Source organism: Paraburkholderia sp. SIMBA_027 (genome assembly GCF_046535315.1).
GTDB lineage: Bacteria > Pseudomonadota > Gammaproteobacteria > Burkholderiales > Burkholderiaceae > Paraburkholderia > Paraburkholderia tropica.
Genome location: NZ_JAWRWY010000002.1, coordinates 340,083 through 397,048, shown reverse-complemented (window position 1 = coordinate 397,048; position 56,966 = coordinate 340,083). Strand labels below are relative to the sequence as shown.

Genomic DNA, 56,966 nt, shown 5'->3' with positions numbered 1-56,966 from the left:
CGGCTTCGTGCAGGGCGAACTCGATATCGAGTTCATTGGCGACGGGGTCGAAACGGCGCGGCGTGTAATCGCGCGCGGCGGGACGCTCGACGCCTTCGGGAAACACGATGCCGTCCGGGCCGAGGCTCGGCAGGACCGGCTGGCTCGCGCCCTCGGGCGGGAAGAACACCTTCACGTGATCGTCGAACGACGCCGACACGAAGTCGCTGAGATCGCCCGTGAGCGTGACGCGCACGAGCGCGGACGACAGCGCCTCGACGCGCACGACGCGCAGCAGGCGGAACTTGAGCGGATGTCGCACGCGGACGACGTCGAGCTTGCTTTGATTCTGCATCTTTGACTCCGATAGGGGGGGCGGTCGATCGACGAGGGATGAAGGGCACTGCGCCGGTGATCAGGCGCCGCTGTTCTCTCCACCGCCGTTGCTGCCGCCTTCGATTTCCTGGGTGGCGCGCGCGAGGATGGCCGCGATGCGGCGCTGCTCGTCGGGCGCGACGTCCGTGCGGCGCAGCAACGCGCGCTTGAGCGCGCGGCGCGCGTCGATCAGCTCGCGCACCCAGCCGGTGCCGTCCGACGGGTCTTCGCCCGCGAGCGCGCGGCGCATGACTTCCATCTTGCGGCCGAAGTGCGTGAGCTTGGCGAGGATCAGGTCGGCGCGTTCGCGATTGGCGTCCAGATACTGACGACCTTCGTCGGACAGCTCGTAACGCTTGCGATTGCCTTCGAGCGTCACGCTGACGTAGCCGAGTTCTTCCAGATACGTGAGCGCCGGATAGACCATGCCGGGGCTCGGGCTGTAGAAGCCGTTCGAGCGCGCGTCGAGCGCCTTGATCAGCTCGTAGCCGTGGCTCGGGCGTTCGGCGAGCAGCACGAGCAGCATCAGTTGCAGGTCTTCCGAGCTGAACTTGCGGCCGCGGCCGAAACCGTCGCCGTCGCCGAAGTTGCCGAAACCGCCGCCGCGGCCAAAACCTTCGCTGAAATCGCCGGGGCCTTCGCCGCCGCGATGGCGGCCCATGGCGTGGCGCAGCGCGTGCAGAGGGTGGCGCATCGCGAAGCGGGCGGTGTGCATGTCGCCGCGGCCGAAGCCGAAAGCGAGGGCGCGCTCGCTGCGTTGTTCGTGGCGTTCGCTACGTTCATGACGTTCGGCAGGGCCGAAACCGTCCTGGCGGCGGTCGGCGAAATCGCGCTCCGGCTGGCCGTGACGGCCTCGACGGCCGTGGTGTCCGTGATGACCGGACAGGTGATGGTGGTGGCGCATAGGGCCTCCTTAACATTTGAGTGTCTTAAAACATGTCTTAAGATATATATCGTAAGAGCGTTTGTCAAAGAGAATTTTGGGGGCGCGATCGCAGCCATCGAGCACGAAGTCGCGTTCCGACCACCGATAACGCCGCTGCATCGCGCAAGGCCGGCAAGCGCGCCGTGCCGGGAAATCGGCCTGCTTGGTGCGCATCCGCACTTAACGCCTTACAGTTTGCGATCACGATCTCCCGACTGGTCAGCAGGGGAAGTCGATGACTGCAACGAACGAGTGGGCGGCCTCCGAAGGATTTGCAGCAGTGAGTCCCGCGAGTGCGCAAGCGCTGGCCAGATCGATGGACGACTATGGGGTCGGCGTCCTTCACGAGATTGTCCCGGCGGCGATCCTCGCGAAACTGCGAAGTTTCATCGAGCAGCAGATCGAGCAACACGGCGGGCAGTACTTCAGCTTCGAAGGCAAATCATGGATCACCGGCACCTGCCTGCAGCCCTTATTCGAGGATGCGGGTCTGCAGAGTCTGCTGCGATCCCTCTATGAAAGGAAGATGCGCGCATCGCCGCCGAGCAGGCGGATCTTCCCGGTTCTGCGTGTGCTGACCGGTACGCACGGATTGCGGCATGCGCTCAATTTTCACTACGACTCGTATGTCGTGACGGTGCTGATCCCCATTCTGATTCCCCATGCGCCGGGTGAGCCGCCGGGGCATCTGGTGATGTTTCCGAATTTGCGCAATGCGAGGCGTTTTGCGGTGGTGAATATTCTCGAAAAGCTTCTGGTCGAGAAACTGCTGAAACGGTTATGGCGCAATGAGGGCGTGCAGCAACGCATGTCGGCAAAACTGATACCGCTGACGCCGGGGAATCTCTACTTCTTCTGGGGCATGCGCTCTCTGCACGCGAATCAGGCGTGTTTGCCGACGAGCGTGCGAAGCACGGTGTTGCTGCATTTCGGCGATCCTCATGAGGACAGCGTGTTTAAAGGTCTTTCCCAGCACATGCACGCAAGGCGGTTGCGACGCATGGCGAGAGATTGAATAGCGGAGCAAGTGCGGGCTTACGCGGGTTATTCAAATTATTAGGGCGCTCTTTCGTGGTTCGCTGCATGCAGCAATGCCGCGGGTTTTCCGCTATTCAGTAAAAAGAAATAGATACTTTGAATAGCTGAAATTAACGGCGAGCCCTCGCCACAACGCGGCGCGTAGCGGCCTCGCTCATCTGGCGCCTCCATCAAGCAACCTTCTCCCAGCAGATCGACGCGATCGGCAGGCACGCGCATGCGTGCCGCTTCGAATCATCGCGCCGGATTGTTCAGAATCGCCTCAAGGTAATGTGTATGTAATGATCTAAAAATACAAAAAATATCGATGATGTATTCGTAGTGTTTCGGCGTGATCGCGATGGAGTGCCTAGGTGAATATTGATTTCTTCTTGACGATCTTTTTTAGCATTTGTATAAATCAACACAAATAAAGCAAAACATCGCTTTTTTCCTCGTGGGCCGCTATGACACGACGCTTCGTGTCTGGCATGCGGGTCTGCGATCTTCGCCAACGGATTTCGACCGGATTGAAGGTGTATCCGGCAGGCCTGCTGTTCCGGTCGGATCCGCGATTGGATCCGGTTCTCCACTCATCTATCACGTATCGATTAGTAACCCTTATGAAAAAAACACCACGCCTGCTGCTGGCCAGCCTCATCTTCGGGCTGATCGGCGTCGGCACGGCTCACGCGCAAAGCAGCGTCACGATGTACGGCATTCTCGACGCGGGGCTCAGCTATCTGAAGACCAGCGACGGCAATCGCTATACCTTGCAGAACGGCACGATCTACGGCAATCGCTGGGGCTTGAGAGGCAGCGAGGATCTCGGCGGCGGCCTTCGGGCGATCTTCCAGGTCGAGTCCGGTTTCCAGATCGGCACCGGCAAGTCGTCGCAAGGTAGCCGGCTGTTCGGGCGTCAATCGTTCGTCGGGCTGTCCAGCTCGCGTTGGGGCACGGTCGATGCCGGCCGCATGTATGAGCCGATCGTCGATCTCGTCCATCCGCTGACGGCGGACGGCTCATACGGTAGCGTTGTGTTCGCGACGCCGGGCGACGTCGACAACAACGACTTCAGCTCGCGCGTATCGAACGCGATCAAGTACGTTTCGCCAATCATCAACGGCCTGAAATTCGAGGCGCTGGTCGCGCCGGGCGGCGTCGCGGGATCGCTGGGGCAGGGTTATACGTGGTCGACGGCGGCGGTCTACAGCACCGGTCCGTTCAAGATCGCGGCCGGTTATCACGACTCCGTCAACGCGAATTCGACCAATGGCGGGCTGCGTACCGGCTGGACCAGCAGTACCGACGACGGCCAGTTCGAAGGCGGATCGATCAACTCCGCCTACGAAACCGCACACGTGCTGGGCATCGGCCAGGCCGCGGTGCAATACGATAGCGGCCCGTGGCAGATCGGCGTGGGCTACAGCAACGCCCGCTATACCGCCGACGGCGAATCGACGTTCGCGAACACGGAAACGTACAACACGGGTCGCGCGTACGCCTTCTACCGGATCACGCCTTCGGCCACTGTCGGCATGGGCTATATCTACACGTCGGCGAAGGGCGATGCATCGGCGCATTACAACGACGTGAGCGCGGGCGCGTTCTATTCCGTGTCGAAGCTGACCGAGTTGTACGCAGTCGCCACCTTCCAGCGCGCGAGCGGCGTGCAGCGCACCGCGGACGGCGGCCTGCAGGCGGCGCGTGCGGACATCTCGTCGTACGGGATCGACGGCACGGGTACGCAGACGATTGTGGTCGTCGGCATGTACCATTCGTTCTGATCCATCGCGCCTCGCGCCAACGGACGCCCGGCCGTGTCTTGGCCGGGGGTTCCGTGTTCAACGCATCACGGCGATACCGGACAGCTCACCGGCTTGCCCTTGCCGTGCTCGCCCTGAAGCGCGCGAACGCCACCGGCGATGGCCTGCGAGAGCGCATCGACGGCGCGGCGATGACCGGCCACCAGCGCCTGATAGCCGTCGCCGACCGGTTCATTGAGCACGCTGCGGCAGGTCATGACGGTCTGCGAGTCGAGCGAGCGCACGCTCCAGACCGCGTCGATCAGCGCGTGCGAAGCGGGCCACGATTCGAAGCGCTGCACGTTCACGCTGACGCGATAGACCGGCACGCCTGCGGGATGCGGCGAGCCGTACACGTCGATCGTATTCAACTGCTGCGTGAGATCGCCCGACAGCGCGCGGCGAATCTCGTCGCCGGGCATCGACGCCCAGCGTTCCTGTTCGAGCACGCGCACCTGGTTCGCGTCGGTCTGCACGACGAACTGCGCCTTCGCGACTTGCGGCGGCACGTCGACGGGCGCGAGTTCGATCAACGACGCCGGATTGCCGTCCTTCGAAGCGGCAGCGGGCCGAGTGCGCGCCGCGTCGTCGCTCGGGCTCAGCGTATAAAAGTGGCTGACGGGCGAGGCGCAGCCCGCGAGCGCCGCCGCGAGCGCAAGTGCCGGGACGGTGGCCCGAAGCGACAGAAACCGGAACGTCATGGTTTGTCTCCTGATTTGCCGCGCAGCAGCGACTCCGGATGGCGCTCAAGGTAATCCGAGAGCGAGTTCAGCGATTGCAGCGTGCGCGTCAGTTCCTGCAGCGCCTGGTGCACGTCCGACTGCAGTGGCGAATCCTGCTGCAGCGTGGACTGAGCGGCGCTGAAGGTTTTCTGTGCTTCGGCGAGTGTGCCCTGCATCTGGGGCAGCAGCTCGTTGTTAACCTGACCGAACATCTGATTCGCGCTTTTGAGCGACTCATTGAGGTTGTTCCCGATCTTGTCGAACGGAATCTGATTGAGTTTCTTCGTGATATCGGCGACCTGCTGCTGGAGTTCGTCGAGCGAATTCGGCACGGTCGGCAATTGCATCGGATCGTGGTCGAGATCGGCCTTCGCGGGCGCCGCCTTCGGGAACATGTCGAGCGCGACGTAGAGCTGCCCCGTCAGCAGATTGCCGTTGCGCAACTGTCCGCGCAGGCCGTGTTGCACGAGGCGCTCGATCAGCGCGTGGCTCTGCGGCGAATCCGGTGGCGGCGTCGGACTGCCGCGCGAGCGGCGCACAAGGCGCAGCGGATAAAGATTCATCGTCACGGGCATCGTGAAATTGCCGCTCTTCGCGTCATAGTCGATGCCGATATCGGTCACCTGGCCGAGCACGATGCCGCGGAAATCCACGGGCGCGCCGACCGACAGCCCGCGCAACGACTGGTTGAAGTTCATCACCACGCGAACGGGTTTGCCGTCGGGTTCGTGCATCGCTTCGCTTTCGTCGGACGCGAGCGTGAAGCCCGCGTTCGCCGGCGCCTGAGCGCCGGCCGCTTCGCCCGGCGGCGTTTCGAACGCGAGGCCGCCCGCCATGACGGTGGCCAGCGACTGCGTGTTGACCTTGAAGCCGCTCGAATCGAGCTGCACGTTCACACCGCTCGCATGCCACCAGCGCGTATTGACGCCCACGTACTGATCGTAGGGCGCGCGCACGAACACCTGCACGGTCACGCCCGAGCCGTCCTTGTCGAGCGAATAGTTGGTGACCTGACCGACCTGCATGCGGCGATAGAAGATCGGCGTGCCGATATCGAGCGAGCCGAGATCCTTGCTGTGCAGCGCGTATTGATGACCCTTCTCGTCGATGGTGACGGCAGGCGGCGTTTCGAGGCCCGTGAAGTCGTGCGCGGTTTCCGCCGAGCGGCCCGCGTCGGCGCCGATGTAGGCACCGGAGAGCAGCGTGCCGAGACCCGACACGCCGCCCGCGCCCACACGCGGACGCACCACCCAGAAGCGGCTGTCCTTCGTCGCGAAGCTGCCGGCGTCCTTCGTCAGCTCGACCGTCGCGAGCACGTGCGAGAGGTTCGGCGAGAGCTTGACCGCGCGCACCGAGCCGATATCGACATTCTTGTACTTGACCTTGGTCTTGCCGGGTTCGAGCCCTTCGGCGCTCAGAAAGCTGATCGTGATGGTGGGGCCGCGCATGGCGACCGATTTCGCCACGAGGCCGATGCCGATCAACGCGGCAACGAGCGGCACGATCCAGATGAGCGACGGCAGCCAGCGTCGCGGCTCGACGATATCCGGGTCGTTTGCATCGGGCGGCGCAGCGTCGCCGGAAGGTGGCCGGATGCCTTTCGGACTAGTCATTCGAGTGTTCCTTTGTGTGTTGCAGGCGTTCCTGCGTGGCGCCGGGAACCGGATCCCAGATGAGCCGCGGATCGAACTGCATCGACGCGAGCATCGTCAGGATCACGACGGAACCGAAGGCGATCGCGCCGGGTCCGGCAGTGACGACGCCGAACGAGCCAAAGCGCACCAGCGAAACGGTGAGCGCGATGACGAAGATGTCGAGCATCGACCAGCGGCCGATGAATTCAACGATGCGATAAAGCGTGGTGCGTTCCGCCGAGCGCCAGGTGGAACGGCGCTGCGAGGTCAGCGCGAGCAGCCCGAGCGCCGAGAGCTTGAGCAGCGGCACCATGATGCTGGCGATGAAAACAATGGCGGCAATCAGCCATTCGCCGGTCAGCCAGAAGTGAACGATGCCGCTCAGGATGGTGTCGCCGCGATCGTGTGCGAGCGTCGCCGTGTTCATGATGGGCAGCACGTTCGCCGGGATATAGAGGATCGCCGCGGCGGACAGCAGCGCCCACGTGCGGCGCAGCGCATCGGGCCGGCGGGTGTGCAGCGGCGTATCGCAGCGCGTGCAGCGCCGGTCGTGCGCGTGCGGCTGCCGCGCTTCCAGTTGTCCGCAGACGTGGCAGCAATCGAGGCCCGCTTCGCGCGCGGTCGTAGGGCTGGGCGTTTCGCGTCCTTCGCCATGATGAGGGTGCTGATGTTGCGGTGACGGCGAACGATCCGTTCCGCGAGCGCGCAACCTATCGACGACATCCCAGAGCCCGCGCGGATCGAACGCCGCGATGACGGCCAGCATGAGCGTCAGCGCGGCGAATGCGAACAGGGCCGTTTCCGGAATCACGCGCGCGATGCTCACCAGTTTGACGATCGCAACGAGTATCCCGACCATGAAGACTTCGAGCATGCCCCAGGGTCGCACGAAGCGAAGCGCCTTCATCATCAGGTTGAAGCCTGGCGCGACGATGCCCCGGCGCAGCGGCAGCAGCACGTAGAGCAGCGCGACCATCTCGATCAGCGGGAACAGGAAGGTCGCGCAGAACACCATCGACGCAACGGACTGCATGCCCTCGCGCCACAGCACCACGAGCGCGCCGAGCAGGCTCGACTGCGAGGTGATGCCGTTGGCGTCGAGTTGGATGATGGGAAACGACTGCGCGATGAGGAAGGTGACGAGCGCCGCGACCGTGATCGCGCCGATGCGGTCGAGTTGCGCCGCGTTTTCGCGGTAGAGCGCGGTGCTGCAACGCGAGCAGCGCGCGGACTGGCGACGCTGCAGGCGCGGCTTGCGGTAAAGCGCATCACAGTGGCGACACGCGACGAGTGTGGGGTAGGGCATCCGGGACTATGTGGGGCAAAAGCTTGTATAACGATCCGCCTGGATTCTCCGCGTCTTCGGCTGGCGACGCGCGAGACCGTGCAAGCGATCGCCTCCACGGTCTCGGGCCGACGCCCGGCGATTGGCGATCAGGTCTGCGGCGGCTGCCAGCCCAGGCCTAGACTCTTTTGCAGCGAGACGTAATCCTTGAGCAACTCGGCCTGGCCCGCGACCACGTCCTGCTGCGCTGAAAATTCAGCACGTTGCGTATCCAGCAGATCGACGAGGCTGACCGTGCCTGCGCGATAGCGCTGACGCGTCAGGTCCGCCGAACGCAGCGCCGACTTCTGCACTTTCTCCAGCGTCGCCAGATGTTCTCGCTGATAGCCGAAACGCGAGAGGCCGTCGTTGGCGTCCTTGAGCGCGCCGAGCACGGTCTTTTCGTAGTTCGCGATAGCTTCGTCACGCGAGGCTTCCGCGCCGTGCACCGCGCCGAGCGTGCGGCCGAAATCGAACAGGTTCCACGAGAGATAGGGCGCACCGAGCCACGTGGCGTTGGACTTGCGGAACAGATGGCCGGGGTCGGCGGCCGAATAGCTCAGATCGCCGTACAGCGTGACCTTCGGGAAGAAGTCGGCGATATGTTCGCCAATCTGCGCGTTGCTCGACGCGAGGCGGCGCTCGGCGGCGCGAATATCCGGGCGTTGCGCGAGCATCTTCGCCGGATCGCCCACGGGCACCGTGGCCGGCAGCGCGGGCAACGCACGCGGCTGCGCCAGTTCGGCGTCGAGCGCGCCCGGCGCCTTGCCGGTGAGCACCGCGAGTTGATCGAGCGAGATTTCCACTTGCGCCGCGAGCGGCGTGAGCGTCGAGCGGGTGTTTTCGACCTGGGTCGTCAGGCGCTCGACATCGACGTCGGCGGCCGTGCCGCCCGCGCGCCGCTGCTCGGTGAGCGTGAGACTCTGCTGCTGAAGCTCGGCGGTGCGTTGCGCGATGAGCAGGCGCTGCTGCTGATCGCGCAGATCGATATAGGCCTGCGCGACTTCGGCGGCCATCGAGACCTGTGCATCGGCGAGGTCGGCGTTGACGGCCTGGGACTGCGCATCCGCGGCTTCGATTGCACGGCGCGTGCCGCCGAACAGATCGATTTCCCACGAGGCGTCGAAGCCGGCGGTGTAGAGCGAGAGCGGGCCGCGTCCCGACGAACCCGCGCTGGAGTCCGCCGACGACAGCGCGCTCAGATCGGGCTCGCGCATGCGGACCGCGGCGGCGTCGGCGCTGAGCTTGGGCATTTCGGCCGCGCGCTGCTGCTGCAATTGCGCGCGCGATTCGCGCAGCCGCGCCTGCGCCGCGCGCAGGTCGGGGTTATGCGCGAAGGCGGCGGCGATCAGCGTATTCAGTTGCGGGTCGTTCAGCGCCAGCCACCACTGGTTGGGAGCGGGCGCGGTCGCGACGATGCCCTTCGCGGGCGTGCGCACGAAGCTGTCCGCGCTGGCCGCCTCGGGCGCCACGGCGGGCGCGCCGTGGTAGTCCGGACCCACCGTGCAGGCGGCCAGCAGGCTGGCGGCACAGGCCACGGCGAGTGCGCCCGCACGAGGGCGGAGGGTAAAGGTTGTCATCATGTTCGATTCTTTAGCTTCAATGACCGGCGGAAGGAGCGGCGCCAGGGCGCGGATTCTTGAGCAGCGCGGCAAGCGGAATGCACGCGAGCAAGGCAATACCGAGCACCCAGAACGTCTCCGAATAGGTGATGACGGTCGACTGCGTCTGGATCTGGGCGGCCAGTTGCCCCAGCGCCTGCATCTTTGCGTAGGCCATGTCGCCGGTCTGCGCGAAGAAACTCGCCGCGCTCGCGGCGATATGCGCCTGTCCGTTGACCGAATTGTTCGTGACGGCCTCGCGAAGCACGGCCGTATGGAAGGTTTCGCGCCGGTCGATCAGCGTGCCGATAATCGCGAGGCCCACCGAGCCGCCGAGATTGCGCGCCATGTTGTAGATGCCCGCCGCGTCGCCCGATTCTTCTCGCGTGACCGTGGCCATCGCCGCCTGATTGAGCGGCATCATCGAGAGGATCTGGCCGACGCCGCGCAGCAGCTGCGACCACGTGAAATCGTGCCCGACGCTCTGCGCCGTGAGCGTGGTGTCGAGCATGCAACTCCACGCGAACAGCAGCAGGCCCGTGATCACCAGCATGCGGATATCCACCTTGCCCAGCAGACGCGGCAGGAACGGCATCGTCAACATGGCCGGGATGCCGGAGAGCAGCATCACCATGCCCGACTGCTCGGCGTTATAACCGGCGACCTGGCTCAGAAACTGCGGCAGCAGATACGAAATGCCGTACAGCCCCGCGCCGACCATGAAGACGATCACGTTGACGCTGGCGAAGCGCAGGTTGCGCATCAGCGAAAGACGCAAAATGGGCTTTTTGGCGACGAACTGGGAAACGGCGATCAGCAGCATCCCGAACAGCGAAACGAAGGTGAGCGTCACGATCATCTGCGATTCGAACCAGCGTTCGCGTTGTCCCTCTTCGAGCACCACGGTCAGCGAACTGAGGCCGATAGCGAGCCCCATGATGCCGATCCAGTCGGCCTTCAAAAAGGCTTCCCAATGCGGACGATCGGGACCGAGCCCGTAAAGCAGCAGCGTGATCAGCGCGAGACACACGGGCAGGTTGACGAAGAAACACCAGCTCCAGCTGATGTTTTCCGCGAGCCAGCCGCCGACCACCGGACCCAGCAACGGCCCGAGCAGCGCGGTCAGCCCGAATATCGTCATGCCGATCGGCAACTGCGACGGGGGCAGGCGGGTGCGAATGATGGTCTGCGCGGTCGGGATCATCGCGCCGCCCGTGAAACCCTGGCCGATACGTCCGGCGATCATGATGGCGAGCGAGCCCGACCAGCCGCACATCATCGAAAAGCCGATGAACAGTGTGGCGTTGACGAGCAGGAAATTGCGCAGGCCGAACACGCGCGTGAGCCACGCCGCGAGCGGAATCATGACGATTTCCGACATCAGATAGCCCGTGGAAATCCACGTGCCCTCGGTGCCGGTCGCGCCGATTTCGCCCTGAATCTGCGGCAGCGCCGAGTTCGTGATCGAAATGTCGAGCGTGGCGATGAGCGCGCCGAGCGCGCCCGCCGCGACGGCGATCCAGTCCGACGTGCTTGCGCGCTCGCCGTGAGCATGCGGGGCGTGCCCCGTCATGCCGGCCGGACTGGTGGAGCTGGCGTTACTCACGATGGTTCTCGGCGTCGATGCGTCGATCGTCGTCGCGCGAGCTTCGCGTATCGACCTCGGCGGTCACCGACATGCCGGGCAGCAGCACCTTGCGCGTTTGCGGACCGGTTTCGAGGCGGATGCGCACCGGCACGCGCTGCACGATCTTCGTGAAGTTGCCGGTTGCGTTCTCCGCCGGCAGCAGCGCGAATTGCGCGCCGGTGCCCGGCGAGAAGCTGTCGACGACGCCGTGAAGCTTGTGTCCGGAAAGCGCGTCGACGGAAATTTCCACCGGCTGACCGATGCGCATGCGCCCGATCTGCGTTTCCTTGAAGTTGGCGGTCAGATAGGTGTCCTGAACCGGGACGATCGAGAGCATGCGCGTGCCGGGCTGCACGTACTGTCCCACGCGCACCGTGCGGTCGCCGACGCGGCCCGAAATGGAACTCGTGACGACCGTATGGTTGAGGTCAAGCTGCGATTGCGCCGCGCTCGCCTTGGCCGCTTCGAGTTGCGCGCGGGCCTGGCCGAGCTGGGCCGTCAGCGCGCCCACCTGCGAGCGCGCCGATTCGACGGCCGCGTGATCGGCGGCCAGCGTGGCCTGCGCCTGATCGCGCGAGCTCTTGAGTTCCGAAAGCTTCTCGGCCGTTTCCGCACCCGACGCCGCGAGCGGCGTGTAGCGCGCCACTTCGTCCTGCGCATGGCGCAGGCTCACGCGCGCCACGTCTTCCTCAGCCGCGGCCTGCGCGATCTTCGCGCGCTGCTGCGTGAGCTGCGCTTCGGCCTGCTGGATATCGGCATTGCGCGCATCGACCGTGGCGCTGGCCTGGTCGAGTGCAGCCTGATACTGGCGCGTGTCAAGGCGCACGAGCGGGTCGCCGGCCTTGACGGCCTGATTGTCCGCCACGAAAACGTCGGTGATATAGCCGCTCACCTTGGGCGCAATGGTCACGCTATCGGCCTGGAGATAGGCATCGTCGGTGCTTTCGATAAAGCGCCCGACGAGCCACCAGTGGCCCGCCCAGCCCGCTGCGGCGGCGAGCGCCAGCAGTGCGCCGCCGATCACCATGCCGCGCCGGGAACCGCGTGCGGGCGCGTTGGGAGTGGTTTCCTGATCAGCGCGTCCAGGCGCTCCAGCAGTCGTCGACATGGTTAACAAACCTTAACTTATTCCAGATGGACGAATTATTCCACTCGGAAGATATCTGTCAAGTGTTATATTTTGGAAGTTTTCATTGACGTTTCTTTTTGTATGAACGAACCACGACGACCCCGTCACCCCGGCGAGGGCGGCTACGCACGCGGCGAAGAGACTCGCCGAAAGCTGATCGACGCAGCCATTTCCCTGTTCGGGCAGCATGGTTTCGCGGGCGCGTCGACGCGTGATATCGCGGCGCGCGCGGGCGTCAATGCGCCGGCGTTGCAGTACTACTTCGAAAACAAGGAAGGCGTGTACCGGGCGTGCGCGGAGGCGATCGTCGACGACGCGCTTCAGGTGCTCGAACCGGCGCTTTTACGCGCTCAAGCGACCTTGAAGGACGAGAACGCCTCGCAGGAGGCGCTGATCGAAGCGTTCGTCGCACTGCAATGCACGATCGCCGATCTGATGTTCAAGAAGGGGCGCGAGACCGATCGCCGGCTCTTTTTTGCCCGCGAGCAGGGCGGCGGCGAGCCGGAAATCGGCACGCAGGTGCTGCGTGAACGCTTGCGTGCGCCGATGAACAAGGTCAACGCGGCACTCGTGGCGCGCATCACGGGACGTGCGGAAAACGACCCGCTGACCATCGTGCGAATGATCAGCATGTGGGGGCAATATTTCGCGTTTCACGTCGCGCGCGAGTCGACGCTTTCGATGCTCGGCTGGGGCGATATCGACGGGGAAAACGCGGAGTTCGTGAAGACCGTCGTCAGCGCGCAAACACGGCTGTTGCTGAATTCGTGGCGCAACGAGGCATGAAGTTTCGACGTGGCCGCCTGCGGCTTCATCATCATCATTTTTCTTCGTGCCGCCGCGCGAATGTTGATGCGCCTGCCGCGGACGGCAGGCCAGAGTGCGGCGCGAGCGCGGTTTAATCGTCCGTCACGTCCTTGAGCAGCACGCGTCCTTCGAGCATCGGCTTGGCCAGCGTGACGGCGTAGCCGCTGCGAATCTGCTGGATCACGGGGCGTTTCAGATTGTCCTGATGCGTCGACTCGCTGGTCCAGCGTTCGAGTTGAACCATTTCGTTCTTGTCGTCGGCGTTCTGATACACCTCGAACGAAACGTTGCCGGGCGCGGCGCGAAACGTCGGCGAAACGGCCGCGACATCTGCGTGGAATTGCGCCGATTCAGCGGGTTTCACCGAAAGAAACACCAGCACGTTGCTGGTCTGATTGCCTTGCGCAATCTGCTTCGGCTGAATGCCGGCGTCCGGCGTGGCCGGAATAATGCGCATGTGCGCAATGCCGCCATCCAGATCGGCCTTCGCGGCCTGGTGCATTTCAAGCAGCGCCGGCTGCTTCATATGCGCCTCGTAGGCCGCCTGATCTTTCCATTGTTCGAGCACGTACAGCGTAGTCGGCGAAGTCGTCGACTGAAACACGGTGAACGACAGATTGCCCGCTTCCTCGCGCGCATTGGCGGCGTTGTGGCGCAGCGCTCGCAGGAAAGGCTGCAATTGCGCCGCTTTAACATGCAAGGTCGAAAGATTCGAATAGGGCAGCGCGTTCGACGAAGCGTCTGGCGCGGCAGCGAAGGCCGAGGCGGCGATCAGCGCGGAACTTGCGAGCACAACGAGTTTGCCGGTGCGATTGCGGAGTGTGGCGAAGCAGGAATGGCGCATGAGTAAAGGCAACTCGCTCAAAAGGGAAGGTGGCCGATGGTGCCAGATCCCGCGCAATCAAACATGAAGAATCCTTTAGGTCACGGCGATTGCGGCGATTACGGCGATCACGGCGCGCCTGAAGGCGCCTGCGCTGTTCGGCCAACACGCTGAGCGATGCGGGAGTCGTGGGGGCGCCCAACGTTCGGGCGTCCCCACGGCGTCTTACACGAAGACCTCCGGATACACGAATCGCGCGACATCGACGCGTTCCTTGATGAGCCCGAGCCCATGGAACGTATCGACGATATCCTGCTGTTCCTTGACGATGTCGGGCGTCACGGCAACGGTCGTGTAGTGACGGCGTTCGGTCGATAGCAGCAACACGCCTGGCGGCACGCCCAGTTGCGGCGCGAGCAGGCTCGCCGTTTCCTGCGGATGGCTTTGCGTCCAGGTGTTCGCGTTGCGCAGTTCGCGAAAGAGCACGCGAATCACGTCCGGATTGGCCTTCACGAATTCCGGGCGCGCGAGATGGAAGGTCCGGTTATTCGAGAGGCCGGTGCCGTCGCGCAGCACGCGCGGCGACGTGGCGAGTTGCTGGCTGGCGAGGAACGGGTCCCAGAGCCCCGCGGCATCGACATTGCCGGACAGATAGGTGGCGCTCACATCCGCTGCGCTCGTGAGATAGACGGGCTCGATATCCGTGTATTGCAGGCCGGCTTCGTTGAGCGCCCGCACCAGCAGATATTGCACGTTCCAGCCGCGGCCGATCGCCACTTTCTTGCCGCGCAATTCGCGGATCGAGCGTATCGGCGAGTTGGCCGGCACGAAGATCCCGATTCCCTTCGGATACGGTTGCTCGGCGCCGAGATAGACCGCGTTCACGCCCGCGGCATTGGCAAAGGCCGACGGCGTATCCGCCGCATGACCGAAGTCGAGCGCGCCCGCATTGAGCGCTTCCGTGAGTTGCGGCCCGGCCGTGAACTCGGCCCAGCGCACGTTCCAGCCCAGCGGTTCGAGCGCGCGTTCGAGATGGCCGGTGCCCTTGAGGATATTGAGCGTGTTGAACTTCTGATAACCGATGCGCAGCGTGCGCGTCTCGGCGGCGCGCGCGATCGACATGAAGGCGGGCGCGGCGACGGTGCCCAGCGTGGCGGCCGTCAGCGTGTTGATGAAACGTCGACGTTGGATATCCATAGGATGACTGATCAAAGTGGAAATATCGAAGCCGCGATCGACCGGGATCAGTCGCGGCTTGCGTTGAATTAGCTCAGCAGCGCCTTCACGCGCGGGACGACGTGCTGCGCGAACGTGCGCATATCCGCCTCGAAGGGCTGGAATTGCAGCATGAACAGTTCGACGCCGGCGCGATGAAAGTCGGCGATGCGCTGCGCGACCGTGTCGTAGCTGCCCACGAGTTGCGCGGCCGTGCCGCCGTTCGATCCCACGCGGGCCGATTGCGCAAAGGTCTGGAACATGACGGCCTTCGGGTCGATGTTCGCCTGCTGGCGCTCGCGCAGCGGACGGTCTTTTTCCGCGAGCGCGAAAAGGTGCGCGTGATGCTCGTGCGCTAGCGCGTCGGTCTCGCGCGCGATCACGAAAGCCGAGAGGCCGTAGCGCAGCGCCGGACGGCCTTGCGGTCGTGCACGCGCGGCAACGTCGCCGATCAGACGCTGCACGTCGTCGAGCGGCTGGCCGTTGATGAACCACACGTCGCCTTTATCCGCCACCAGTTGACGCGCCGGTTCGGATTCGCCGCCCACGTAGATGCGCGGACGTTCGCGGTAAGGATCGGCGGGGCGCAGCGCGTAGTCGTCGACGCGAAAATGTTCGCCGTCGAACGACGTGCGTTCGCCGCGCAACAGCGAATCGACCACTGTGATCCATTCGCGGCCGTAGGCATAGCGCGCGTCGTGTTCCGCGAAGCCGATGCCGGCGCGCTCCAGTTCGGGACGGTTCCACGCGTTGACGAGATTGATCGCGAAACGGCCGCCGCTGATGTGTTCGATCTGCTGCGCCATCTTGGCGAGCACGACGGGATGGTAAAGATAAGGCTTGATCGCCGCGATGATCTCGATGTGCTCGGTGAGCGCCGCGAGCGCGGCCGAGGCGGTCCACGCTTCGAGCTGGTCGAGTTGCGGATCGTGCGGATTGATCGTGTGCTGAGCGACGAGAACCGAGTCGTAGCCGAGGCGTTCGGCCTCCAGCACGAGGGCCTTGTTGCGAGCCCACGACGCGTCGTAGGGCTCGGCGGGATCTTGCAGGGCGGCGCGGCTGCCGTGGACCAGAGCCCAGACACCGAAACGGGGCAGCGGGTGAGACATGAGCATCATCTAGGTTGACGGAACGGTCCGCCATGATGCGCTTTTGGTCGCTCTTGCGAGCGAAGCATTTTTTCTATCGATGTTCCTGGAACGGCTAACGCGCGGCGGCCCGAACCATCACCAGATCCCGATGGAGATCGTCGCCGCATTCAAACGTGGTTTCGCCGACCGTCGCGAATCCATTGCGCTCGTAAAAGCGGATGCCGCGCGCGTTCTGATCGTTGACGGTGAGCCGGACCGCGCCATTCAATGCGGCGAGCGTGGCCGTCACCAGCTTTTGCGCCGCGCCGGTGCCGTGATACGCCGGCAGTACATAGCACCGGGTCAATTCCGCGATGCCGTCTGCGAGCGGCATGTCCAGCACGTCAGGACGATGAGTCAGCACGCTGAAACCGACGACATTCCCGCCATCGTCCACGACGCGCACATCGAAGTTGCCGTCCGCGAGAATCGATTCGAAGCGCGACGGCGTGAGATTCTCGTCGATATATTTTCGAAGCTCGAATTCGGGCGTATTCGCGGGACAGGCGAGTGCGAATGTCTGGACCGCCACTGCGCTGATGGCGTGTGCGTCGGTTTTCGAAGCTGTACGAATGTGCATGGTTTAAACCCGTCAATTACGCCGATGGTGTGAATCACTCGTTTATGCGATCGATGCGATCGATGCGATCACGGAAGCGGGCCGCGGACGCGCCGCGAGTGCCGTGGCCGCCTCGATACCGATGCCGGTCATGCAGAGCAGGCGCACGACGATCTCGTCCTTGACGCTGCCCGAGATCCGGCCCGTGGTGATGGCGAGGCTGGCGCCGACAATCGCGTGCGCGCTCAGGTGCCAGACGAGATCGGGATCGGAGACGCTGAACAGTCCCGCCTCGACGGCTCGGCGCAAATCGCGAATCGCGAACGGCCCCATGCGCCGGAACAGCGCGTCGGCGATTACCTCCGAGCGGAACAGCATTTCCTTCCAGCGGATATCCGTCGTGGCCGCTTCGAGCACCGTGCGAATGCCGAAGGCGTAGACCTCGGCCGGATCGGACAGGCCGGCGGTCGCGCGTTCGATGCGCAGCGCCAGCTCGTGCATCATGTCCTCCAGCACCGCGATCGCGAGTTCGTCCTTCGATTTGAAGTAGTTGTAGACCGTTCCCGCGCCGACGTCGGCGAGATCGGCGATCTCCAGCATCGTCGCGGCGTCGATGCCTTTCTCGCTCATGATCGTGCCGGCGGCCTTGATCAGCGCCTCGCGGTTACGGCGCTGCCGCCGCGCCACGCGTCCTTCCTTCTCGCTTTCCTGGGCCGAAGCGCTCATCGAAATCCATCCAGAGTCATTGTTGACGATCATTCTAATCCGAATGGGCGGGTGTCAGGCTGCGTGGCGGTGCGTTCCATGGGGACAAATGATCCGCGATCATTGACTCTGAGCGAATATCGTATCTGAGCGTTTACCATATGTGACGAACATTCAGTTTTGACCTACATTCTGTCTCAAGCGACGTGCGGATGCGCCGATGGCCGGACGGCAGGCGTCCCGGGCAGCGGCTCGCACCTCGCCCCATCAGCCCAGCAGGGCGACGAATCCAGGAGACAGAATATGAACGCCCCCGCCTCAAGCCCGCATTCCCGCTTCGATGCTGACGTCGCCATCATCGGCGGCGGCCCCGTCGGTACGCTGCTCGCGATCCTGCTCGGTCAGCGCGGCAAACGCGTCACGCTGGTCGAGCGCTGGTCGAAGGCGTACGGCCGCCCGCGCGCCGTCACCTACGACCACGAAATCGCCCGCATTCTCGCGACGCTCGGGATCGACTCGGAGCGCGATCCGGCCATCTCGTATCACGACGAGCTGTACTACTGGAAAGACGCGCGCGGCGAGAATCTGCAGATCGTCGATTGGCAGAGCCAGTCCGCGTCGGGCTGGCGCGTGCGTTACTGGTTCAATCAGCCCGACCTCGAAGCGCGGCTCACGCGCATCGTCGACGGTATGCCGGGCGTCACGCAATTGCGTGGATGGGAGGGCACGGAGCTGGTCCAGGACCGCGACAGCGTGACGGTGTCGCTCAGACGCACGCCGCAGGAAGTTGGCGAGGGTGGTGGTGATGTCGATGTCGATGTCGATGCCGATGCCCGCGTGCTGCGCGCGCAGTACCTGGTGGGCGCGGACGGTGCGAACAGCTTCGTGCGCGAGGCGCTCGGCATCGAGAACGAGGACCGCGGTTATTTCTTCGACTGGCTCATTCTCGACCTCATCCCGCGCGAGGCCTACACCGCGCAGCCGACGCAGTGGCAACTGTGCGATCCGAAGCGGCCGACGACGATCGTGCCCGGCGGCCCGGGTCGTCGACGCTGGGAGTTCATGGTCCTGCCGGGCGAGTCGGCCGAGGAATTGCAGACGACGCGACGCGCGTGGGAGCTGCTGGCGCCTTGGGGCATGACGCCCGACAACGCCGAACTCGAACGCAGCGCGGTCTATCGCTTTCAGGCTCGCTGGGCGAAGACCTGGCATCGCGGCCGTTGCGTGATTGCGGGCGACGCCGCGCATCTGATGCCGCCGTTCGCGGGCGAGGGCATGTGCGCGGGGTTGCGCGATGCGTTCGCGCTCGGCTGGCGTCTGAACGCGATGCTCGAAGGCCGGATGTCCGACGCCGTGCTCGACAGTTACACCACGGAACGCCTTGAACACGCGAAGCATTACATCGAGTTCAGCCAGGCGCTGGGCAAGATCATCTGCATTGCGAACGAAAACGAGGCCGCCGAGCGCGATGTGAAAATGAAGGCCGATTTGCTGGCACGCAACCATCAGCCGGTGCCGACCGATGTGTGCCATCTGGGACCGGGCGCCTGGTCCGCTGGATCGGCGCATGCGGGCGAGTTGTCGGTGCAGGGCGTGGTCGAGGCAAAAGGGCGGCGTGACCGCTTCGATCAGGCCGTCGGGCATGGCTGGTTCGTGATCGGTCTGGATGCCGATCCGGCGCAGGCGCTCGGGCCCGAGCGGCTGGAGCAACTGGCGCTGATCGAAGGCCGCACGGCGCGCATCGCTACGCCGGGTGGTGCAAATACGGCTTGCGATGCGCTGGATATCGACTCAACGTACCAGCAGTGGCTCGAAAAAATCGAGGCGAGCTATGTCGTGCTGCGGCCCGACTTTTATGTGGCGGCCACGGCGAGCAGCGCGGCGCAGTTGCGTGAGCGTTTCGACGAAATCGTCGCGAAGCTCCATGTTCGCGTTCGCGAAGTCGTTTGAGTACGGAGTGCGTTCATGACTGCGAGTTTTACCTACGATATGCATCCGGGCCGCATTCTGTTCGGCCCCGGAACGCTTGACGCCGTCGCCGACGAAATCGCGCGACTGGGCGCGAAGCGCGCGCTGATTCTCTCGACGCCGTCGCAATGCGCCGACGCGCAGAAACTGGCCGCGCAGATCGGCCCGCTGGCGGCGGGCGTGTTCAGCGAGGCGGCGATGCACACGCCCGTGGCGGTCACGCGCGATGCGCTCGCCGCGTTCGATGCGGCGCGCGCGGATTGTCTCGTGTCGCTCGGCGGTGGATCGACGATCGGCCTGGGCAAGGCCATCGCGTGGCGCAACGACGCCCCGCAGATCGTGGTCGCGACGACCTATGCCGGTTCGGAAGTCACGCCGATCCTCGGCCAAACCGAAGACGGCATCAAGACGACCGTGCGCGATCCGAAGATCCTGCCGGAAGTGGTGATCTACGATCCGGCGCTGACGCTCGGCCTGCCGGTCGCAATGAGCGTGACGAGCGGCCTGAACGCGATCGCACACGCGGTGGAGGGCGTCTACGCGCGGGATCGCAATCCGGTGACGTCGCTGATGGCCGTCGAAGGCGTGCGGGCGCTGCGCGATGCGCTGCCTGCGATCGTCTCGCGCCCCGACGATCTCGCCGCCCGATCCCGTGCGCTTTACGGATCGTGGCTGTGCGGCTCGGTGCTCGGCGCGGTCGGGATGTCCTTGCATCACAAACTCTGCCACACGCTGGGCGGCAGCTTCGATCTGCCTCACGCGGAAACGCACGCCATCGTACTGGCGCATTCCGCGGCCTATAACGCCAATGCGGCGGCGCAGGAACTTCAGCCGCTTGCGCAACTGTTCGGTGGATCGATTGGCGGCGGCCTCTACGATTTCGCGCGCGCGCTTGGCGCGCCGCTCGCCCTGCGCGATCTCGGGCTGACATCCGCGCAACTCGACGCAGCCGCCGACCTCGCGGTGCGCAACCCGTACTGGAATCCGCGGCCTGTCGAGCGCGACGCCGTGCGTGCGTTGCTGCAGCGCGCGTGGGAAGGCACACGGCCGGAATAACGGCTCGTCAACATATTAAAAGGAATGCTAAACATGTCTCAGTTCTTTACCGAAGCCAGTTCGGAGCAGGCCGTGAATGCACGCATGGGCGTGGAGGTCGACGCGCGCCTGAAGACGGTCATGGCCTCGCTCGTCAAGCATCTCCACGCCTTTATCAAGGACGTTCATCTCACGCAGGACGAGTGGGAAAGCGCCATCGAATTCCTGACGCGCACCGGACAGATTTGCGGCAACGAGCGCCAGGAGTTCATTCTGCTGAGCGATACGCTGGGTGTGTCGATGCTCGTCGATGCGATCAACCATCGTCGCCCTGATGGCGCGACCGAAAATACCGTGCTCGGTCCGTTTCATGTGGCCGAGTCGCCGCAGCGCGAGATGGGCGCATGCATCACGCTCGATGGCAAAGGCGAAAGCTGCGTGTTCGAAGGGCGCGTGCTCGATCTTCAGGGTAATCCGGTGGCCGGTGCGCGGCTCGATGTCTGGTCCGATAACCCGGAGGGTTTCTACGACGTTCAGCAGCCCGGCGTTCAGCCGAAATGGAACAATCGCGGCATCTTCACGACGGGCGCCGATGGCGCATACCGATTTATCGGCATTAAACCGGTGTCGTATCCGATTCCCGACGATGGCCCGGTCGGCAAGATGCTGGCGGCGCTCGGGCGGCATCCGTACCGGCCCGCGCATATGCATTTCATTGTGACCGCGCCCGGTTTCGAGAAGATCGTCACGCACACCTTCGTGGGCGACGACGCCTATCTGAAATCCGATGCGGTATTTGGCGTCAAGGAGACGCTCGTTGCGCCGTTCGAACGCGTGAACGACGGCAGCACGCGCTGGCGGTCGACATTCGATTTCGTGCTGACGCCGGAGTGAATAAGGCGTTGAGTTTGCCGACTCGATTGCAAAGTGCTTAATAAGTCATCCAATTTACTTATTGAATGGGTGACGAAAAGCGATATCCGCGCAAGGTGTGGATGGCGCGTTAGCGCGTTCGTCGTTTGCATAACCTGCCGTTTACCCTCGATAGTCCCGCTCACGCGCGTTTCCTATGTTGTGCAAGCTGGCCGGGAAACCGGCCGGCGAACTTACAACGGTCGAACAGGAACGACAATGAACGGCAGCGCAGGCGCTCGCGACAATGGCTACGGAAAGAGTGCAGTGAACGCCGCTGGCGGTTGGCCGAGTATGGCCGCGATGGTGTCCAGCGGAATCGTGGCGGGCCTCACGGGCGCGATCTGCATCTGGATTTACGAGGCGGTGGTCTGGGTTGGCGTGCAGCATCTATTGACGCTCGGCGGCATCCCCAGCAACGCCACTGGCCTCGTGTTCGGCAAGCATGTCCAGCAGAGTCTGGGCATTGGCGCCTATGTGCTCGGCACGATCATTCACTTCGCGTTCGCCGCCGCGTGGGGCGTGCTGTTCGCACTCGTCTGGCCGTATTTCCAGCGTCGCGGCTACGAGGCGACGTTCATTGCGTTGTTCTACGCGATCCTTGCGTGGATTGCCATGCACGTGGCGATTTCCATCGCGTCGGACAATCACCCGAATTACTTCGATCCCAATGTCGTTATCGGCGGATTCATGTCGCATTTCTGCTTCACGGTTCCGCTCGCACTCGTGGTGAAGCGCCGATACGCCGCGCTGCGAGCATCGCAACGATAGGGCTCGGCGCTGCGCCGTCATGCGCGCCTGTCTACGCGGATGGCGGTTTGTTCTGCAGGCTCGCCGCTCGCAGGAAATCGAAATCCACGCCTTCGTCGGCTTGCGTGACGCTCTGCAGAAAGAGCTTGCGGTAGCCGCGCTCGGCTGTGGGGCGCGCGATCGGCGTCTGTGCTGCACGCTGCTGTAGTTCGTCATCGGAGACGAGCAGCGTGACCTCGCGATTGCGGACGCTCAGGCGAATGCGGTCGCCGTTTCGAACATAAGCCAGCGTGCCGCCCGCAGCGGCTTCGGGCGTCACGTGAAGGACGATCGTGCCGAACGCGGTGCCGCTCATGCGGCCGTCGGAAATGCGCACCATGTCTTTCACGCCGGCCCGCGCGAGCTTGCGGGGAATCGGGAGGTAGCCCGCTTCGGGCATGCCGGGCGCACCCAGCGGTCCGATGTTCTTGAGGACGAGCACGTCGTCGGCGTTCACGTCGAGCGCTTCATCGTCGATGCGCTGCATGAGGTCTTCGACCGTCTCGAACACCACGGCGCGTCCCTCGTGCTCCATCAATCGCGCGTCGGCGGCCGACTGCTTGATGATGGCGCCGCCCGGCGCGAGATTGCCGCGCAAAACGGCCAGCCCGCCTTGCGGATAAACCGGCTGCGAAAACGCACGCACGACCGTTTGCGCGAAGCCTGGGCCGCTCGCCTCGATCTGCTCGCCGAGCGTGAGACCGCTGACCGTCATCGCATCGAGATGCAGCAGCGGCTTCAACTCGCGCAGCAGCGTGGCGACGCCGCCGGCGTGATGGAAATCTTCCATGTAGTGCTGGCCGGTCGGTTTGAGGTCGAGCAGCACGGGCGTTTCCTTGCCCATCCGGTCGAGCGTATCGAGATCGATCTTGTGACCGACTCGCCCGGCGATCGCGCTCAGATGCACGATGGCGTTGGTCGAGCCGCCGATCGCCAGCAGCACGCGCATCGCGTTTTCGAAGGCGTGAGGCGTGAGAATCCGGTCGATGCCCAGCCGCGATTTGGCGAGCTTCACGGCGGTTGTGCCGGTTTGCTCCGCCACACGGATACGATCGGCCGTGACCGCGGGCGGCGACGCACCGCCGGGAACCGTCATGCCGAGCGCTTCGGCAATACAGGCCATCGTGCTCGCGGTCCCCATGACGGAGCACGTTCCCACGCTCGCCACGAGCTGGTTGTTGACGTCGTCGATCTCGTCCTGATCGATTTCATTCGCGCGGAACCTGGCCCAGTAGCGACGGCAATCCGTACACGCGCCCACGCGTTCGCCGCGATGCGAACCCGTGAGCATCGCGCCGGTGACGAGCTGAATGGCGGGCAGACCGGCCGAGGCCGCGCCCATCAATTGCGCGGGCACCGTCTTGTCGCAACCGCCGATCAGTACGACGGCGTCCATCGGTTGTGCGCGAATCATCTCCTCGGTGTCCATCGACATCAGATTGCGCAGATACATCGACGTGGGCGACGCGAAGCTTTCGTGAATCGAAATGGTCGGAAAGTCGATCGGCAAACCGCCCGCGAGCATGACGCCGCGCTTCACGGCTTCGATCAGTTGCGGCATGTTCGCGTGGCAGGCGTTATAGCCGCTGCCGGTGTTGACGATGCCGATCACCGGACGTTCGAGCGCCTCGTCCGTGTAACCCGCTCCTTTGATGAACGCTTTGCGAAGGAACAGCGAAAACCCCTGATCGCCGTAAGAGGTCAACCCGCGCGTCATGCCCGTTGCTTCAGCGGGGTGGTGCGGGGCGTCTTTCTTGTCAGCCATGGCGTTCTCCGGAAGGTGTGGTGGCTTGTTTTGGCTATGCCGTTCGATCGCGCGACGACGTCGGTTTGCTGCCAGCGTACACCGCTTGCCGATTCGGCCACTCCGGGCGGAACGCGCGCCGGACTGCGAGGAGATCGCGCGTCTGAACGCCACCCGCGACGCCGCCTCGGAGCGCGCCAGATTAAATAGTGCCGCATCGGATTGCACCGCCGCGAGCCGGCCCGTCAAGGCTTCCCGCGATCCGTCAACGCCCGATCTTCCTGACATCCACGAAACACGCCGTAATTTTCCGTGCGATGTAAATGAGAATGCTTCTCATGTATATTCACCAACCTTAATGATTCTGTCGGCTTGTGCGACGAAAAAGTAAGCCAATCAATAGGGGAAGATGGTGTTTCAGCGAAGAATTCTGGCGATTTTGATTCCACTGGCGCTCGCGGAACTCACGGGCGCGCAAGGGGCACAGGCCCAAACGGCCCCGTCGGCGGCTGCCGCGACTGCGGCCTCGGACGCTGCATCGAGCGGGAAAACTGCGAAGACCGCGACATCGCGCGCGGAAAGCCAGTTGAACGTCATGTCGGTGACGGCGAACCGCATCGGCAAGACGGACCCGACCAGATCGGCGGCGACGGTGTCGGTCATCACGTCCGACGACATGGAGGAGAACAACGCCAAGGACATCAAGGACGCGCTGAAATACGAGCCGGGCGTGGCCGTCAATCGCCAGGCCTATCGCCCGAGCGGCATCGGCAGCTCGACGGGCCGCGCCGGTAACGACGGCATCAACATTCGCGGTCTCGAAGGCAATCAGGTCCTGCTGCTCGAAGACGGCATTCCGCTGCCGCAATCGTTCTCCTTCGGCTCCGGCTCGGCAGGTCGCGGCGACTATCTGAACACGGACCTGTACGAACGCGTCGAAGTGTTGCGCGGCCCCGCGTCCGTGCTGTACGGCAGCGACGGCCTGACCGGCGCGGTGAACTTCGTGACGAAGGATCCCGCCGACTTGCTGAGCATCTACGGCAAGAAAACATATTTCTCCGTGCGCTCGGACTATGACTCGAGCGATCGCAGCTGGGGTGGCACTGCGACCACGGCGTTTAGCACTGCGAATGGCGCGGTGCAGGGTTTGCTGATGCTCTCGGGCCGTCACGGCCACGAACTGGACAATCACGGCAGCACCGGCGGCACGGGCGCGAATCGCGACGAAGCCGATCCGGCGACGTACAACAACCGCTCGGCATTGGCGAAACTCGTCTTCAGGCTCTCGGCGACCGACAAGCTCAAGCTGACCGCCGAAACGCTCAACAATTCCAATGAAGTCGACAGTCTGTACGAGATTGGCAATTACACCGCCAATACCACCTCGTACAACACGACCAACAACGTGACGAGCAATCGCGTGAAGCTCGAATGGGATCACGACGACGAAACGAATCGCTGGGTGCAGCACGTCAAGAGCTCGGTGTTCTACCGCAACGCGGCGACCGACCAGTCGCTGCTGATCGGCGAGACGACGACCGATGTCACGCGCTACAACCACTATGGCGAGAGCATCGTCGGTGGCAATAGCGTGGCCGAAAGCTCGTTCAAGACCGGTCCGTTCTCGCACAAGCTGGTGTACGGTTTCGACCTGAGCGTGTCGCAATACAGCACCGATTCGAACGGCAATACGGTCGATACGACCTCCGGGTATCTGGAGAATTTCCCGAAGACGCAAACGCTCAATCTGGGCGCGTACATGCAGGACAGCATCAGCTGGAACAAGCTGACCTTCGTGCCGGGCCTGCGCTTCGACTACTACCACATGACGCCCGATGCCGACAGCACCTATACGTCGGCCGCGAGCGCGTCGACGCAGCCGCTGTCCAATTCGAGCGGCAATGCGCTCTCGCCGCGCCTCGCGTTCCTGTATGAAATCAGCCCGGCGCTCGTGCCGTATGTGCAATACGCACGCGGCTTCCGCGCGCCGTCGGCCAATCAGGTCAACAGCTATTACGGCGGCGGCGTGGCGGCCTCGCTGTATCACACCTATTACGAGCAGGTCGGCAATCCGAATCTGAAGCCGGAAACCAGCAACTCGTTCGAAGCGGGTATGCGCGGCAAGCTCGCATTCGGCACGAATCGCGTGGCGTACAGCGCGTCGGCATTCTATGGCCGCTACAAGAACTTCATCGACTCGGAAGTGGTGGGCGGCAGCATTACCTCGGCGAGCGATCCGGAGAAGTTCCAGTACATCAATTTCAGCAAGGCGACCATCAAGGGCGTCGAAGCGAAATTCGACTGGTTCGCGGGCGAGTCGGTCGAGGTCAAGGGCGGCGTGGCCTATATCGACGGCAGCGAGCAGAACACCGACGGCACGAGCAGCGGGATCATGTCGGTTCCGCCGCTGGCCGCGGTGCTGGGGATCAAATACCGCGCGGATGATCGCTGGTTCGTGGGCGCCGACGTGACCTACAACTCGCGCCGCAACACCAGCGACGTGAATACGTCGAGCACGAAGTATTTCTCGACGCCGTCGTACACGATCGTCGATCTGCATGCGGGCTACAAGATCACGCAGCACGTGAGCCTGACGGCCGGCATCAACAATCTGTTCAATCGCAAGTACTGGCGCTGGAGCGACGTGCGAGACCTGTCGGGATCCTCGAGCTACGCGACGCTTAATGCCTATACGGCACCCGGACGAAACTTCAACGTCGGCATGAAGATCGACTTCTGAAACTCGTCCCTCACATACGAAGGATCGTTATGACTCAAACTAATTTTTCGGATTCCGAAGCATGTGCGCAATGGCGGGAATCTTATCTCGCGCACAAGACGGCGAACAAGCTGCGTCAGCGCGATGCCGCCGCGGCGATGCAGGTCAGTGAAGCGCAGGCGGTGGCGGCTTTTGTCGGCGTCAACGTCGTGCGTTTGAAGCCTGATTTCATGGGGTTGATCGCGCAAATGCCGCGACTGGGCGCCGTGATGACGTTGACCCGCAACGAAACGGCCGTGCACGAAAAAGACGGCGTATTCGAAAAGGTGAGCGCGGAGGGCCATGTCGGCCTCGTGCTCGGCGCGGATATCGATCTGCGTGTTTTTCATCGGCGCTGGGCCTTTGCGTTCGCGGTTCGCGAAGCGTCGGCCAATGGCGAGATGAAAAGCTTCCAGTTCTACGATGCGCAAGGCGAAGCCGTATTCAAGGTGTTTTTGCGCGCCCATAGCGATCACGCGGCATTCGACGCGATCGTGGCGGAATGGACCGACGCCGGGCAGTCGGCGGTGCTCGCCTTGCAGCCCGCGGAACCCGCACCGTCGCCGCGCGCCGATGACGCCATCGATCGCGCCGGATTCCACGCCGCGTGGGCCGAGATGAAAGACACGCACGAGTTTTTCCCGTTGCTGCGCAAGTTCGGCCTGACGCGCACGCAGGCGCTGCGGCTCGCCGAACCGCGCTACGTGACGCGACTCGCCGATGACGTGATCGAGACGCTGCTGGTCGAGGCCGCGCGCGAGCAGGTGCCCATCATGGTGTTCGTGGGCAACGCCGGCATGATCCAGATTCATACCGGGCCCGTGACGAACATCCGCACCATGGGCGAGTGGGTCAACGTGCTCGACGAACGTTTCAATCTGCATTTGCGCAACGATCTCGTTGCGAGCGCGTGGCTCGTGCGCAAGCCGACCGACGACGGCATCGTGACGTCAGTGGAACTGTTCGACGCGCAAGGCGAGAACATCGCCATGCTGTTTGGCGCGCGCAAACCGGGCGCGCCTGAATTGGCGGCGTGGCGTGAACTGGCCGGCGCGTTGCAATCGCATGCGCAATTGAGCGCGGCCTGAGGCGGCAACGTCTCGTTGCACGCCGACGTGCTGACACCTTGAAACTTTCCGGCCACGGGCCGGAGTTAGGGAAACCGGGGAGGGCATGCCGTTGCGGATGCCGCTTTCCCGGTATTGACACTATGGGAAAAATTGAGCCGGTTGGTTCGAAGTACTTTGCTCACCGTGATTCCGTCGTCAAGTACATGAACGAGATGGGCGTTCGTGTCACGCCGACGCGAATTGGCGTTCTGACAACGATGTTTGAAATCGAGCGCGGCGTGAAAGCCGACGAGATTTATAAATTCGCGCTCAGAAAGAAAATCGGCTTGAGCAAGGCGTCGATTTATCGCGCGCTCGTCGATTTCGAAAGCGCAGGTATCGTGTCGAGACAATGGGCGGCCGGCAATACCGGCGCGCGAGCGACGTTCTTCCTTCAATGCCCGTACGAAGCCGAAAAGATGCACTCGATTTCGTGCAGGAAATGCGGGCGGCGCGTGCGTTTCAAGAATCCGGGTTTTCTCGACGCGGTGAAAGCGGCGTCGCAGGTCGATATGTTTGGCTCGCTGGAGCAGACCGTCAACATTCTGATTGTCTGCGGGACGTGCGAGTGAAGGGCGGCGCGAATTAAAGCGAGTGGCGAATCCGGTTATTCGCCGCCCTTTAACGCTCGAAGCCTCAAGCCTTTCTGACAAACTCCGTCTTCAGGCTCATCGCACCGAAACCGTCGATCTTGCAATCGATATCGTGATCGCTATCCACGAGGCGGATATTCTTGACCTTGGTGCCCATCTTGATCACGCCGCCCGAGCCTTTGAGCTTCAGGTCCTTGATGACCGTGACGGTATCGCCGTCCTGCAGCACGTTGCCCGCCGAATCGCGATAAACCTTCGCGGTTTCCGCGGGCGCGCCCGCTTCTCCCGACCATTCATGCGCGCATTCGGGGCAGATGAACATGCCCGCGTCTTCGTAGGTGAACGCGGAACTGCATTTCGGGCAGGGCGGCAAAGTGCTCATGGGGAATCCTTGGTGCGTGGGCTGACAACGGCAGCGGACAACGGAAGCAGACAACGGAAGCAGACAACGAAAGCGCGCAAGTATAGCGCGCTCGCCAACGCGCTCCGTCCGAAGCGGGCGTCTTAAAAAATCGAGCGGCCGATGCGCGTCGTCAGCCATTCGAGCGCCAGCGAGCCGACCGCCGAGTTGCCCGTCGCGTCGAGTCCCGGCGACCACACGCAGACAGCGAATTCGCCCGGCAGCACCGCGACGATGCCGCCGCCCACGCCGCTTTTCGCGGGCAGGCCCACGCGGTAGACGAAATCGCCGGCGGCGTCGTACGTGCCGCAGGTCAGCATCAGCGCCGAAAGCCGCTTGGCCGAACTCGCGTCGAGCACGCTTTCGCTGCTCGCGGGCGACACGCCGCCGTTGGCGAGAAAGAGCGCCGCGCGCGCGAGTTCCACGCAGCTCATCTCGATCGCGCATTGCCGGCAATACGCGTCGATGACCGTATCGGCGGGCATTTCCAGGTTGCCGAAACTGGCGATGAAATGCGCCATCGCGCGATTGCGTTCGGCGTGCGCGAGTTCGGATTGCGCGACGCGCAAATCGTAGCCGATGCCCGCTTCGCCCGAGAGTCGCCGTACGAAATCGACGAGCGCCGTTTCGGCCTGCACGAAGCGGCGGCAGAGCACGTCGGTGACCACGAGCGCGCCCGCGTTGATGAACGGATTGCGCGGCTTGCCCGCTTCGAATTCCAGCTGCACGAGCGAGTTGAACGCGGTGCCCGACGGCTCGCGGCCCACGCGTTCCCAGAGCGCGTCGCCGAGCAGCTGAAACGCCAGCGTGCAGGCGAACAGCTTCGAAATGCTCTGGATGGAGAAGCGCACGTCGGCGTCGCCGGTGCGATAAACCTGGCCGTCGACGGTGACGATCGCCATGCCGAAGTGATCGGCGCGGACCTTGGCGAGTTCGGGGATGTAATCGGCGACGCGGCCCGAGCCGAGATGCGGTTGCAGGTCGCGGCGGATCGCGTCGAGGATGGGCGTGTAGTTCATGGACATCGCGGGCAAGGGCGAGGAGCAGGGAGCGAAGGGCGGCGCGGTGGCCGCCGCCATCCCGGCGATTGTAGCGGCTCCGGCGGGGTTGGCCGCTTCGTTCTTGCGTGGCGCGCGCTTGCCCGAATTCGCCCGGCTTGGCCGGCTTGCGCCGATTCGCGCGAAACGATGCGCCTGCGGCTTTACGCCGCGTCGGCCTTCATCTCGCGCAGATGCTTGTAGACGGTCGCGCGCCCCATGCCCAGCACCTTGGCCACGTAATTCGCCGAACTCTTGCCCTTGAACGCGCCCTCGGCATGCAACGCCTCGACCAGTTCGCGCCGATGCTCGCGCGTGAGCGAGTTGAGCGCCACCTGACGCTCGCGCAGCCAGCCGTGCAGGAAGGTGTTGATGCGCTCCTGCCAGTCGTCCTTGAACAGCTCCTCGGGTTGCGCGATTACGCCCGCGCCGCGCAGGAACAGATCGAGCGTCGCCTGCATGTCCTCGAACGCCGCGATGTTGAGGTTGATGCACATGACGCCCGCCGCGCGGCCGTCGTCGTCGAACAGCGCGGTGCTCACGCAGCGCATGCGCCGGCCGTCCCAGTTCACTTTCTCGTACGGTCCGAGCAGCTTGTTGCTCGTGGTTTCCTCGATGTCCTCGAGCGCGGAATCGTCGCCGATCTCGCGCTTCGAGAGATTGTTCGACAGATACGCCACGGTCTGGTCCGCGAGGTCGTGGATCACGACTTCGGCGAACGGAAAGAACAGCGTCGTGATGCTGTCCGCGACGTGCGCGTAGCGCTCGAGCAGACGCGCGCGCGTGTCCGGAAGGCGGGGCGCGGCGGTTTTCGCGGGTACTTTTTTCGGCATCGGAGCGGACCTGTGGGCGACGTATGGGTGGCGCGGTGTGGCGCGATTGCGGAGGACGTCGATGATACTGCTTATCGCGCCGCGCGCAGATGCGCGTAGAGCGCGTACGCGACGGCGATGTCTTCGAGGCCGAGGCCGATCGAGCGGAAAAACGCATGGCGCGCGTAGGTCGGGCGCGGACAGGCGTCGTTGGCGAGATCGGCGAGATCGCCCACGATTGCGTCCGGCGACCAGCCGTGCTCGCGCGCGGCGATCGTCATCTCGCCCGCGCTGTGCGGCGTGGTGCGGCGATAGTCGCAAAAGACGTCGAGCGTGGCCAGCGCGGCCGGATCGATTTCGTGCGCCTGCGCGACGTTCGTGCTGATCGAGGTGATGAGCGCGGGTTTCGTCAGCGTGTCGAGCGCGAGCACCGGCTTGCCCGACGAGGTGCAGAGCATGATCACGTCGGCGTCGGCGACGCAGGCTTGCGCCGAGCTTTCGACGCTCACGCGCGCGTCGGTCGCGCGCACCTGCTCGGCGCGCGCGGCGTCGCCCGCGAGCGACGGCGAAAACACGCGGATGCTCTCCCACGCGCGCAGCGGCGCGGCGTGGCGGATATGCGCGAGCGCCACCGCGCCCGCGCCGATCACGGCGAGCCGGCGCGCCTCGCGCGGCGCGAGCCGGTCGACGGCGAGCGCCGTGGTGCCCGCCGTGCGCTCGGTCGTCAGCAAACCGGCGTCGCACCACATGAGCGGCTGGCCGGTCTGCATCGACATCAGCGCGGTCCAGGCCGTGATGATGGGCGCGTTGCCGCTCGTGCCCGCGATGTACGGCGAGAGCTTCGCGCCGAACACGCCCGCTTCGGCGAGCACGCCCAGATAGGTGATGAAGTCGCCGGCCTGCTGCGGAAACAGCGCGAGCGTCTGCGGCGGCTGCACGGCTTCGCCGCGTCCGAGCGAGGCGAACAGGCGCGCAAGCACGCCGCGCACGTCGAGGTGCGGCAGCGCGGCGCGCACCGTGGCGGCGTCGGCGATAAAGGGCGCGGCGGCGTGGGAAAGCGGCGAATTTGTCGTACCGGACATGCTGGATTCCTTCGAAATCTCGCGGCGGCGCGAGGATGTGGGGACGGAAAGATGGTGGGAAAATCGAAATGGACTTTTTTGTCCATTCTAGACTTTATTGTGATTTTTCGTCTATATTCGTTCTGCGGACGCGCCGTGTGCGAGGCACCCTGCGCAGCGGCGCGCCGCCCGACCCATGAGACCAAGGATGACGACGATGAACACGAAGACGATTCGCTGCGCGCGCGCGGCGGGACTGGCCGGCCTGCTCGCCGCGGCGCTCGGCACGACCGCGCTGACCTCGGGCGTCGCGCATGCGCAGGATCCGCAGACGCTGCGTTTCGGCGTGGAGGCGTCGTATCCGCCGTTCGAGAGCAAGGCGCCGTCGGGCCAGTTGCAGGGCTTCGACATCGACATCGGCAATGCCGTGTGCCAGCGCATGCAGGTGAAGTGCGTGTGGGTCGAGAACAGCTTCGACGGCCTGATCGCGGCGCTGGAGGCGCGCAAGTTCGACGTCATCAATTCGGCGATGAACATCACGGACAAGCGTCGTCAGCAGATCGACTTCACGCCGGCCGTCTACGTCATGCCGATCCAGATGGTCGCGAAGCGCGGCTCCGGTTTGCAGCCCACGCCCGCGAGCCTCAAAGGCAAGCAGATCGGCGTGCTGCAAGGCTCGACGCAGGAAGATTACGTGCGCAAGCACTGGGCGGCGCAGGGCGTGTCGATCGTCACGTACGAGAATCAGGACCAGATTTTCGCGGATCTCGCGGCGGGCCGTCTGGACGGCGCGGTCCAGGAAGTGCAGACTGCCACCGACGGTTTCCTCTCGAAGCCGCAAGGCAAGGACTACGATTTCGCGGGCGCGCCGCTCAAGGACCCGGCCACGCTGGGCGAGGGCACGGGCTTCGGTCTGCGCAAGAACGACGCGGCGCTCAAGGCCAAAGTGGTGGCGGCGCTCGATTCGCTGCGCAAGGACGGCACGCTCACGAAGCTGTCGATGAAGTATTTTGGCCGCGACATCGTCGCGAAGTAATTTTGAACGATACGGACTCCAGAGGAATCGCATGAGCAAGAGCGCGATCGTGCTCGGCGCGGGCATCGTCGGCGTGAGCGTGGCGCTGCATTTGCAGCAGCGCGGCGTGCGCGTGGCGCTGGTCGACCGGCGCGCGCCCGGCGAGGAAACGAGCCACGGCAACGCGGGGCTGATCGAGGCGTCGTCGGTTGTGCCGTATGGTTTTCCGCGCGACTGGCGCACGCTGCTGCGTCTCGTGCGCAACGACTCGACGGTGCTGCGCTACGACCTGCGCTCGATGCCCGCTTACGCGCGCTGGCTCGCGACCTTCTGGCGCGAGTCGTCGCCGGCGCGGCTGGCGGGCGCGGCGCGCGACATGCTGCCGCTGATCGAGCGCAGCGTCGCGGAGCATGAGGCCTTCGTCGCGCGCACCGATCTGCGCGCGCTCGTGCGGCCGATCGGCTGGCTCGAGGCGTATCGCTCGGCCGAGGCATTCGAGCGCGAACGCGCAGCCGCGCAGCATGTGGCTGCCGATCATGATCTGCACATCGAGACGTTCGACGCGGCCGGTTTGCGCGCGGCGGAGCCGTCGCTGGCGGCGAGTTATGCGGGCGCGATTCACTGGATCGATCCGGCCAGCGTCGCCGATCCGGGCGCGCTGGTGAAGGGCTACGCCGCGCTGTTCGAGCGCGAGGGCGGCGTGATCGTGAAGGGCGATGCGCGCACGTTGCGTGCGCAGGGCGGCGGCTGGTCCGTGCAGACCGACGACGGTCCGCTCGACGCGCAGCTCGCCGTGGTGGCGATGGGGCCGTGGTCCGATACGGTGACCGCGCCGCTCGGTTATCGCGTGCCGCTGATGGCCAAGCGCGGCTATCACATGCACTACGCGAGCGAGGCGCGCGCGCCGCTCACGCGGCCCGTGGTCGATGCCGAAGGCGGTTACGTGGTCGCGCCGATGCAGCGCGGTCTGCGTCTCACGACCGGCGTCGAACTCGCCACGCGCGAGCGTCCGCCGAATTACGCGCAGCTCGACGACGCGGAACGCAACGCGCGGCCCGTGTTCGGGCTGGGCCAACGTCTGGACGAGACGCCGTGGATGGGCATGCGTCCGTGCACGCCCGACATGCGCCCGCTGCTCGGTCCCGCGCCGCGTCACGCGGGTCTGTGGTTCGCGTTCGGCCACAACCATCATGGCCTGACGCTCGGGCCGGTGTCGGGACGTCTGCTCGCGGAACAGATAATGGGCGAGACGACGTTTACGGATCCCGCGCCGTATTCGCCTGCACGTTTCGCGTAATCGCGGCAGTGATTAGTGCGCGCCGGCCGCGCCGCCTCCACCGCCGCCTTTCGTCGATTTCGTGATCCAGATAAGCGGAATGATCGCGAGAAAAATAATCGCCGAGATATAGAAAATATCGTTCAGCCCCATCATCGCAGCCTGGGTCGTCAACTGAAAATCGAATAACGCGCGCGCCGACGGCTCGCTCAGATGCAGCACCTGCTGCGTCTGCTCGATCGATTGCCGGAACAGCGGATTGTCGATGCTCGCCTGTTCGGTGAGCCGTTCGTGATGCAGGATCGTACGGTTATTCCACGCGTTCGTCGAAATCGACGTGCCCACCGCGCCGCAAAACACGCGCACGAAATTCGACAGACCCGCCGCCGCCGGAATGCGTTGCGGCGGCTGCCCCGCGAGAATGATCGCCGTGAGCGGCACGAAGAACAGCGCCATCGGCACGCCTTGCAGCAGCGTCGGCAACACGAGGTGGAACGTGTCGATCTCGACTACGTAACGCGAGCGCATGAAAAACACCACCGCGAACAGCACGAACGCCGAAGTCGCGATCACGCGCGCATCCGAGCGCGGCAAGATGCGGCCCACGACGGGCGAGAGCAACATCGCGAATATGCCGAGCGGCGCGGTCACGAGGCCCGCGTCGACGGAACGGTAATTCAGATACTCCTGCATCCATTGCGGCAAGAGCACGAGATTGCCGAAAAACACGCCGTACGCCACTGAAATCGCCACGGTGCCGCCGAGGAAATTACGTTGTCCGAACAATCGTAAATCGACGATCGGATGTTCCTCGGTCAATTCCCAGACGAGAAAGAACGCAAAGCTGATCAGCGCGACGATCCCCAGCCCGACGATCACGGGCGAGGAAAACCAGTCGAGATCCTTGCCCTTGTCGAGCAGGATCTGCAGCGAGGCGACCCACGCGATCAACAGGCCGAGACCCACTATGTCGATGGGCGGCTTGCGCGTGGCCGACTCGCGCTGCCGGTAGATCGACCACGTGATCGAGGCGGCGAACAGGCCGACCGGAATGTTGATGTAGAAGATCCACGACCAGTTGTAGCTGTCGGTGATCCAGCCGCCGAGCGCGGGGCCCGCGATCGGGCCGACCGTGGTCGTCATCGCCCAGAAGGCGAGCGCGGTGGCGGATTTGTCGCGTGGCCATGAACCGAGCAGGATGGCCTGCGAGAGCGGAATCAGCGGACCGGCCACGGCGCCTTGCAGCACGCGCGCGACGAGCAGGAAGGGCAGCGTCGGCGCAATGCCGCAGAGCCACGAGGCGAGCACGAACGACAGAATCGACGCGACGAACAGGCGGATCTGGCCGAAGCGCTGCGTGAGCCAGCCGGTCAGAGGGATCGAGACCGCGTTGGCCGCCGCGAACACGGTGATGACCCACGTGCCTTCGTCGACGGATACGCCGAGGTCGCCGGAAATCGTCGGAATGGCGACGTTGGCGATCGAGGTGTCGAGCACGTTCATGAACGTGGCCAGCGCGACCGCGACGGTCGCGAGGATCAGCTTGCCGCCCTCTAGCGGCGGCGGGGGCGCGGGCGGCGCGCCCGGCGTGGTTGAGGCGGCAGGCTGGTTCAAGCGTCTTCTCCGCGGATTCGGTTACGACTGGCTTTCGGCGTGCCGGCGTCTGACAGGCCGGATGACGCGCAAGGATAACCGCAATCGCAATACCCATGCCGCGCAGGGACTTTGGGCGCCTCTGCATTCCTGGACAAAAACACGCCGATACCCCGGTAAAACCCTGGTAGGCCGTTTTTTTGTTCACCTGCATCGTAAACGTATGTTGTCAACGACATACATTTATCGAAAGAGGAAACACAGTGACGGAGCAGGATCGCCCGGCGGCGGGCAGTACTTCGAACATCACGGCGCGCGCCATCGCGGCGGCGTACAAGGCGGGCGCGACCGATCCCGTCGAGGTCGCGAGCGAGGCGCTCGCGCGTGCGTCGCGTGCGGGCGCGGCGTTCATCAGCGTCGATGAAGCGGGCGCGCTCGGTGCGGCGCGGGCCTCGGCGGCGCGCTGGCGCGCGGGTGCGCCACTGTCGGCGTTCGACGGCGTGCCGCTTGCCTGGAAGGATCTGTTCGATGTCGCGGGCAGCGTGACCACGGCGGGCGCGCAGATTTACCGCGAGCGCGCCGCCGCGACCGTGGATGCGCCGCTCGTGGCCGCGGCCCGGCGCGGCGGCGCGATCGCTATCGGCAAGACCAATCTCAGCGAGCTTGCGTACTCGGGGCTCGGCCTCAACCCGCATTTCGGCACGCCGGTGAATCCCGCGCTCGGCGGCGCGGAAGGCGCGCGCGCGCCGGGCGGTTCGTCGTCCGGCTCGGCGATCGCGGTCGCCACGGGCGTCGTGCCGCTCGCGATGGGCACCGACACGGCGGGCTCGATCCGCGTGCCCGCCGCCTTCAACGGCCTGACCGGCTATCGCGCCAGCACCGCGCGCTATCCGGGCGAGGGCGTGACCGGGCTGTCGCAGACCTGCGATACGTCCGGCCCGCTCGCGCACGACGTGACCGACTGCATCGACTTCGACGCGCTGTTGCGCGGCGCCGCGCGCGTCGCGCCGCTGCCGGATGTGCGCGGCCAGCGCTTCATTTACGACGAACGCAGCCTCGCGCGCTTCGGCGTGAGCGACGCCGTCGCGCGCAATCTCGACACCTTCGTGGCCCGCCTCGCGCGCGCCGGCGCGACGATCGACACGCGCACGCCCGCGAGTTTTCTCGCGGCCTGCGACGTGATTCGCGAGCTGGGCTGGATCGGCTCGCTCGAAGCGTTCGCGCGTTACCGCTCGCTGCTCGATTCGCCCGACGCGGTGCGGCTCGACGCGCGCGTGCGCACGCGGCTGGAAGCGAGCCGCAACGTGAGCGCCACGCGGCTGGCCGAACTGCACGCGCGCCGCGCGGACCTGCTGGCCGCGTTCGCGCAGGAACTCGGCGACGCCACGCTCGTGCTGCCCAGCGTGCCGCACGTCGCGCCCGCGCTTGCGCCGCTCGAACGCGACGCCGATCTGTTCGCGCGCGTGAATCTCGCGACGCTCGCGCTCACCATGCCCGGCAGTTTTCTCGATACGCCCGCCGTCGCGCTGCCCAGCGGCCGCGACGACGCGGGGCTGCCCACCGGCGCGCAACTGTTGCGCGCGCAAAACGACGACGACCGTCTGCTTGCCGTGGCCGAAGCCGCGCAGGCGGTTTTTTCCTCGCAGCACTGAAAACAAGGAGCATTCGATATGGCAAAGGAAATCCTGATCGCATTCGGCATCGACGTGGACGCGGTCGCGGGCTGGCTCGGCTCGTACGGCGGCGAGGACTCGCCCGACGACATCTCGCGCGGCCTGTTCGCGGGCGAAGTCGGCTCGATGCGCCTGCTCAAGCTGTTCGAGCGCGAAGGCATCAAGACGACGTGGTTCATCCCCGGCCACTCGATCGAAACGTTTCCCGAACAGATGAAAGCGGTCGCGGACGCAGGCCACGAAATCGGCATTCACGGCTACAGCCACGAAAACCCGATCGCGATGACGCCCGAACAGGAAGAGGCCGTGCTCGACCGCAGCATCGAACTCGTCACGCAACTCTCGGGCCGCCGTCCGACCGGCTACGTCGCGCCGTGGTGGGAATTCAGCCCGGTGTCGAACGCGCTGCTCGTGAAAAAAGGCATCAAGTACGACCACAGCCTGATGCACAACGACTTCCACCCGTATTACGTGCGCGTGGGCGATACGTGGACGAAGATCGACTACAGCAAGCATCCCGATACGTGGATGAAACCGCTCGTGCGCGGCGAGGAAACCGATCTCGTCGAAGTCCCCGCGAACTGGTATCTCGACGATCTGCCGCCGATGATGTTCATCAAGAAGTCGCCGAACAGCCACGGTTTCGTGAATCCGCGCGACATCGAGCAGATGTGGCGCGACCAGTTCGACTGGGTGTATCGCGAGCACGATTACGCGGTGTTTCCGATCACGATCCATCCGGACGTGTCGGGCCGCCCGCAGGTGCTGTTGATGCTCGAACGCCTGATCGCGCATTTCAAGTCGCACGAAGGCGTGCGCTTTTGCACCTGCGATGAAATCGCCGACGATTTCCTGAAGCGCAATCCGCGCAATAAGGGCTGATTTTTCCGACCCGCGCGCGGCATGCGTCGCGCGCTTATACAACCATAACCTCCATGCCACACCTATCTGAAGGAGTGCGAACGATGCAAGAGAATCCGCTATCCGCCTCGGGCTTCAAACTCGAGAAGATCCTGCCGGGCGACGTGAAGCGGGCGACCGTCGTCGCGTTCTTCGCGTGGGTTTTCGCCGTCTACGATTTCATTCTGTTCGGCACGCTGTTGCCCGAGATCGGCCGTCATTACAACTGGGATGCCGCCGCGCAGGCCGAAATCGCGACGCTCGTGGCCGTCGGCACCGCGGTGATCGCGTTCGCAATCGGTCCGGTGCTCGACCGTCTCGGCCGTCGCGCGGGCCTGCTGTGGACCGTCGCGGGCGCGGCCGTGTGCTCGGGCCTGACCGTCGTGGGCGGCGCGATGGGGCAGGTGCCGCTGGTGCTGATCCGTTCGCTTTCGGGCCTCGGTTATGCCGAGGAAACCGTCAACGCGACCTATCTGAACGAACTCTACGCGGCGGCCAACGACCCGAAGCTCAACAAGCGCAAGGGCTTCATTTACAGCCTCGTGCAGGGCGGCTGGCCGATCGGCGCGCTGCTCGCTTCGGCGCTCACGGCGCTGCTGCTGCCGCGCATCGGCTGGCAAGGCTGCTTTATCTTCGCGACGTTTCCCGCCATCGTCATTTTCTTCATGACGCGCCGCCTCAAGGAAAGCCCGCAATTCCTGCTGCACAAGCAGATTCGCGTGCTGCGCGAAACCGGTCGTGACGGCGAGGCGCGCACGCTCGCGGGCGAACATCGCGTCGATTATGAGGAGCACAGCCGCGCGGGCATCGCGCAGGCGTTTCGCGGCAGCGCGCTGCGCGCCACGCTGGTGTTGGGCGGCGGCATTCTGCTGAACTGGTCGGCGATCCAGGTGTTCAGCGTGCTCGGCACCACGGTGCTCACGCGCGTGCACAACGTCTCGTTCGAAAGCTCGCTGCTGATTCTCGTGCTCTCGAATGTGATCGGTTATTGCGGTTATCTCACGCATGGCTGGATTGGCGATCGCATAGGCCGCCGCAATACGCTCGCCATCGGCTGGATGCTCGGCGGTCTCGCTTTCGCGGCGATGTTGCTGGGACCGAGCAGCACGGGCATGGTCGTCGCGCTCTACAGCCTCGGCCTGTTCTTTCTGATCGGTCCGTATTCGGCGGCGCTGTTTTTCATCGGCGAAAGCTATCCGACGGCGATTCGCGGCACGGGCAGCTCGATCGTGCACGCGATGGGTCCGATCGGCGCGATTCTCGCGGGCATCGGCGTGACCACGCTGCTCAATCAAGGCAGCGACTGGCTGCATGCCGCGCTCTGGTTCGGCGCGCTGCCGTGCTTTCTTTCCGGCCTGCTCGTGCTGTTCGCGAAGCACGTGACGCCGGACGGCGTGCAGTAACGCCACCCCCCATTCAAGGAGAGTCAAACGTGAAAGTCGCACTCGTTACCGGCGCCGCGAGCGGCATTGGCCAGGCGCTCGCCGTCGCTTACGCACAGGCCGGCGTGGCCGTCGTCGGCGGCTATTTTCCGGGCGATCCGCACGACCCGCAGGCCACGGCGCACGCGGTCGAAGCCGTGGGCGGACAGTGCCTGATGCAGCCGGTGAATGTGACCTCGGCGGAGGAGGTCGAGGCGTTCGCGCAAGTCGCGCTCGGGCGTTTCGGCCGCCTCGATTACGCGGTCGCCAACGCGGGTCTGCTGCGCGCCGCGCCGCTCACCGAGATGCGCGACGAGCAATGGCACGAGATGCTCGACGTCGATCTCACGGGCGTGATGCGCACCTTCCGCGCGGCCGCGCGTCATATGGCCGACGGCGGCGCGATGGTCGCGGTGTCGTCGATTGCGGGCGGCGTGTACGGCTGGGAAAACCACGTGCACTACTCGGCGGCGAAGGCGGGCGTGCCCGGTTTGTGCCGCGCCGTGGCGATGGAACTCGCGCCGCGCAACATCCGCTGCAACGCCGTAATTCCGGGGCTGATCGAGACGCCGCAATCGCTCGACGCGGTCAATTCGCTCGGACCGCAAGGTCTGCGCGAAGCCGCCGCCGGCATTCCGCTCAAGCGCGTGGGACGGCCCGACGAGATCGCGCGCCTCATTCGCTTCCTGACCAGCGACGACGCCTCGTACATCACGGGCCAGGCGATCGTCGCGGACGGCGGCCTCACGGTGCGCTGGCCGGGCTGACGCGCGTCGCGTCATTCGCGATACACGTGCAAACACGCACACGCATGTAGAAGGACATCGACACCATGACTCAAGCGTTTTCACTCGACGGCCGCCGCGCGGTCGTCACCGGCGCGGCGAGCGGCATCGGCGCCGCGATTGCGCGTGCCTATGCGCAGGCCGGCGCGCGCCTCGTGCTCGCCGACCTCGACACCATGCGCCTCGAAGCGCAGGCCGACGCGTGCCGCGCGCTCGGCGCGCAGGTCGAAACCGTCACCGCCGACGTGGGGCAGGAGGCGTCCGCGAACGCGATCGTCGATCGCTGTATCGGCGCGTTCGGCGGCATCGACATTCTCGTCAACAATGCGGGCATGCTGACGCAGGCGCGCTGCGTGGATCTCACCACGCAGATGTGGGACGATATGATGCGCGTCGATCTGCGCAGCGTGTTTCTCTGCACGCGCCGTGCGCTGCCTGCGATGCTCGCGCAGAAGTGGGGCCGCGTGATCAATGTGGCCTCGCAACTGGGCATCAAGGGCGGCGCGGAGCTGTGCCATTACTCGGCGGCGAAGGCGGGCGTGATCGGCTTCACGAAGTCGCTCGCCATCGAGGTCGCGCCGCAGAACGTGCTGGTCAACGCCATCGCGCCGGGGCCGATCGAGACGCCGCTCGTCGACGGCATCAGCGCCGCGTGGAAGGAAGCGAAGTCGGCGGAATTGCCGTTGCGCCGCTTCGGCCGCGTGGAGGAAGTCGCGCCCGTGGCCGTGCTGCTCGCGTCCGATCCGGGCGGCAATCTGTTCGTGGGCCAGACGCTCGGCCCGAATTCCGGCGATGTGATGCCCTGATGCCCTGATGGGCGAGGCGGCGATCGAGGCCACGGAAGCAGTACAAGCAAGGCAGTTCAAGCAAGGCAAGCGAGGTCAGGCAATGTGTGGAATGTGCGGCGTGCTCGGCGGCGGGCGTCATTGGTCGAATGCAACGGCGGGTGCGGAGGCGGGCGCGCGGCGGCATCGTTACGCGCAGGTTGCGCTGGCTAATCGCGTGCTGCGGCCGTTCCGGCTCACGCTCGCCGATTTTCATGGTCAGTCGTTCGTGCTCGCGTCGCCCACGGGCGCGCAGGAAATCGTCAGCGACTTCATGCAGGTCTGGCGCGCGGCCGAAAAAATGCTCGGGCGTCCGCTCGATCCGCTCGCGCTGTTCGACGACGCTGACGAGCGTGCCGCATGAGCCTCGCCTACGATGTGTTGCCCGTCACGCTCGTCACGGGTTTTCTCGGCAGCGGCAAATCCACCTTGATCGCCGACGCGCTCACGGGCGAACGCGCGCGCGATACGGCCGTGCTCGTCAACGAGTTCGGCGCGGTCGGGCTCGATCATCTGCTGATGGGCGAGGTCGGGCCGCAAACCGTGCTGCTCGACAACGGCTGCCTGTGCTGCGCGATGCGCGGCGAAATGAAAGAAGCGCTCGCGATGCTGTTCTCGCGGCGCGCGCGGGGCGAGACGCCGCCGTTTTCGCGCGTGATCGTCGAGACGACGGGGCTGGCCACGCCCGCGCCGATCATCGCGACGCTGCTCGGCGACGCCGTGCTCGCGAGCCACTACACGCTGGCGGCCACGCTCACCGTGGTCGACGCCGTGAACGCGCGCACGCAACGCGCCGCGCATCCCGAATGGCTCGCGCAGGTGAGTGCCGCCGACCGTTTTCTGGTGACGAAAGCCGATCTCGCCGACGCCGCCGGTGTCGAGGCGCTGATCGGTGAATTGCAGGCGCTCAATCCTGCCGCGCAGGTGCGTCTGCGCGATGCGCAAGCGCCGCATGCGCAGCTGGAGGACGTGCTGGGCGCGCCCGTTGCGGACCCGCTGCAGGCCGCCATGCACGCCGCGTCGCGCGTGGGCGGGGCGACGCGCGCGTTGCGTCTCGCAGGCGTCGTGCGCGCGGAGTCGGCAGAAAGCCCTGAAGCAACCCCTGAAGCAACCCCCACCGCCCACGAAGCCGAACTCGCGCGCATCGAAGCGTTCTGCGCGCGTTTCGACGAACCGCTCGACTGGGCCGTGTTCACGCTCTGGCTCACGATGCTGCTCAACCGTCACGGCGAACGCATTCTGCGCGTGAAGGGCGTGCTCGCGCTCGAGGGCAGCGATCTGCCCGTGGTGCTGCATACCGTGCATCACCTCGTGCATCCGGTCCTGCATCTCGACGCGTGGCCCGACGCCGAGCGCTCGACGCGCCTCGTCTTCATCACCGACGGTCTCTCGCAAGACGCTATCATGGCGTCTTACCGGCGCTTTCATGCGCATCTACATCACGCCGACGTCCCGACTTGAATCCCGTCACTTCCCGCACCGCCAGATCGGGCGCCCATCCGGCCAACGCGAACGCCGCGGCGCCGCGCGCGCCCGCCGTGCATCCCTCGAAGGTCGAACTGCGCGTGCTCGGCACGTCGGTGACGCTGCGCGAGCATATCCGCAAGCGCGCCGAACAGGACCTCGGCATCAAGCTGCGCTTCATCGTCGAAGATGGACTCGACGTGCAGCGTCACGGCGTCATGCATCCCGAGCGCTATGAAATCTACGACCAGTGGATTCACAGCATCGATTGCCTGTGGCCCGCGCATGCGCTGCAACCGATCGACACGACACGCATCGCGCGCTGGAACGAAGTGAACGGGCTGGCGCGCACGGGACGTATCGACGTGCCGCCAGGTTCGAGCGCTGCCGCCGCGGGCACGACCGCCACGATATGCAACGCGGGCAGCGTGCCCGCCGACCGCCTCTTCGTGCAGCCCGACAACTCGCTCTCGCGCGAGCCGAGCGAGCGCATCAGCATGTTGCCGCTCACGCACAACGCCGACAGCTTCGTCTATCTCGAAGACGCATTGCCGCCTTCGCTGCGCAACGGGGAGGAAAGCTGGGCGTGGCTGCTCGCGCCCGAACTGGCGGGCCGCGTCGCCTTGCAAGCCGACGCGGCGATCGGCGCGATCGACGCCGCGCTCGCCGTGGAGGCCAGCGGGCTCATGCGTTTCGAGAACATCGGCAACCTGAGCATCGAGGAAATCGACGCGCTGATCGGCGTGCTCATCGACTACAAGCGGCGCGGCCATTTCGCCGGTTTCTGGTCGACCTTTGCCGAGGCCGCGGATCTGATGATCGCCAACAAGGTCGCGATCCAGAGCATCTGGTCGCCGGCCACGATCGAACTCGAACGCGCCGGATTGCACTTTCGCCTCGCGTGCCCGAAGGAAGGCTATCGCGCGTGGTTCGGCGGCATGTCGATCTCGCGCACCGCGCATGGCCGCGTGCTCGATGCCGCCTACGAGTACCTGAACTGGTGGCTCGACGGCTGGGCCGGCGCGACGATGGCGCGCCAGGGCTATTACATGTCGAATCCGGCGCGCGCGCGTGCGCAGCTCGACGACGCCGAGTGGGCATACTGGTACGATGGTGCCCCCGCGGCGGCGGAGCTGCCGGGGCCGACCACGCGTCATCTCGTGCGCATGGGGCAGCGCCGCGATGGCGGCGATTATCTGTCGCGCATGGGCCGCATTGCCGTGTGGAACTCGGTGATGGACGAGCACAATTATCTGGTGCGCCGGTGGACCGAATTCATGCGGTCGTGACGGCGCCAGCAAAGCAACGATGACGAAACGCTCACGCGCCACCCAGCCAGAGCACGCCCCCACAGCAGCGGCGGACCTACCCGAAACCAACGCGGACAGCCGCCTGCGTTACCGGCTGATTCACGACCAGTTGAAGAGCGCGATCGCGCTTGGCAAGATCGCGCCCGGGCTCGTGCTGCTCGAAGGGCCGGTTGCGCGCATGTTCGGCACGAGCCGCGTGCCGGTGCGCAAAGCCTTCGAAATGCTGCATGCGGGCGGTCTGCTGCATACCTTCGACGGACGCGGCTATCTCGTCGCGCATTCCGACGGCAGCGTGCCCGAACCGCTGCGCGCGCCGCTTTCGGAAGCCGCGCTCGGTTTCGACGAACCGCCCACGCCGCTCGACATTCCCTCGACCAGCGAACGCATCTACGACGCGCTCGAAGCGGCCATTTCGCTGGGCGTCGTGTTCGGGCATTTTCGTATCGACGAAACGCTCGCCGCGCAGCATTTCGGCGTGAGCCGCGGCGCGATCCGCGAGGCGCTGACGCGTTTGCGCGATGTGGGTCTCGTCGAGAAATCGGCGTATTCGCACTGGTTGTGCGGGCCGCTCACCGCGCGCGCGGTCGCGCAGGATTACGAACTGCGCCTGCTGCTCGAACCGGCCGCGTTGCTCGCGAGCGCGCCGTCGCTGCCGCGCGAGCGCATCGAAGCGGCGCTCGCGCGTCTGGCCGACGCCATCGCCGATCCGGATTCCGTCGACGCCGCCGCGCTGTATCGGCTCGAAACGGATCTGCACGTCGATTGCCTGCGCCATGCGCCGAACCGCAAACTGCTCGCGACGATCACCGGCGCGCATATGCCGCTGACGGTGAATCACGCCTTCTACGACGCGTTCAATCTGCATCCTGACAACGGCATGCTGATCGAACATCGCAGCGTGCTCGAAGCGTTGCGCGACGGCGAGTTCCAGCGCGCGTCGCAAGCGCTGGCCGTGCATCTCGAACGCGGCCAGAAACGCACGCTCCAACGTCTGAAGGTGCTGGCGGTGCTGCCCGAGCCCGCGCTGCCGCCGTATATGCAGCGGCTCGCATAAAACCCCTTGTTTTCAGGGGTGTTTGCCGAGTTCGCGGCGTAGACGATCGATATCGACTTCGGTCAGATAGCGGCGGATGTTCTGCCAGATCGCATGAAAACCGAAGCCGCCGTTGAGCAGTTCGTCGAGCGCGGCTTCGCGCGTCCAGTCCTGATAGACGATGCGATACAGCGCGCAGACGAGGCCGGTGCGATCGGCGCCATGCTGGCAATGCACGAGGATCGGGCCGTCGCGTTCGGCATGACGCAGCGCGCGCAACGCGGCGAGCATGTCGCGATCGCGGATATTCCAGGTGTTGATCGGAATGCGCAGCGTGGCGATGCCGGAGCCCGCGAGAATGCGGCGATCCGAATGAAACGCGCGAAAGCTGATGACCTTGCGCACGCCAAGTTCCTGCAGATGCGCGACATCCTTGCGCGACAGGCGCGCGCTGCGAAACAGCGAGGGCGTGAGGCGAAACAGGTTATGAACGGCCATAGAACGGGTCTTTCGAAGTGCGCCACCATCCGCGCGACAACTGGAACAGCACGAGCGCGACGGCGCTCATGGTCCAGTAGTCGGTGGGCGCGGGGCCGAACCAGTGGACGTGCCACGGCACGAAGGCGGGTTTGAATCGCGCGAGTCCGAACGCCGGGTTCAGCACGAACCACAGAAAATCCTCGGTAATCCAGAACACCATGATGCAGGCGATCAGGCGAGCTTCGATGCGCCACGACCAGCGCGCGCTGAAGATCGGCGGCAGATGGAAGAACAGCGCCACGAACGGAAAGACCCACGCGTGATAGCCGGTCATCGGGCGGCCGCCCCAGAATATGTCCTGCAGCCAGCTCTTTTCGATGCGCCACGTCGGCAGATTCGCCGCCCAGCCCGCGCTGCCTTCGATCTGGATTTCGACGTTGGCGAAAAAGAACGCGAGCAGCATGACCCACGCGACCAGCACGACGGTGCGGCGCGCGGGCACGAATCGCGCGAGCGTCATGCCGCGGCCCCGCTGCCGGTGCCGGTCACGAGGTCGAGCACCGTGCGCGCGGCGAGCGGACGTCCGAGCGGCACGCTGCGCTGACGCATCGCGTCGAGCTTCGCGGGATCGTGCAGCAAGGTGTGCACGCGATAAGCGAGGGCGTCGTCGTCGATGGCCTTGAGCGCCACGCCTTGTTCGAGCAGGAAGTCGGCGTTGCGCTCTTCCTGGCCGGGAATCGGCGAATTCAGCAGCATCGGCAGATTCATCGCGAGACATTCGGAGGTCGTCAGGCCACCGGGCTTCGTGATGACGAGGTCCGAGCACGCCATCAGGCGTTCCACTTCGCGCGTGAAGCCGTGCGGAAACAGGCGGCCCGGATGCGCCTTCGCCTGTTCTTCGAGCGCGGCCAGCAGGTCGCGGTTGCGGCCCGCGAGCGCGATCAGCTGGAAGTCGCCGTCCATGTCGAGCAGACGCGTGGCGAGCTGATCCATCGGCCCGAGTCCCGCGCCGCCCGACATCATCAGCAAGGTGCGGCGCTTCGGATCGAGACCGAGCGAGGCCGCGCATTCGGCGCGGTCGAGCGGCTGGCTGAACGCCGGCATCACCGGAATGCCGGTCACGTGGATCGCGTCCGGCGGCAGCCCGCGCGTGCGCATGCGCCACGCTACTTCGTCGTTGGCCGCGAAATAGCCGCTCAGATGCGGGACGACCCAGAGCGTGTGCAGATCGAAATCGGTGACCTGCACCCAGACCGGCACGTCGAGACGCGTCTTGCGGATCTCGCGCGAGAGCAGTTCGGCGGGCAGAAAATGCGTGCAGACGATAGCGTCCGGCTGCCATTGCTCGATTTCGGCGAACAGCGAGCGGCAGTTCAGGCGCTCGACGGCGCGGCGCAGTTTCTGCGAGAGCGCGGCCGGATCGGTGCGATCCGTCTTCTGGTAGAGATAGCTCCAGATGGCCGGCTGCGAGCGCACCAGCGCGAGATAGAGGTCGGTGTAGATCTTGCGGAACGTGGACGGCACGAAGTCCATGACGTCGAGATGCAGCGCTTCGATACCGGCCGGATGCGTCGCGGCGTAAGCGCTGATCGCTTCGGCCGCGCGCGTATGGCCGGCACCGGCGCTGACGCTCAGCACCAGCAGTTTCTTCACGGGTCGCTTCATTTCACGCAGGTCGTGCATTTCATGTTTTCCAGGCAGGGACGGACGTCGGGCCGGGCGCGCCGGTGGGCGCATCGGCGGCCTCGCCCGTGAACAGACTGCGGATCAGGTTGAACATCGACAGGAACGGGCGGATCGTCACGGGCTGTGCATCGGGATTCTCGCCGAGGCGCACGCGGTAAACGAGCCACGCGGGCACTTCGCGCCAGCTCGAATAGAGATCGCGCACGTGGAAGGTGCGCGGATAGACGCCGTAGACCGCGAACGCGTCGCCGCCGGCGCGCGCGACGGCGAGCCGGGCGCGCGGCAGGTGGTAGTACTGGCTGACCAGCGTGACCGAGCCGAGATGTCGTTCGCGCATATAGGCGATGAGATGCTGGGCGCTCGCAAGCGTGTTGTCGCCGGCGCGGTCGGGGACGATGTCGTGCGGCTCGACGCCGTGCTGAATCAGATAGTTCTGCATGGCGAGCGTTTCGTCGAGTCCTGGACCGTCGAGGCTGCCGCTGATGAAAAGCCGCTGGCAGCGGCCCGCGCGATAGCAGTCGAGACCCGCGTCGAGCCGCTCGGCGAGCAGTCTCGCGGGCGTGCCGTCGGCTTCGAGACCGTTGCCGAAGATCGCGCCGAGTTCGGACGGCTTTGCGGGTGTCGCAAGACCCGAGAGCGCGATCGCGAGGGCGGCGAGGACCCAGACGATTCCGATCAGCATGCAAAGGCGAAGAAGGCGGGACCGTCTTCGGGGTGTGTGCGTCATGACAACCTTGCTGGAGTGCGGGTGTTCATTGGCTGCGCGGCCGACGTGGGCTGCGGCGGCAACGATACCACGCGAGATGCGCGGCGGCCGCTTGTGGGGTACGAGCGCGGAGTGCGCCTGGCGCACGCGGATCGCGAACACACGGGCGCAGCGTAGCGCCGCGAAGTGCCGGTGCGCCGCGATTCTGGCGAACTGTGTCGGGCCGCGTCCGCGCGCGTCGACATTCCGGCATCGACCTTACCGCCGCCTTTCGTCCGCCCGACTCGCCGACACCGCGCGCGCGGGCGTCGTATGCTTGCGGCTGGCGCGCGGCGCGCAAAGGGCGATGCCCGCTTCGCGATCCGCGCATGCATCCGGCGATCAAGCTCACAGGGGAATCGCAACAATGAGCTGGGGACAATTCGATGGCGGCTGGCGTCTCGCGCCGGCCGAAGGCGCGCCGCGCGCGCTGGTCGTGCTGCTGCACGGCGTGGGCAGCAACGCACGCGATCTGGTGCCGCTCGCCGACGCCTGGCGCGACGCGCTGCCCGGCGTGGCGTTCGCGTCGCTCGACGGCAGCGAGCCGTTCGATGGCGGCTTCGGCGGCCGCCAGTGGTTCAGTCTGCGCGACGTGAACGAAACGAATCGCGGCGCGCGCGTCGCGGCGGCGCTGCCGGTGCTGCAAAAACGTCTCGCCGACGAACTCGCGCATTGGGGCCTCGGCGTCGACGCACTCGCGCTGGTCGGCTTTTCGCAGGGCTCGATTATGTCGCTTTATTACACGGCGACGCAGGAGCAGGGCGCGGCCGCCGTGGTCGCTTTCGCGGGCCGTCTGTCGACGCCGGTCGTGGCGCATAGCCAAACGCCGATCACGCTCGTACATGGCGAGGACGACGAAGTGATTCCCGTGCAGGAACTCGAACGCGCGGCCGTGGCGTTCAGCGACGCGGGCTTCGCCGTCGCCGCGTATGCCTTGCCTGGCGTGGGTCACACGATTACGGCACAGGGCGCGATGCTCGGCCGCGACGCGTTGGTGCGCGCACTGCAGCCCTGAGCGCGCACGCGTTCGCGTGCAATGCGCGGACGCGAAACATCGCGCGGATCGCGCCTGAAAACGGCGCGCATTCCGCAGACGAATTCAGCCGTATTGCGCTGAAAATCAGGCCGGAACGGGCCGCCTGTCGCGGCGGCCCGACATCATTTCTTTACATTTGTGAATTAGGCTGCCGGGTTATTTTTGGCGCGATTAAAGTCTCGCCCGGCTTGGCCGTTAACAGGAGCCAGTGGGCCACGGGGCCCCACGTGCCCGATCGCGTTTCACAGCGCGCGCAGACCTTCAGACAGGCGGTATCCACGAGATGCCGACGCTCGTTTCTGACGGCTGCACACCGGGTTGAAGATCCGGAACGGTCCGCCGGCAGGGCCGCTCCATACAGACAAGACGACATGGCTCAAGCCGCGCGGCATTCTTCCTTTTTGCACAAGCTGTCCCGCCACGACGTGGCGCTCGATCTCGGCACGGCCAACACGCTGATCTATACGGCGGACGAGGGCATCGTGCTCGATCAGCCCTCGGTCGTCTGCTTCGAGCGCGGCGGCGCTTTGGGCAAGGCCGGCGAAACGACGGTCGCCGCCGTCGGCCGCGACGCGAAAGCGCTCGTGGGCCGCGCGCCGCAGAACCTCGAAACCGTGAAGCCGCTGGTGCATGGCGTGATCGCCGACTTTTCGGCCGCCGAGCACATGATGCGCCGCTTCGTCGCGATGGCGCAGCCGCGCCGCCTGTTCGGCCGTCGTCCGGCCTTCACGGTGTGCGTGCCGGGCGCGGCCACGCGTGTGGAGCGCCGCGCGATCCGCGAGGCGGCGTTTTCGGCGGGCGCGGCGAGCGTGAACCTGATCGGCGAATCGCTGGCGGCGGCGCTGGGCGCGGGGCTGCCGGTCGGCTCCTCGACCGGCTCGATGGTCGTCGATATCGGCGGCGGCACCACCGAAGTGGGCGTGATCGCGCTCGGCGCGGTGGCCTGCAGCGGCTCGATCCGCGTGGGCGGCGACCAGTTCGACCGCGCGATCATCGACTACGTGCGCGGCCTGTACGGCGTGATCATCGGCGACCAGACCGCCGAGCATCTGAAAAAGACCATCGGCAGCGCGTTGCGCGGCGAGCCCATCGAGCGCCTGCGCGCGACGGGCCGCAGCCTCGACGACGGCCTGCCGCGTACCGTCGAAGTCACGAGCGAAGACATCGCCGATGCGCTCGCCATGCCGCTGCGCCAGGTGATCGGCGTGGTGCGCCAGGTGTTCGAGACCGCGCCGCCCGAACTCGTGACCGATATCGCCGACACCGGCATCGTGCTGACCGGCGGCGGCGCGCTGCTGGGCCGCCTCGATCAGTGTCTGCAGGCCGAACTGGGCGTGCGCGTGCGTATCGCCGACGAGCCGCTTTCCTGCGCCGTGCGCGGCGCGGGCGCGGCGGCGGCGGGTGCCGTCGAGGCCGGCCAGCCGGACTTCCACGGCCACGACTGAGCCTTTGCGCGCCCCGGCCGGCGCGTCGCCCAGGTCACTCCTCACGCGCGGCGGGCCGACGTGCGACAATACGCGCCTTTCCCGGCGCGCCGCACGTTTTGCGCATGCTGACGCGCACGCGCAGCCGGTTTGTCGTCTCCATATCATCCAGCCGTGAATCAAGCCGTTTTTCCCGCTCCCGGGTCGTTTGTCGAACTCCCCGGCGGGCAGCCCATGCCGTATGTCGAACGCGGCGAGGGCGAATTGCTCCTCTTCATCCACGGGTCGCTGTGCGACTACCGCTACTGGCAGCCGCAGATGTCGGGGCTCTCCGAGCACTACCGCTGCGTCTCCGTGAGCCTCACGCACTACTGGCCCGCGGCCGCGCCCACGCCCGACCAGCCGTTTAGCTGGAGCCGTCACGCCGACGAGATCGCGCAGTTCATCGACGCCCTGGGCGCCGGTCCCGCGCACGTGATCGGCCATTCGCGCGGCGGCTCGGTCGCGTATCACTTCGCCCGCCGCTATCCGGATCATCTGCAAAGCCTGATGCTCGCCGATCCCGGCGGTCCGGTGCAGATGCCGGGGCAGAGCCTCGCGAAGCTGCCGGAAACCGTCAACGCGCTGCGTGCCCGCGCGGTGCAGCTGATCGAGTCCGGCGACGTGAACGGCGGTCTCGAACTGTTTGTCGATTCGGTGAGCCGTCCCGGTTTCTGGGGCAAGAGCACGCAGTCGTTTCGCCAGATGGCGACCGACAACGCGCACACGCTCGGCCCGCAGTTCCTCGACCCGCTCGCCGCGTACACGCGCGAAGAGGCCGCCGAGGTGACGTGCCCCGTGCTGCTGATCGACGGCGAATTGAGCCCGCAGATGTTCCAGCGCGCGGCGGCGGCGCTTGAAGAGTGGATGCCCGATGCGCGTCGCGCGACGGTCGAAGGCGCGTCGCACGGCATGAATCTCGCGCGTCCCGGCGCGTTCAACGATCTCGTCGATCACTTCGCGAGCGGGCACGGGCGCTGAGTTTCAGCGTCATGCCCGACAAACAAACGGCCGCATTGCGCGGCCGTTTTCACATCCGCCGATTCAGATCGGAATCCTGATTAATCGGCGCAAAAAACAACCGCGAATGCGCGTCGTAAGCAGAAAGTAATGCGGGCGGGGCGGCCCGAAAATCAATATGTCGATCCCGGCCCGCCCGAGGCCTGACGCGCGGAAGTCGCGCGGGAATGCTTAGTCGCGGCCGTGCGCGTGCGCGTCGAGCTTGTGCTCGGCGGCTTCGCCAACGAGGCCCGCGTAGTAGAGGTGCACGCCGATGGCGAGCGAGTCGTTGCGGATTTCGTGGAAGGCCTTCCATGCCTTCACCGGATCCTTGAACACGAGGTAGTGCGCTTCCTGAGCGACGAGGCGCGCGACCTGATGCAGGCCGTGGCCGTGCAGCGCGTCGACGAGCGCGTCGAGGCTGCGGTGCGTGCGCGCATCGGTGCGCGGATACAGCATGTGGAGCACCGCCACGCGTTCGTTCGCGAGCGCTGCCGACAGGGCGACAACGATGTCCTGGTGATTGAGGGCCGTGACGACGGCGCCCTCGGCAAGTTCGTCTTCCGCGAACAGGGTGTCGATCGAGATGTTCATCTGTTCATTCCTTACGTTTTGCGTACAGCGCGTGTGGCCTTAGAAAAAAGGCCCGCCTTCGAGGGCGGGCCAATGATGCATGCTCTGACAGGGGAAGTCGTTGCATGTCAAGCAGTATGTCAGAGCTAAACCCGCTCATGTTGTGTTGCAGAGCAAAATATTGTTGCAGGAATCGATGTTAAGGAAGCTGCAAGTATTCAGTGTTGCGGGGTTCAATAGGCATTGTTGCAGCCTGGGCTATCAATCGATGTTGCATTGCGCCGTAAAATGCGTCAAGTGGTCGCAGTGAGGCCGGTCCGGAAATTCGGGCGACGGGCGGCGCTGCGTCTTGCGAGATGACTGCAATTCAATGCAAGGACAAGACATGATCGATTCGAAGACTCACGCCACTCTCACCATCCCTGGTTCGGCCGAAGGCATTCAGCTGCCGGTCTACAAGGGCACGCTGGGCCCGGACGTGATCGACATCCGCAAGCTGTACGGCCAGACCGGCATGTTCACGTATGACCCGGGCTTCATGTCGACGGCATCGTGCAACTCGGCGATCACCTATATCGACGGCGACAAGGGTGAACTGCTGTACCGCGGCTACCCCATCGACAACCTCGCGCAGAACGCCGACTTCCTCGAAAGCTGCTACCTGCTGCTGAAGGGCGAACTGCCGACGCAGGCGCAAAAAGACGAATTCGTCGCGACCGTCACGAACCACACGATGGTTCACGAGCAGATGCACTTCTTCTTCCGTGGCTTCCGCCGCGACGCGCATCCGATGGCGATTCTGGTCGCGGCCGTCGGCGCGCTGTCGGCGTTCTATCACGACTCGCTCGACATCAACGATCCGAAGCATCGCGAAGTCTCGGCGATCCGCATGATCGCGAAGCTGCCGACGCTGGTGGCGATGGCATACAAGTACACGGTCGGCCAGCCGTTCGTGTATCCGCGCAACGACCTCTCGTACAGCGCGAACTTCATGCAGATGATGTTCTCGAACCCGGCCGAGGAGTACAAGGTCAACGACGTGCTGGTGCGCGCGCTCGACCGCATCCTGATCCTGCACGCCGACCACGAACAGAACGCCTCGACTTCGACGGTGCGTCTGGCCGGTTCGTCGGGCGCGAATCCGTTCGCGTGTATCGCGGCCGGTATCGCGTGTCTGTGGGGCCCGGCGCACGGCGGCGCGAACGAAGCCGCGCTGAACATGCTCGAAGAGATCGGCTCGGTCGACAACATCCCCGAATTCATCCGCAAGGTGAAGGACAAGAACTCGGGCGTGAAGCTCATGGGCTTCGGTCACCGCGTGTACAAGAACTACGATCCGCGTGCGAAGCTGATGCGCGAAACGTGCCACGAAGTGCTCGAAGAACTGGGCCTGCACGACGATCCGCTGTTCAAGCTCGCGATGGCGCTCGAAAAGATCGCGCTCGAAGACGAATACTTCGTGTCGCGCAAGCTCTACCCGAACGTCGACTTCTACTCGGGCATCGTGCAACGCGCGCTGGGCATCCCGACCGCGATGTTCACCTGTATCTTCGCGATGGCGCGTACGGTGGGCTGGATCGCGCAATGGAACGAAATGATCGGCGATCCGGAGCAGAAGATCGGCCGTCCGCGTCAGCTCTTCATCGGCAATACGCCGCGTGAAGCGAAGCCGATCGCGCAACGTTAATCGACAACGCCGAACCCGATCGCCGGACACCTTGCATGAACGCTGCATAACGTTTGAACACGCGGCGGCCACGAGCCGCCGCGCCGCGATCGACGGGCGCCCGCACGTTTTACCGTGCCGGCGCCCGTAATTTTTTCCGGCGCGCGGTTAGACACCCATCGGGCATGCAGGATTTGACGCGAACGGGTCCTGAGCCACTACAATCGAGCGGAAGGCGATGTGTACGGAACGGCTCTAAAGGAGACAACGTAATGCAGGATCCTGAAACACTCGGTGGCGTCTCGCGTTCGAGCGGCGTGGATCATCCCGATCAAACCGCCGACGGCGCCTTCATCGCGCCCGAAACCCCCGAAGTCGCAAGCGCCGACCAGCATGTGCTGAAGTCGGGCGACACCTTCATCGTCAACGATCCGCTCGGCGATATCACCGGCATCGACGACGGTCTCTTCGTCAACGACACGCGCGTGCTGTCCTCGCTGCGTCTCACGTTCGGCGGCCGCGTGCCGTCACTGCTTTCGGGCAGCGTGAGCAGCGACAACACGGCGTTCACCGCGCATTTCACCAATCGTCCGCTGCCGCCGCTCGGCGGCACGAGCACGCCCGAAGGCGTGATTCACGTCGAACGCGAGCGCGTGCTCTCGGGCACGATGATGACCGAGGCCATCGAGCTCACGAATTACGGCACGGAAGAAGCGGTCGTGCCGCTGTCGATCTCGTTCGCGAGCGACTTCCGCGACATGTTCGAAGTGCGTGGCCTCAAGCGCGAAGTGCGCGGCGAACTCAAGCCGCCGCGCGTGGAAGGCAGCGAAGTGCGGCTCGAATATATCGGCCTCGACAAAGTTGCGCGGCGCGTGAGCATCGAGTTCTCGCCGAAGCCCGACAAGCTGCTCGCCGATCGCGCCGACTTCACCGTCGCGCTGCCGGCGCAGGCCTGCGTGTCGCTCTATCTCACGGTCGCGATCGAAGTCGAGCCGCTCGAAGGCGCGGCGCCCGATACGCCGAGCGCGGGCATCATCAAGCCGGGCCATTGTCTCGCCGACTCGAACGGCCAGAGCGTGGGCCGCGCGGCGATTCGCGCCGCGCTGGTCGACGCGCACATCGTGATGCGCGAACGCCGCCGCCAGACCGCGCGCGTGCGTTCGAGCAATCCGCTCTTCAATTCGTGGATCAACCGTTCGATCGCCGACCTCAGTCTGCTGACGACCGATCTACCGACCGGGCCGTATCCGTACGCGGGCATTCCGTGGTTCTCCACGCCGTTCGGCCGCGACGCGATCATCACGTCGCTGCAAACGCTGTGGCTGCAACCGGCGCTCGCGCGCGGCGTGCTGCGCTTTCTCGCCGCGCATCAGGCGCGCGAGGACTCGGCGTTCCGCGACGCCGAGGTCGGCAAGATCATGCACGAGTTGCGCAAGAGCGAAATGGCGGCCACGGGCGAAGTGCCGTTCGCGCTCTACTACGGCGGCGTGGATTCGACGCCGCTGTTCGTCGTGCTGGCAGGCGCCTATGTGGAGCGCACCGGCGACCTCGCGCTGATCGACGAACTCTGGCCCGCGCTCGAACGCGCAGCGGGCTGGGTCGCGGGCGTGTGCGACCGCAATCCGCATGGTCTGCTCGATTACCGGCGCGAGTCCGAAGGCGGGCTCGCGAATCAAGGCTGGAAAGACAGCCATGATTCGGTCTTTCACGCCGATGGCCGCTTTCCCGACGGGCCGATCGCGCTCGTCGAGGTGCAGGCCTATGCGAGCGCGGCGTTCGAGACGATGTCGCGTTTCGCGACGCAACGCGGTCTGATCGAGGACGCCGCGCGCTACGCGGGCCGCGCCGCGAAAATCCGCCGCTGCGTGGAAGAGAAGTACTGGATGCCGGAGTCGGAGTTCTACGGCATCGCGCTCGACGGGCACGGCGATCTGTGCCGCGTGCTCGCGTCGAATGCCGGTCATCTGCTGGCCTTCGGGTTGCCCGAGTATGAACGCGGACGCGCGGTCGCGGAGATTCTCGAATCGGCGCTGTTTCATACGGGCTGGGGCGTGCGTACGCTCGCGGCGGGCCAGGCGCGCTTCAATCCGATGGCGTATCACAACGGCTCGGTCTGGCCGCACGACAACGCGCTGTGCGCGCGCGGCCTCGCGCGTTACGGGCGCAAGGAAGCGGCGGTGCGATTGCTGCAGGCGCTGTTCGAGGCGGCGGTAACGTTCGACATGCGTCTGCCCGAGCTGTTCTGCGGTTTCCCGCGTCGACGCGGCTCGCCGCCCACCGCGTATCCGGTCGCGTGTCTGCCGCAGGCCTGGGCGGCGGGTTCGCCGTTCATGATGCTGGAGGCGTGTCTGGGCGTGAGCATCGACGCCACGCGCCGTGAAGTGCGCATCGAGCAGCCGATGCTGCCCGAAGGCATCGACTGGCTCGAAGTCGGACATCTGCGGGTGGGCAACGCGTCGGTCACGCTCACGTTCCGTCGCGTGGACGGCAAGGTCGTGGCTTCGGCGGACCGCAGCGACGTGAAGGTCGTGGCGGTGCTCTAACGCCTGCGTCTCGTGTTGCCGGCGCCGCGCGGTGAAGACCGCGCGGCGCTTTCTCGTTTATCGCTTCCTCGTTTGATCGATCAGGCTCGGGCGAGCGTGAAACGCGCTTCGAGCGCGCCTGTGTCGACGCCTCGCGTATTGAGCACGTGCGGCGTGTCGTACGCGCGCAAGGCGGCCAGTTGCTCAGGCGTGCCAATGCCGAGCTGCCGCAACACCTCCACGACGATCGCATACAGCGCGGTCTGATTCCCGTCTTCCACTTTCACGGCGATGCCGAGCGCGTTCGCTTGCTGTGAGCCGCGCTTCCCATTCGGTCTCACGCCGATCGCGTAGCTGCCCGCCGCGCCCACCTTGCCGACCACGTCGCCGCCGAACGCCCGCATGAGCGTCGTGCAGAAGCGCTGCTCGCCCGCGACCATCTCCGGATGCGTGGTCATCGCGCGATGGATGCGGGCGAGCGCCTGCGTGCGCGGGGAAGCGCGGGTGGCGTCGTCGCGTTCGAGGGTGTCGGCTGCGTCGGCGAGCTTTGCGTACAGGCGCGCGAGACGATCGAGCGGGAAGGCCGGCGTGGGCAGATTGCAGCCGTCGATCGCCCATTGCACGCCGTCGTCGGGTAAATCGCAGACCTCGGCGACCGCATGCTTCACGCGCAGTTGCAGCGGATGCCCCGCGAGGTGGTAATCCTCCAGCGGCGCGCCGATCGCGCGCGCCCCCGCGAGCATTCCCGCGTGCTTGCCCGAGCAGTTGCTGCACGCCGGGCCCGGCTCGAAGCCGCGTTTGATCCAGTCGCGCCAGACGGCATCCGACAAGGGCGGATGGCCGCCGCAGCGCATGTCGGCTTCGTGCGCGCCCACCTTCGCGAGCATGGCGAGCGTGCGTTCGATAT

The 56,966-nt window shown here is 65.1% G+C and carries 51 protein-coding genes (2 of these 51 cut by a window edge); 26 read left to right on the top strand and 25 right to left on the bottom strand.

The genetic code is table 11. From position 1 onward, the window contains the following. Together SB764_RS04760 and SB764_RS04755 are read right to left on the bottom strand one after the other, a co-directional pair. Positions 1-334: the start of a siderophore-interacting protein gene (locus tag SB764_RS04760; protein WP_065060643.1), read on the bottom strand. 476 nt of this gene lie to the left of the window's left edge; only the first 334 of its 810 coding nucleotides appear in the window; its start codon is at positions 332-334; its stop codon lies off the left edge, out of view. 60 nt (positions 335-394) lie between these two features. Continuing rightward, positions 395-1,258: a PadR family transcriptional regulator gene (locus tag SB764_RS04755; protein WP_408583527.1), complete on the bottom strand. Its 864-nt coding sequence runs from the start codon at positions 1,256-1,258 to the stop codon at positions 395-397. Positions 1,259-1,514: 256 nt separating this feature from the next. Between SB764_RS04755 and SB764_RS04750 the strand changes: the two genes are divergently transcribed. Together SB764_RS04750 and SB764_RS04745 are read left to right on the top strand one after the other, a co-directional pair. Further along, the gene (locus tag SB764_RS04750; RefSeq protein WP_176081843.1) at positions 1,515-2,294 is read left to right on the top strand and encodes a hypothetical protein; all 780 of its coding nucleotides are present in this window, start codon (positions 1,515-1,517) and stop codon (positions 2,292-2,294) included. A 625-nt stretch (positions 2,295-2,919) separates the two neighbouring features. After that, positions 2,920-4,083: a porin gene (locus SB764_RS04745; protein WP_065060645.1), complete on the top strand. Its 1,164-nt coding sequence runs from the start codon at positions 2,920-2,922 to the stop codon at positions 4,081-4,083. Between the two features lie 65 nt (positions 4,084-4,148). On the opposite strand, the gene SB764_RS04740 is transcribed toward SB764_RS04745, so the two are convergent. From SB764_RS04740 to SB764_RS04715, 6 genes are all read right to left on the bottom strand, one after another. Continuing rightward, positions 4,149-4,802 (bottom strand): membrane integrity-associated transporter subunit PqiC, encoded by a 654-nt coding sequence (locus SB764_RS04740; RefSeq protein ID WP_110326898.1) that lies wholly within the window; start codon positions 4,800-4,802, stop codon positions 4,149-4,151. Further along, positions 4,799-6,436 carry an intermembrane transport protein PqiB gene (locus SB764_RS04735; RefSeq protein ID WP_183713620.1) on the bottom strand — a complete coding sequence of 546 codons (1,638 nt, stop codon included), beginning with the start codon at positions 6,434-6,436 and terminating at the stop codon, positions 4,799-4,801. Before SB764_RS04735 ends, SB764_RS04740 begins: the two co-directional genes overlap by 4 nt. After that, entirely contained in the window at positions 6,429-7,763 is a 1,335-nt protein-coding gene (locus SB764_RS04730) for a paraquat-inducible protein A (protein WP_410862793.1), read from the bottom strand. The genes SB764_RS04735 and SB764_RS04730 overlap by 8 nt, the downstream gene beginning before the upstream one ends. A gap of 128 nt (positions 7,764-7,891) precedes the next feature. Then, positions 7,892-9,361, bottom strand: coding sequence for an efflux transporter outer membrane subunit (locus tag SB764_RS04725; RefSeq protein WP_183039427.1), 1,470 nt, complete (start codon positions 9,359-9,361; stop codon positions 7,892-7,894). 19 nt (positions 9,362-9,380) lie between these two features. After that, positions 9,381-10,988 (bottom strand): MDR family MFS transporter, encoded by a 1,608-nt coding sequence (locus SB764_RS04720; protein ID WP_373681588.1) that lies wholly within the window; start codon positions 10,986-10,988, stop codon positions 9,381-9,383. Continuing rightward, positions 10,981-12,117 carry an HlyD family secretion protein gene (locus SB764_RS04715; protein ID WP_065060650.1) on the bottom strand — a complete coding sequence of 379 codons (1,137 nt, stop codon included), beginning with the start codon at positions 12,115-12,117 and terminating at the stop codon, positions 10,981-10,983. The genes SB764_RS04720 and SB764_RS04715 overlap by 8 nt, the downstream gene beginning before the upstream one ends. A 102-nt stretch (positions 12,118-12,219) precedes the next feature. On the opposite strand from SB764_RS04715, the gene SB764_RS04710 reads away from it, so the two are divergent. Beyond that, positions 12,220-12,924 carry a CerR family C-terminal domain-containing protein gene (locus SB764_RS04710; RefSeq protein ID WP_065060651.1) on the top strand — a complete coding sequence of 235 codons (705 nt, stop codon included), beginning with the start codon at positions 12,220-12,222 and terminating at the stop codon, positions 12,922-12,924. A 112-nt stretch (positions 12,925-13,036) separates the two neighbouring features. Here SB764_RS04710 and SB764_RS04705 read toward each other — a convergent pair whose 3' ends face one another. The 5 genes from SB764_RS04705 to SB764_RS04685 all read right to left on the bottom strand — a co-directional run bounded on the left by SB764_RS04705 (position 13,037) and on the right by SB764_RS04685 (position 17,398). Beyond that, positions 13,037-13,789 (bottom strand): antibiotic biosynthesis monooxygenase, encoded by a 753-nt coding sequence (locus SB764_RS04705; protein WP_260183275.1) that lies wholly within the window; start codon positions 13,787-13,789, stop codon positions 13,037-13,039. 204 nt (positions 13,790-13,993) lie between these two features. Continuing rightward, complete coding sequence (locus SB764_RS04700; RefSeq protein WP_074982368.1) at positions 13,994-14,965, bottom strand: aliphatic sulfonate ABC transporter substrate-binding protein; 972 nt, start codon at positions 14,963-14,965, stop codon at positions 13,994-13,996. 68 nt (positions 14,966-15,033) lie between these two features. Beyond that, positions 15,034-16,092 (bottom strand): LLM class flavin-dependent oxidoreductase, encoded by a 1,059-nt coding sequence (locus tag SB764_RS04695; protein ID WP_183713609.1) that lies wholly within the window; start codon positions 16,090-16,092, stop codon positions 15,034-15,036. A gap of 94 nt (positions 16,093-16,186) precedes the next feature. Further along, positions 16,187-16,693 (bottom strand): GNAT family N-acetyltransferase, encoded by a 507-nt coding sequence (locus SB764_RS04690; RefSeq protein ID WP_065060654.1) that lies wholly within the window; start codon positions 16,691-16,693, stop codon positions 16,187-16,189. Between the two features lie 42 nt (positions 16,694-16,735). After that, positions 16,736-17,398, bottom strand: a complete 663-nt coding sequence (locus SB764_RS04685; RefSeq protein ID WP_410862790.1) for a TetR/AcrR family transcriptional regulator — start codon at positions 17,396-17,398, stop codon at positions 16,736-16,738. A gap of 282 nt (positions 17,399-17,680) precedes the next feature. On the opposite strand from SB764_RS04685, the gene SB764_RS04680 reads away from it, so the two are divergent. From SB764_RS04680 to SB764_RS04665, 4 genes are all read left to right on the top strand, one after another. After that, a complete protein-coding gene (locus SB764_RS04680) occupies positions 17,681-19,327 on the top strand; it encodes a bifunctional 3-(3-hydroxy-phenyl)propionate/3-hydroxycinnamic acid hydroxylase (protein ID WP_410862789.1) in 1,647 nt (548 codons plus the stop codon). A 15-nt stretch (positions 19,328-19,342) separates the two neighbouring features. Then, complete coding sequence (locus tag SB764_RS04675; RefSeq protein ID WP_322008052.1) at positions 19,343-20,401, top strand: maleylacetate reductase; 1,059 nt, start codon at positions 19,343-19,345, stop codon at positions 20,399-20,401. A 33-nt stretch (positions 20,402-20,434) separates the two neighbouring features. Continuing rightward, positions 20,435-21,274: an intradiol ring-cleavage dioxygenase gene (locus SB764_RS04670; protein ID WP_410862787.1), complete on the top strand. Its 840-nt coding sequence runs from the start codon at positions 20,435-20,437 to the stop codon at positions 21,272-21,274. A gap of 321 nt (positions 21,275-21,595) precedes the next feature. Next, a complete protein-coding gene (locus SB764_RS04665; protein WP_244145865.1) occupies positions 21,596-22,063 on the top strand; it encodes a hypothetical protein in 468 nt (155 codons plus the stop codon). Positions 22,064-22,094: 31 nt separating this feature from the next. On the opposite strand, the gene SB764_RS04660 is transcribed toward SB764_RS04665, so the two are convergent. Further along, positions 22,095-23,846: an IlvD/Edd family dehydratase gene (locus SB764_RS04660; RefSeq protein ID WP_065060659.1), complete on the bottom strand. Its 1,752-nt coding sequence runs from the start codon at positions 23,844-23,846 to the stop codon at positions 22,095-22,097. A 574-nt stretch (positions 23,847-24,420) separates the two neighbouring features. On the opposite strand from SB764_RS04660, the gene SB764_RS04655 reads away from it, so the two are divergent. The 3 genes from SB764_RS04655 to SB764_RS04645 are packed head-to-tail and all read left to right on the top strand — an operon-like array spanning position 24,421 to position 28,264. Beyond that, positions 24,421-26,565, top strand: coding sequence for a TonB-dependent hemoglobin/transferrin/lactoferrin family receptor (locus SB764_RS04655; RefSeq protein WP_231957582.1), 2,145 nt, complete (start codon positions 24,421-24,423; stop codon positions 26,563-26,565). 29 nt (positions 26,566-26,594) lie between these two features. Beyond that, the gene (locus SB764_RS04650) at positions 26,595-27,671 is read left to right on the top strand and encodes a hemin-degrading factor (protein ID WP_074982354.1); all 1,077 of its coding nucleotides are present in this window, start codon (positions 26,595-26,597) and stop codon (positions 27,669-27,671) included. 38 nt (positions 27,672-27,709) lie between these two features. Beyond that, entirely contained in the window at positions 27,710-28,264 is a 555-nt protein-coding gene (locus tag SB764_RS04645) for a Fur family transcriptional regulator (RefSeq protein WP_124260535.1), read from the top strand. 64 nt (positions 28,265-28,328) lie between these two features. On the opposite strand, the gene SB764_RS04640 is transcribed toward SB764_RS04645, so the two are convergent. The 4 genes from SB764_RS04640 to SB764_RS04625 all read right to left on the bottom strand — a co-directional run bounded on the left by SB764_RS04640 (position 28,329) and on the right by SB764_RS04625 (position 31,616). Next, positions 28,329-28,667 carry a zinc ribbon domain-containing protein YjdM gene (locus tag SB764_RS04640; protein WP_065060663.1) on the bottom strand — a complete coding sequence of 113 codons (339 nt, stop codon included), beginning with the start codon at positions 28,665-28,667 and terminating at the stop codon, positions 28,329-28,331. Positions 28,668-28,789: 122 nt separating this feature from the next. Beyond that, entirely contained in the window at positions 28,790-29,704 is a 915-nt protein-coding gene (locus SB764_RS04635) for a glutaminase (RefSeq protein WP_065060664.1), read from the bottom strand. A 182-nt stretch (positions 29,705-29,886) separates the two neighbouring features. Further along, a complete protein-coding gene (locus SB764_RS04630; protein ID WP_410862784.1) occupies positions 29,887-30,555 on the bottom strand; it encodes a transcriptional regulator in 669 nt (222 codons plus the stop codon). A gap of 71 nt (positions 30,556-30,626) precedes the next feature. Further along, positions 30,627-31,616 carry an ornithine cyclodeaminase family protein gene (locus SB764_RS04625; RefSeq protein ID WP_321900950.1) on the bottom strand — a complete coding sequence of 330 codons (990 nt, stop codon included), beginning with the start codon at positions 31,614-31,616 and terminating at the stop codon, positions 30,627-30,629. A 196-nt stretch (positions 31,617-31,812) separates the two neighbouring features. On the opposite strand from SB764_RS04625, the gene SB764_RS04620 reads away from it, so the two are divergent. Further along, positions 31,813-32,631 carry an ABC transporter substrate-binding protein gene (locus SB764_RS04620; protein ID WP_176081858.1) on the top strand — a complete coding sequence of 273 codons (819 nt, stop codon included), beginning with the start codon at positions 31,813-31,815 and terminating at the stop codon, positions 32,629-32,631. Positions 32,632-32,662: 31 nt separating this feature from the next. Then, the gene (locus SB764_RS04615; RefSeq protein ID WP_321892920.1) at positions 32,663-33,907 is read left to right on the top strand and encodes an FAD-binding oxidoreductase; all 1,245 of its coding nucleotides are present in this window, start codon (positions 32,663-32,665) and stop codon (positions 33,905-33,907) included. 12 nt (positions 33,908-33,919) lie between these two features. On the opposite strand, the gene SB764_RS04610 is transcribed toward SB764_RS04615, so the two are convergent. After that, positions 33,920-35,500 (bottom strand): DHA2 family efflux MFS transporter permease subunit, encoded by a 1,581-nt coding sequence (locus SB764_RS04610; RefSeq protein ID WP_065060668.1) that lies wholly within the window; start codon positions 35,498-35,500, stop codon positions 33,920-33,922. A 242-nt stretch (positions 35,501-35,742) separates the two neighbouring features. Here SB764_RS04610 and SB764_RS04605 point away from each other — a divergent pair, with 242 nt between their 5' ends. From SB764_RS04605 to SB764_RS04565, 9 genes are all read left to right on the top strand, one after another. After that, entirely contained in the window at positions 35,743-37,131 is a 1,389-nt protein-coding gene (locus SB764_RS04605; protein WP_321906011.1) for an amidase family protein, read from the top strand. Positions 37,132-37,149: 18 nt separating this feature from the next. Beyond that, positions 37,150-38,034 (top strand): polysaccharide deacetylase family protein, encoded by an 885-nt coding sequence (locus SB764_RS04600; RefSeq protein WP_065060669.1) that lies wholly within the window; start codon positions 37,150-37,152, stop codon positions 38,032-38,034. Positions 38,035-38,117: 83 nt separating this feature from the next. Beyond that, entirely contained in the window at positions 38,118-39,455 is a 1,338-nt protein-coding gene (locus SB764_RS04595; protein ID WP_065060670.1) for an MFS transporter, read from the top strand. 29 nt (positions 39,456-39,484) lie between these two features. Continuing rightward, positions 39,485-40,240 carry an SDR family NAD(P)-dependent oxidoreductase gene (locus tag SB764_RS04590; RefSeq protein WP_065060671.1) on the top strand — a complete coding sequence of 252 codons (756 nt, stop codon included), beginning with the start codon at positions 39,485-39,487 and terminating at the stop codon, positions 40,238-40,240. Between the two features lie 65 nt (positions 40,241-40,305). After that, positions 40,306-41,064, top strand: a complete 759-nt coding sequence (locus SB764_RS04585; protein WP_065060672.1) for an SDR family NAD(P)-dependent oxidoreductase — start codon at positions 40,306-40,308, stop codon at positions 41,062-41,064. Between the two features lie 82 nt (positions 41,065-41,146). Next, positions 41,147-41,446 carry a hypothetical protein gene (locus SB764_RS04580; RefSeq protein ID WP_065060717.1) on the top strand — a complete coding sequence of 100 codons (300 nt, stop codon included), beginning with the start codon at positions 41,147-41,149 and terminating at the stop codon, positions 41,444-41,446. Continuing rightward, complete coding sequence (locus SB764_RS04575; RefSeq protein ID WP_410862780.1) at positions 41,443-42,543, top strand: CobW family GTP-binding protein; 1,101 nt, start codon at positions 41,443-41,445, stop codon at positions 42,541-42,543. Before SB764_RS04580 ends, SB764_RS04575 begins: the two co-directional genes overlap by 4 nt. A 77-nt stretch (positions 42,544-42,620) precedes the next feature. Then, positions 42,621-43,835, top strand: coding sequence for a PotD/PotF family extracellular solute-binding protein (locus tag SB764_RS04570; protein ID WP_373681591.1), 1,215 nt, complete (start codon positions 42,621-42,623; stop codon positions 43,833-43,835). A 19-nt stretch (positions 43,836-43,854) separates the two neighbouring features. Then, entirely contained in the window at positions 43,855-44,910 is a 1,056-nt protein-coding gene (locus tag SB764_RS04565) for a GntR family transcriptional regulator (RefSeq protein WP_410862778.1), read from the top strand. A 12-nt stretch (positions 44,911-44,922) separates the two neighbouring features. Here SB764_RS04565 and SB764_RS04560 read toward each other — a convergent pair whose 3' ends face one another. The 4 genes from SB764_RS04560 to SB764_RS04545 are packed head-to-tail and all read right to left on the bottom strand — an operon-like array spanning position 44,923 to position 47,737. Continuing rightward, complete coding sequence (locus SB764_RS04560) at positions 44,923-45,387, bottom strand: tyrosine-protein phosphatase (RefSeq protein WP_065060675.1); 465 nt, start codon at positions 45,385-45,387, stop codon at positions 44,923-44,925. Further along, complete coding sequence (locus SB764_RS04555) at positions 45,374-45,889, bottom strand: hypothetical protein (protein ID WP_074982340.1); 516 nt, start codon at positions 45,887-45,889, stop codon at positions 45,374-45,376. Before SB764_RS04555 ends, SB764_RS04560 begins: the two co-directional genes overlap by 14 nt. Continuing rightward, complete coding sequence (locus SB764_RS04550) at positions 45,886-47,034, bottom strand: MGDG synthase family glycosyltransferase (RefSeq protein ID WP_074982660.1); 1,149 nt, start codon at positions 47,032-47,034, stop codon at positions 45,886-45,888. The genes SB764_RS04555 and SB764_RS04550 overlap by 4 nt, the downstream gene beginning before the upstream one ends. Positions 47,035-47,053: 19 nt before the next feature. Further along, positions 47,054-47,737: a YdcF family protein gene (locus SB764_RS04545; RefSeq protein ID WP_176081862.1), complete on the bottom strand. Its 684-nt coding sequence runs from the start codon at positions 47,735-47,737 to the stop codon at positions 47,054-47,056. Between the two features lie 430 nt (positions 47,738-48,167). On the opposite strand from SB764_RS04545, the gene SB764_RS04540 reads away from it, so the two are divergent. The 3 genes from SB764_RS04540 (at position 48,168) to SB764_RS04530 (ending at position 51,280) form a co-directional block, all read left to right on the top strand. Beyond that, the gene (locus SB764_RS04540; RefSeq protein WP_183713578.1) at positions 48,168-48,815 is read left to right on the top strand and encodes an alpha/beta hydrolase; all 648 of its coding nucleotides are present in this window, start codon (positions 48,168-48,170) and stop codon (positions 48,813-48,815) included. Positions 48,816-49,207: 392 nt separating this feature from the next. After that, positions 49,208-50,281 carry a rod shape-determining protein gene (locus SB764_RS04535; RefSeq protein ID WP_065060679.1) on the top strand — a complete coding sequence of 358 codons (1,074 nt, stop codon included), beginning with the start codon at positions 49,208-49,210 and terminating at the stop codon, positions 50,279-50,281. Positions 50,282-50,494: 213 nt separating this feature from the next. After that, complete coding sequence (locus SB764_RS04530) at positions 50,495-51,280, top strand: alpha/beta fold hydrolase (protein ID WP_110326928.1); 786 nt, start codon at positions 50,495-50,497, stop codon at positions 51,278-51,280. Between the two features lie 210 nt (positions 51,281-51,490). Here the strand turns inward: SB764_RS04530 and SB764_RS04525 are convergent, their stop codons facing one another. Further along, positions 51,491-51,892 carry a hypothetical protein gene (locus SB764_RS04525; RefSeq protein WP_065060681.1) on the bottom strand — a complete coding sequence of 134 codons (402 nt, stop codon included), beginning with the start codon at positions 51,890-51,892 and terminating at the stop codon, positions 51,491-51,493. 364 nt (positions 51,893-52,256) lie between these two features. Between SB764_RS04525 and gltA the strand changes: the two genes are divergently transcribed. After that, positions 52,257-53,558, top strand: coding sequence for a citrate synthase (gene gltA / locus SB764_RS04520; protein ID WP_065060682.1), 1,302 nt, complete (start codon positions 52,257-52,259; stop codon positions 53,556-53,558). Between the two features lie 251 nt (positions 53,559-53,809). Then, entirely contained in the window at positions 53,810-56,080 is a 2,271-nt protein-coding gene (locus SB764_RS04515; protein ID WP_065060683.1) for an amylo-alpha-1,6-glucosidase, read from the top strand. An 80-nt stretch (positions 56,081-56,160) separates the two neighbouring features. On the opposite strand, the gene SB764_RS04510 is transcribed toward SB764_RS04515, so the two are convergent. Further along, positions 56,161-56,966: the 3' portion of an asparaginase gene (locus SB764_RS04510; protein WP_410862774.1), read on the bottom strand. The gene runs 262 nt beyond the window's last position; the window shows 806 of its 1,068 coding nt (coding positions 263-1,068); the start codon falls outside the window, past its right edge; its stop codon occupies positions 56,161-56,163.

What these genes read in the sequence shown, in the direction of transcription:
- SB764_RS04700 (WP_074982368.1), bottom strand. Translation starts at nt 14,965, where the DNA reads ATGGATATCCAACGTCGACGTTTCATCAACACGCTGACGGCCGCCACG.
- SB764_RS04545 (WP_176081862.1), bottom strand. Translation starts at nt 47,737, where the DNA reads ATGCTGATCGGAATCGTCTGGGTCCTCGCCGCCCTCGCGATCGCGCTC.
- SB764_RS04600 (WP_065060669.1), top strand. Translation starts at nt 37,150, where the DNA reads ATGGCAAAGGAAATCCTGATCGCATTCGGCATCGACGTGGACGCGGTC.
- SB764_RS04550 (WP_074982660.1), bottom strand. Translation starts at nt 47,034, where the DNA reads ATGAAGCGACCCGTGAAGAAACTGCTGGTGCTGAGCGTCAGCGCCGGT.
- SB764_RS04725 (WP_183039427.1), bottom strand. Translation starts at nt 9,361, where the DNA reads ATGACAACCTTTACCCTCCGCCCTCGTGCGGGCGCACTCGCCGTGGCC.
- SB764_RS04655 (WP_231957582.1), top strand. Translation starts at nt 24,421, where the DNA reads ATGTCGGTGACGGCGAACCGCATCGGCAAGACGGACCCGACCAGATCG.
- SB764_RS04690 (WP_065060654.1), bottom strand. Translation starts at nt 16,693, where the DNA reads ATGCACATTCGTACAGCTTCGAAAACCGACGCACACGCCATCAGCGCA.
- SB764_RS04710 (WP_065060651.1), top strand. Translation starts at nt 12,220, where the DNA reads ATGAACGAACCACGACGACCCCGTCACCCCGGCGAGGGCGGCTACGCA.
- SB764_RS04635 (WP_065060664.1), bottom strand. Translation starts at nt 29,704, where the DNA reads ATGAACTACACGCCCATCCTCGACGCGATCCGCCGCGACCTGCAACCG.
- SB764_RS04595 (WP_065060670.1), top strand. Translation starts at nt 38,118, where the DNA reads ATGCAAGAGAATCCGCTATCCGCCTCGGGCTTCAAACTCGAGAAGATC.
- SB764_RS04555 (WP_074982340.1), bottom strand. Translation starts at nt 45,889, where the DNA reads ATGACGCTCGCGCGATTCGTGCCCGCGCGCCGCACCGTCGTGCTGGTC.
- SB764_RS04525 (WP_065060681.1), bottom strand. Translation starts at nt 51,892, where the DNA reads ATGAACATCTCGATCGACACCCTGTTCGCGGAAGACGAACTTGCCGAG.
- SB764_RS04705 (WP_260183275.1), bottom strand. Translation starts at nt 13,789, where the DNA reads ATGCGCCATTCCTGCTTCGCCACACTCCGCAATCGCACCGGCAAACTC.
- SB764_RS04685 (WP_410862790.1), bottom strand. Translation starts at nt 17,398, where the DNA reads ATGAGCGCTTCGGCCCAGGAAAGCGAGAAGGAAGGACGCGTGGCGCGG.
- SB764_RS04575 (WP_410862780.1), top strand. Translation starts at nt 41,443, where the DNA reads ATGAGCCTCGCCTACGATGTGTTGCCCGTCACGCTCGTCACGGGTTTT.
- SB764_RS04660 (WP_065060659.1), bottom strand. Translation starts at nt 23,846, where the DNA reads ATGGCTGACAAGAAAGACGCCCCGCACCACCCCGCTGAAGCAACGGGC.
- SB764_RS04620 (WP_176081858.1), top strand. Translation starts at nt 31,813, where the DNA reads ATGAACACGAAGACGATTCGCTGCGCGCGCGCGGCGGGACTGGCCGGC.
- SB764_RS04580 (WP_065060717.1), top strand. Translation starts at nt 41,147, where the DNA reads ATGTGTGGAATGTGCGGCGTGCTCGGCGGCGGGCGTCATTGGTCGAAT.
- SB764_RS04745 (WP_065060645.1), top strand. Translation starts at nt 2,920, where the DNA reads ATGAAAAAAACACCACGCCTGCTGCTGGCCAGCCTCATCTTCGGGCTG.
- SB764_RS04730 (WP_410862793.1), bottom strand. Translation starts at nt 7,763, where the DNA reads ATGCCCTACCCCACACTCGTCGCGTGTCGCCACTGTGATGCGCTTTAC.
- SB764_RS04535 (WP_065060679.1), top strand. Translation starts at nt 49,208, where the DNA reads ATGGCTCAAGCCGCGCGGCATTCTTCCTTTTTGCACAAGCTGTCCCGC.
- SB764_RS04755 (WP_408583527.1), bottom strand. Translation starts at nt 1,258, where the DNA reads ATGCGCCACCACCATCACCTGTCCGGTCATCACGGACACCACGGCCGT.
- SB764_RS04615 (WP_321892920.1), top strand. Translation starts at nt 32,663, where the DNA reads ATGAGCAAGAGCGCGATCGTGCTCGGCGCGGGCATCGTCGGCGTGAGC.
- SB764_RS04625 (WP_321900950.1), bottom strand. Translation starts at nt 31,616, where the DNA reads ATGTCCGGTACGACAAATTCGCCGCTTTCCCACGCCGCCGCGCCCTTT.
- SB764_RS04715 (WP_065060650.1), bottom strand. Translation starts at nt 12,117, where the DNA reads ATGTCGACGACTGCTGGAGCGCCTGGACGCGCTGATCAGGAAACCACT.
- SB764_RS04540 (WP_183713578.1), top strand. Translation starts at nt 48,168, where the DNA reads ATGAGCTGGGGACAATTCGATGGCGGCTGGCGTCTCGCGCCGGCCGAA.
- SB764_RS04670 (WP_410862787.1), top strand. Translation starts at nt 20,435, where the DNA reads ATGTCTCAGTTCTTTACCGAAGCCAGTTCGGAGCAGGCCGTGAATGCA.
- SB764_RS04665 (WP_244145865.1), top strand. Translation starts at nt 21,596, where the DNA reads ATGGTGTCCAGCGGAATCGTGGCGGGCCTCACGGGCGCGATCTGCATC.
- SB764_RS04560 (WP_065060675.1), bottom strand. Translation starts at nt 45,387, where the DNA reads ATGGCCGTTCATAACCTGTTTCGCCTCACGCCCTCGCTGTTTCGCAGC.
- SB764_RS04680 (WP_410862789.1), top strand. Translation starts at nt 17,681, where the DNA reads ATGAACGCCCCCGCCTCAAGCCCGCATTCCCGCTTCGATGCTGACGTC.
- SB764_RS04515 (WP_065060683.1), top strand. Translation starts at nt 53,810, where the DNA reads ATGCAGGATCCTGAAACACTCGGTGGCGTCTCGCGTTCGAGCGGCGTG.
- SB764_RS04695 (WP_183713609.1), bottom strand. Translation starts at nt 16,092, where the DNA reads ATGTCTCACCCGCTGCCCCGTTTCGGTGTCTGGGCTCTGGTCCACGGC.
- SB764_RS04530 (WP_110326928.1), top strand. Translation starts at nt 50,495, where the DNA reads ATGCCGTATGTCGAACGCGGCGAGGGCGAATTGCTCCTCTTCATCCAC.
- SB764_RS04650 (WP_074982354.1), top strand. Translation starts at nt 26,595, where the DNA reads ATGACTCAAACTAATTTTTCGGATTCCGAAGCATGTGCGCAATGGCGG.
- SB764_RS04740 (WP_110326898.1), bottom strand. Translation starts at nt 4,802, where the DNA reads ATGACGTTCCGGTTTCTGTCGCTTCGGGCCACCGTCCCGGCACTTGCG.
- SB764_RS04630 (WP_410862784.1), bottom strand. Translation starts at nt 30,555, where the DNA reads ATGCCGAAAAAAGTACCCGCGAAAACCGCCGCGCCCCGCCTTCCGGAC.
- SB764_RS04640 (WP_065060663.1), bottom strand. Translation starts at nt 28,667, where the DNA reads ATGAGCACTTTGCCGCCCTGCCCGAAATGCAGTTCCGCGTTCACCTAC.
- SB764_RS04735 (WP_183713620.1), bottom strand. Translation starts at nt 6,436, where the DNA reads ATGACTAGTCCGAAAGGCATCCGGCCACCTTCCGGCGACGCTGCGCCG.
- SB764_RS04585 (WP_065060672.1), top strand. Translation starts at nt 40,306, where the DNA reads ATGACTCAAGCGTTTTCACTCGACGGCCGCCGCGCGGTCGTCACCGGC.
- gltA (WP_065060682.1), top strand. Translation starts at nt 52,257, where the DNA reads ATGATCGATTCGAAGACTCACGCCACTCTCACCATCCCTGGTTCGGCC.
- SB764_RS04675 (WP_322008052.1), top strand. Translation starts at nt 19,343, where the DNA reads ATGACTGCGAGTTTTACCTACGATATGCATCCGGGCCGCATTCTGTTC.
- SB764_RS04565 (WP_410862778.1), top strand. Translation starts at nt 43,855, where the DNA reads ATGACGAAACGCTCACGCGCCACCCAGCCAGAGCACGCCCCCACAGCA.
- SB764_RS04750 (WP_176081843.1), top strand. Translation starts at nt 1,515, where the DNA reads ATGACTGCAACGAACGAGTGGGCGGCCTCCGAAGGATTTGCAGCAGTG.